We start from the raw sequence: 54,107 nt of genomic DNA, 5'->3' as shown, positions 1-54,107 counted from the left end.
CCACTGCCCCGGCGCCCGAACCGGTCACCCCACCCCCCCGCCCGGCCCGAGGGCCGCTGACAACCCGTCAGCGGCCCTCGGCCCGTTCCCCACACGCCGCGGCGGCGGCCGGGCGGTCGTCGGGGGCCGTGGGTGGTGGCCAGTAGTTCTACGGATTCGGGAATCGGTGGGGGTGCCTAGCGTTGTGGTCAGCGACGAGGAGGGTGGGAACCGTGAGCATCACTGGCGACACGACGATGACCGACGCCGAGCTGGCCGGGCAGCCGGTCGGGTATTGGACCGGGGTGGCCTACGAGGCCGTCATCGGCTACATCCGCGAGCAGCAGGCTGGGCTCGGGTTCACGCAGCCGCAGTACTGGATGCTGCGGCATCTGTCGAAGAACGACATCTCGGTGGACGGCCGCGGCATGAGCATTGCCGAGTTGGTGGGGGCGACCCAGACGTACCTGCGGGAGGAGGACGACCTCGCGGCCGAGGCGGAGGTGTTGCTGGAGCGGGGGTGGGTGACGCGCGATGGCGACGGACGGCTGTGGATCACCGAGGCGGGCGATGCTGCGCGGGCCGATCTCAAGACGCACGCGCCTGAGTGGCGGGCCGCGATGCATGAGGGCATCGACGATGCCGACTACGTCACGGCGCTCAAGGTGCTGCGGCAGATGATGCGCAATGTGGGCAGTCCGCTGGTGTGATCCGGGGGCGAAGGGGCGGGCGGCGCGCCGGGGTGGTTATTGAGGTGGCGTGCGGGGCCGGGCTTGGGAAGATCGGAAGATGTCACGTACTTTCGACGACCTGGTCGCGGAGGCCGATGCGGTCTCCGTGGCCGGGTGGGATTTTTCCTGGCTGGACGGACGGGCCTCCGAGGAGCGCCCGCCCTGGGGCTACCAGCGCAGCATGGGCGAGCGGCTCGCCGCGGCGTCGGCCGCGCTCGACATCCAGACCGGTGGCGGCGAGGTGCTCGCCGGGGTGCCGAAGCTGCCGCCGCTGACGGTGGCCACCGAGTCGTGGCCGCCGAACATCGCCAAGGCCACGCAACTGCTGCACCCGATGGGCGCGGTGGTGGTCGCGGACGAGGACGAGCCGCCGCTGCCGTTCGGGGACGACGCGTTCGACCTGGTGGTCAGCCGGCATCCGGTGACTGTGTGGTGGGCGGAGATCGCCCGGGTGCTGCGGCCCGGCGGTACGTACTTCTCCCAGCAGGTCGGGCCGGCCAGTGTGTTCGAGCTCGTGGAGTTCTTCCTCGGGCCGCAGCCCGAGCACGTGCGGCGAGGGAGGCATCCCGACGACGCCCGGGCCGCCGCGGAGGCCGCCGGGCTGGAGGTCGTCGACCTGCAGTTCGCGTCGCTGCGGACGGAGTTCCGCGATATCGGCGCGGTGGTGTACTTCCTGCGCAAGGTGATCTGGATGGTGCCGGGCTTCACCGTCGCGGAGTACCGCGGCAAGTTGCGCGAGCTGCACGACAGGATCGAGACCGAGGGGCCGTTCCTCGCGCACACCACGCGTTTCCTGATCGAGGCGCGCAAGCCCGCGTAGCCGCGCCCGAAGGCGCGGGGGTTGCCACCCGGTCGGCGGCGGACGTAGCTTAGCGAGCGTTCAGCAGGGTTTCGTTCCGCCGACTCCCCTACGCGCGAGGAGACTTCGTATGTCCGACGAGGTGCTGGTCGAACACGCCGACGGCGTCACGCTGATCACCATCAACCGGCCGGCCGCCCGCAATGCGGTCAACCGGGCGGTGAGCGACGGGATCGCGGCCGCGATCGAGGAGTTCGACGGCCGCAAGGACCTCACGGTGGCGATCATCACCGGCGCGGGCGGCACCTTCTGCGCGGGCATGGACCTCAAGGCGTTCGTGGGCGGCGAGGACATCCTGCATCCGGAGCGCGGGTTCGCCGGCATCGCGATGAAGCCGCCGCGCAAGCCGGTGATCGCCGCGGTCGAGGGGTACGCGCTGGCCGGCGGCTGCGAAATCGCCCTGGCCTGCGACCTGGTGGTGGCCGCCGAGGACGCCCGCTTCGGGATCCCCGAGGTCAAGCGCGGCCTGGTGGCCGGCGCCGGCGGGCTGATGCGGCTGCCGCGGCGCATCCCGTACCTGCTGGCCATGGAGCTCGCGCTGACCGGCGACCACTTCTCGGCCGCCGATGCGCACCGGTACGGCCTGGTCAACCGGCTCACGGAGCCGGGCGGCGCGCTCGGCGCGGCGCGCGAACTGGCCGCCCGGATCGCAGCCAACGGCCCGCTCGCGGTGGCCGCCACGAAGGAGATCATCGTGGCCTCCGCGGACTGGCCCGCCGACGAGGCGTTCGAGCGGCAGAGCGAGATCCTGCGGCCGGTGTTCGGTTCGGCCGACGCCCGCGAAGGCGCCGTCGCGTTCGCGGAGAAGCGCCCGCCGGTCTGGCGCGGCGAATAGGCGGTCACATACCGAAGCCCGGCCCGATGCGCGCGCCGGGCCGGGCTTCGGTATGCGCTCGGTCAGACCAGGACGCCGCGCAGCGGGACGGGCGTGCCCTCCGGCGGGTTGCCGTAGTGCTCCCAGACCGCGTTCATCTCGTTCTGGTAGTACAGCGCGTTCAGCCCGGCCACGAAGAACAGCACGAGGCCGATCCACGGGTTGCACGACACCCGCATGCCGGCCGCCGCCTGGTCCTGCGCGATGCGCTGACCGAGCCGGAACGTGGACAGGAACGGCGGCACGATGATGATCCAGCCGATGAGGAACGACATCATCGCCCAGAAGGGGTTCACGTCGACGCGCGCGTCGAAGTCCTTGGTCTCCCGGTTGATCTTGTAGATCCACACCAGGAAGTAGATGCCGAGCGTGAGGAACGGCCAGACCAGCCAGACCAGGAAGATGTTGCGGCGCTTGCCGATGATGCCTGTCACGCGTCCTACCTGCTCTTTCACACATACCGCCAGGGCCGCCCGGCAGGTGCCCCGGGCTCGCCCGGGCCACACGCGCATTGGCCCGTTCGGTACGCGGCGACGCCCGTTCGGCCCAGCCGCCGGCCCCCGCCCGGCTATCGGGTACGCGAGACCGCGTCGACCGCCGCCGTGAACACCCACGGCAGCGCGGCCGCGGTCGGCACGATCCGCCCGGCCAGCGCCGGGCGGCGGCGCGCCCACATGAGCGCCCCGGTCATCAGCCGGTACCCGCGCGTGATGCGGCGCCATTCGGCCTCGTACAGGTCCGGACGCCCGCGCGCCAGGCACGCGGCAAGCGCCCGGGCGGTGCCCAGCGCCAGGGCGACGCCCTCGCCCGTGATCGCGTCCACGTACCCGGCCGCATCGCCGACCAGCAGCACCCGGCCCCGGCGCCGGGCGGCCGCCCCCGTGCGCAGCGGCCCGGCACCCATCACGTCACCGGCCGGGCATGCGCCCGCGAAGCGTTCCGCGAGTTCGGGGAACCCGGCCAACTGGGCGGCGAACGGGGCCCGCTCCTCGGTGAGCAGCGCCACCCCGACCAGCTCCGGGCCGACCGGCGTCAGGTACGCCTCGGCGCGCGCGCCCCAGTGCACCTCGACGAACTCCGAGGCGGGCGCCCCCCCAAAGTGGCGGCGGCCCCCCGACCCCCCCCCCCGCGGGGGCGCGCGCCCCCCCGGGCCCCGCCCCCACCCCCGTGGGGGGCGCCGCCACATAGTGGCGGCGCAGCCCGTACCGCGCCCGCGGCCGGGGCCCGTCCGGCGCGGGCAGGTCGAGCCCGGCCGCGCGCCGGATCGGCGAGTGCAGGCCGTCCGCGCCGACGAGCCAGCGGGCGCGTACCCCGGGGCCGTGCACGGTGACGCCGCGGGAGTCCTGGGTGAAGCCGGTGACCTTGTCGGCCAGGATCACCGCGCCCGCATCGGCGGCGGCGAGCCGCAGCGCGGTGTGCAGGTCGGTGCGCCGCACCCCGAGCCCGGTGCCGTCCCGGAAGTACGCGTCCGCCTGCCGGTCGCCCTGCACGTACCGGATGCCGGCGAACGGGCGCCCGGGCGGCAGCACACCGAGCGAGCGCAACTCCCGGACCCCGCCCGGCATCAGGCCCTCGCCGCAGGCCTTGTCGACAGGCATCGCACGCGGCTCGGCGACCGCGACACCGAGCCCTGCCCGGGCGGCGTGCAAGGCGGTGGCCAGTCCCGCCGGTCCGCCGCCGGCCACCAGGATGTCGACGTCGCGCCCGGTCACGCGGCACCTCCGGGGCTCGGCCGGACGCCGGCGTCGGGTGCGGCAACCGGCCGGACGCCGGCATCGGGTGCAGCCGCCGGAGGGGCGGCGCCGTCGAACGCCGCGGCCGGGCGCGCGTCGTGCCCGGTCGCCGCAGTGCGCAACGCCGTGTTCTCGGTGCCGATGCGGACCACCATCAGGGCGGCGTTCGCGGCGGTGAACACCGCGGCGGTGATCCAGGCGCTGTGCACCAGCGGGAGTGCGGCGCCTTCCACGGCGACCGCAACATAGTTCGGGTGCCGCAGCACTCCGGGGTACCGATACGGACCGCGCCGGACCAGCTCCGCACCGGGCACCACGATGACCCGGGTGTTCCAGTACGGCCCGAGGCTGCGGATGCACCACCAGCGCAGCGCCTGCGCGGCCAGTACCAGGGCGAACATCGTCCAGCCCAGGGCCGGGACGAACGGCCGGTCCGCCAGCGCGGGTTCGAGCAGGCACCCGGCCAGCAGGCCGGTGTGCAGCGCGACCATGAACGGGTAATGGCCCCGGCCGTACTCGATGCCGCCGCGCGCCAGCGTCCAGGCTGCGTTGCGTCGGGCGACGACGAGTTCGGCGAGGCGTTCGACCGCGACCGCGGCGATCAGCAGGGTGTACCAGGTGGAGCCGGACATGAGTCCGTCCTTTCCGACGGTTTCACCAGCGCAGCAGGACCATTTCGGCGCTGAAGCCGGGGCCGAACGCGGTCATCAGCCCCCACGAGCCGGGCTGCGGCGGGCGGCCCGCGTCGCGGATCTCCTGCAGGACGTGGAGGACGGATGCCGAGGAGAGGTTCCCGACCTGGGCCAGCGAGGCTCGGGTGGCGGCGAGGGCGTCGTCGGCCAAGCCCAGGGATTCGGTCACCGCCTTCATGATCTTGGGGCCGCCGGGGTGGCACACCCAGGTGGCGATGTCGTCCGGCGAGAGTCCGTGCTCGGCCAGGAACTCCCTTACCGTGCGCGGCAGATGGGCGCGGACCAGGTCCGGCGCGTCCGGGCTGAGCACGACCCGGAAGCCGGTGGAGCGGATATTCCAGCCCATGACGTATTCGGTGTCCGGGTAGAGCGTGCTCCGCGACGCGACGATCCGCGGGCCGTGCGCGGCACCGGCTGCCGGGTGCTCGGCACCGAGCATGACGACGGCCGCGGCGCCGTCCCCGAACAGCGAGCCGGCGACCAGGTTGGCCGCCGAGTGGTCGCCGGGCTGCAGGGTCAGCGAGCACAGTTCGACGGCCAGGAGGACGGCCGCACCGTCCGGGCGGCCGCGCAGGTAGTCGTACACCCGGGCGACGCCGGCCGCCCCGGCCATGCAGCCGAGACCGAACAGCGGCATCCGGGCCACGTCGGGCCGCATGCCCATGCGCAACGCCAGGCGTGCGTCCAGGGACGGTACGGCGATGCCGGTGACGGAGACGCAGGCGATCAGGTCGAGGGCGGCGGGGTCGAGGTCGGCCTGCTTGAGCGCGCCGCTGATCGCCTCTTCGCCGAGTGCGGACGCAGCCTCGATCCAGGCGTCGTTGGCGCGGCCGAAGTCGCCGAGCGCGGCGTAGCTTTCCCGCGGCAGGGCGAGGTGGCGGGTGGCCACCCCCGCGGACTCGGACAGCTGCCGGATCCTGGTGCGGTCCGCACCGGGCGGCAGGCACAGCTCGGCCACCATCTCGGTGATCTCGTGCTGCGGGTAGCGGTACGGGGGCAACGCGACCTGCACGGCGGCGACGGTGCTCGGTGCCCGGTCCCCGGAGGTGCTGCGCATCAGGCGGGTCCTTCCGGTGGATTGGTTGCGGTTCGCCTACCTTTATGGTCATGGGCGACTACCCGGACATTGCGGTCCGACGCGCTGACGGAGGCAACTTGCCCGGCAAGTTGCCGGACGGCGTGGCGGGCGGCCCGCGGGACGGCTCGCGGGCCCGCGTGCGGAAAAGCTCGCGGAGTAGCCTGCGGGACGGCCCCCGAAGCAGCCTTCGCGGCAGTGCACGCCGGACCCTCGCCACCGCCTCAGCGCTGGCACGGTCCTGCCACCCCCTGCCCACCGCCGCGGTGACGCTGTTCGCGACCGCGGTGGCGGCCGCGGCGGGGCGCGGACCTGCGGGTTCGGCCGGGGTGGGTGCCGCGGTGCTGGCCGGCCAACTGTCCATCGGCTGGTGCAACGACGCGGTGGACGCGCGGCGCGACGCGGCGGTCGGCCGGTCCGACAAACCGGCTGCGACCGGCGAAGTGCCGCCTTCCCACGTGGGCAAGGCCGCGGGTGGCGCGCTGGCCGCGTGCGTGCCGCTGTCGCTGCTCGGCGGGCCGGCCGCGGCGGCCGCGCACCTCACGGGGGTCCTGGCCGGGGGCTGGGCGTACGACCTGGGCCTGAAGCGCACGGTCTGGTCGCCCGCCGCCTACGCGATCGGGTTCGGTGCGCTCCCCGCGTTCATCACGCTCGGCCTGCCCGGGAGTCCGTGGCCGGTGTGGTGGGCAACGACAGGGGCGGCGCTCCTGGGCGTGGGTGCGCACCTGGTGAACGTGCTGCCGGACCTGGACGCGGACCGGGCCACCGGGGTGCGGGGCCTCCCCCAGCGGATGGGCGGCCGAAAGGTGCGGCTGGTCGCGCCGTTCGTGCTGCTGGGCGCAGTGGCGGTGGTGGCACTGGGCCCGCCGGGTCCGGCCCGGCCGCTGGACTGGGCGGTGCTCGGGAGCGCGGCGGCGGCCACCGCGGCCGGCGTGGTCCGCCCGGGCGGCGAGGGGTCGGCGGTGCCGTTCCGTACCGCGATCGGGGTGGCCGGGCTGGCGGTGGCGCTGTTCGTGAGCCGCGGCGGGAGCCTGGCCTGAGCTGCCGGCGTACGCACTTGCCGGGAAGTGTCAGCGTACGGACTCGGCCTGAGCCGTCAGCGTACGGACGACCTGGTCAGGCTTCCGCAGGCCGGTGCCGGGCGACCAGGTCGACGGCCATCTCCTTGGCCCGCAGCGCCGCGTCCAGGTCGCCTTCCGCGGCCGAGACGACCGCGCCTTTCATGAGCAGGTGCCAGGAGCGGGCGAACTCGTCGGTGCGGGCCAACCCGGCGCCGGCCGCGAACTGCGCGACCACGCCGCGGATGGTGTCGAGGTGGCCGATGCTGGCCATGCCGAGCGGGTGGTCGGCGCGCATTTCGAGCAGCACGTTGATGAACGCGCAGGTGTCGAAGTCCTCTTGGCGGAACCAGTCGTCCAGGACGTCGAAGAGGGCCAGGAGTTGCTCCTCGGCGGTTTTCCCGCGGCTGCGCGCCCCTGCGGTCAGCAGGTTCGACGTCCAGCGTTCCTCGCGCAGTTGCAGGAAGGCCAGGGCCAGGTCGGTCTTGGACGGGAAGTGCCGGTACAGCGTCGCCTTGGCCACCCCGGAGCGCTGGATCACCTCGTCGATGCCGACGTCGCGGATGCCGCGCACGGAGAAGAGCCGGTACGCCGCGTCCAAGATGCGGTCGCGCGCCCCGAATCGGAGTTCGACCGTCTGGCTCTTCGGCTGCCGCGTCGGCTCTCGCATCGTCATGGTGCGTCCGCTCCCCGCCTGTCCGGCTCCGTGGACGGCCGCCGCCCCGCTGCATCGCGCCGCGCGAAAAGGCGTTTCCGGAAGGGTACTTGCCTCGCCGGCCGGCTGCGTCGGCCAAGGTGCCATCGTAGACAGACCGGTCTTTCTCGTGCTAGCAAGGAAAGGAGGAAACCTGCCCGACGAAAGGCTCTTCGAGATTCCCCCGAGCCACCCGAGCCATAAGGAACCCGCCCACCGAGCATTGGCTTCGACATGACCGGCACGGCACCGACCGACGCAGCATCCGAGCGGCGGGAGCCCTCCGCCCCCGCGGCGACGTGGCGCTTCTCCCGTCCGCCGCACCCGCAGGCCGCAACCGAGGCGCCGCCGGACGGACCCTCCGGGCTCGGCCCGCAGTCTCCCGTGGCGCTGGCCACGACTCTTGCCGCGCACGCCGGCATGCTGGCCCACCAGCCCTCCGTACGCGACACGTTGCGCGAGGTCGTGCAGCTCGCCACCGACACGGTGCCCGGCGTGGAGCACGCGGGCATCACCGTCGCGCAGCGCAAGCCCCACAAGCGCACCCGGCGCGTGGTCAGCCCGGCGTCCACCGCCGCGTCCGGCTCGGCGTTCGAGGCGCTGTGCGCCGCGCACCTGTCGGCCGGCCAGGGCCCCTGCCTGGAGGCCTGCGGCGCGGAACCGGTCGTGCTGATCAAGGACATGTCGCACGAGCCGCGCTGGCCGCGGTTCGCGCTGCGGGCCGGGCGCATCGGCGTCGGGTCCATGCTGGTCTGCCACTTGGCCACCCGCGGGGACCGGGTCGAGACCCTCACGCTGTACGCCCGCGACACCGACGCCCTCGGTGAGGACGCGGCCCCGATCGCCGCGCTGTACGCCGCGCATGCCGCCCTCGCGCTCTGGTCCGCCTCGCGCATCGAGTCGCTGGCCGGCGCAGTGGAGACCCGGCAGGTCATCGGCGAGGCGGTCGGCGTGCTCATGGCCACCCGGCACCTGACCGACGTGCAGGCCATCGGGCTGATCACCGCGGCATCGCAGCAAAGCAACGTCCCGGTACGGGACATCGCCGGGTACGTGACGCGCACCGGCACGCTGCCCGGCCCCGCGCCGCTGCCGGGGCAGCGGCGCTGAGGCCGGCCGGCCGCTACCAGCGGTACCAGCGGCTGCGGCCGCCGCGGCCGGCACCGGCACCCCGGAAGACGAAACCGAGCACCCAGACCAGCAGCACGATGACCGCCAGCCACCACAGGGCCTTGAGCGCGAAACCCGCGCCGAACAACAGCAGGGCGAGCAGCAGCACCACTATGAGAGGAATCATGGCTGCCGCGCTGCCCGGAAACCGACGGACAATGCACGCCATGCACGCCGTAGGCGAATTGCCCTTCCTGTCTCCAGGTCGGACGCCGGGTCCGGCGCGGGCGCCGGCCCCGCGTCAGGCGCGCGCCGCCAGGACGTCCGCCAGGTCGTAGCGGACCGGCTCGTCCAACTGCGCGTACGTGCAGTCCGCCGGTGCCTTGTCGGGGCGCCAGCGGCGGAACCGCGCGGTGTGCCGGAACCGGTCGCCCTGGGTGTGCTCGTACGCCACCTCGCAGACGAGTTCGGGCCGCAGCGGCACCCAGTCCAGCACCCGGTCCCCCGTCCAGCGGCTCACCGCGCCGGGCAGCCGGTCGGTCTCGTGCGCGGCCGGGTCGTCCCAGCGCTCCCACGGGTGCCCGGCGAGATCGTCCACCCGGTACGGGGCGAGCTCGCCGACCAGTTCGGCGCGGCGCGCGGCGGTGAACGACGAACTGACCCCGACGTGTTGCAGACGTCCGCGGTCGTCGTACAAGCCGAGCAGCAGGGAGCCGACCACCGGTCCCGACTTGTGCTCGCGGTAGCCGGCCACCACGCAGTCGGCGGTGCGCTCGTGCTTGATCTTGAGCATGACGCGCTCGTCGGGCCGGTAGTGCCCGGCCGGGTCCTTGGCCACGATGCCGTCCAGCCCGGCGCCTTCGAACTGCTCGAACCAGGCCTGCGCGACGGCCGGGTCGCCGGTCGCCGGGGCGAGGTGCACGGGCGGCGCGGCGTCCGCGAGTGCCGCCTCGAGGGCCGCACGGCGCTCGGTGAGCGGCCGGTCCAGATAGGCGGTGTCACCGAGCGCCAGCAGGTCGAACGCCACGAACGACGCGGGCGTGGTCTCCGCGAGGTGCCGCACCCGGGACGCTGCGGGGTGCACGCGGTCCTGCAGCCGGTCGAAGTCGAGCCGGTCGCCGACCGCGACCACGATCTCCCCGTCCAGGACGCAGCGCTCGGGCAGCTCGCGCAGCACCGCGGCCACGACGTCCGGGAAGTAGCGGTCCAGCGGCTTGGTGTTGCGGCTGCCGATGAGCACCTCGTCGCCGTCCCGGAAGACGATGGCGCGGAAGCCGTCCCACTTGGCCTCGTAGTGCATGCCGGGCGGGATCCGCGCGGCGGCTTTGGCGAGCATCGGCTTGACCGGGGGCATCACGGGGAGCTGCATGATGATCAGTCTGGGTCCGCATGGCGAAGGGCTCAAATCGGGCATCTGTGCTTACTCTGGGGCATGGGTGCGGCCGAACAGCTTGATGTCGACGGCAGGTCCGTCCGGGTGAGCAGCCTCGACAAGGTGTACTTCCCGGACCGGGGGTTCACCAAGGGCGACGTGGTGCGGTACTTCGTCGCGGTCGGGCCGGGTCTGCTGCGCGGGCTGCGCGACCGGCCGACCACGCTGGAGCGGTATCCCGACGGGATCGCCGGCGAGTCGTTCTTCCAGAAGCGGGTGCCCAAGTACCTGCCGGACTGGATCCCGAGCGCCCGGATCCGCTTCCCCAGCGGGCGGCCCGCGGACGAGATGTGCCCGGACAGCGTGGCGGCGCTGGTGTGGGCGGCGAATCTGGGCTGCCTGACGTTCCATCCGTGGCCGGTGCGGGCCGCGGACACCGAGCGCCCGGACGAGCTCCGCATCGACCTGGACCCGCAGCCCGGCACGGACTTCGCGGACGCGGCCCGGGCCGCGCACGAGCTGCGCGAGGTGCTGGGTGCATACGGGATGACCGGGTGGCCCAAGACGTCCGGCGGGCGCGGAGTGCACGTGTATGTGCCGCTGCGGCCGGAGTGGACGTTCGTGGAGGCCCGGCGCGCGGTGATCGCGCTGGCGCGCGAGCTGGAGGCGCGCATGCCCGATCGGGTGACCACGAACTGGTGGAAAGAGGAGCGCGGCGAGCGGGTCTTCGTGGACTACAACCAGATGGCCCGGGACCGCACGATCGCGAGCGCGTACTCCGTACGGGCCAATCCGCGCGCGACGGTCTCGGCACCGCTGCTGTGGGACGAACTGGACGACGCGCACCCGGACGACTTCGACATCGCCACGATGCCGGCCCGCTTCGCCGAGGTGGGCGACCGGCACGCCGACATGGAGGGGCAGGCGTTCGGCCTGGAGGCGGCACTGGAACTCGCCGAGAAGCAGCTCCGCGACCAGGGGCTCGGAGAGCTGCCGTATCCGCCGGACCACCCGAAGATGCCGGGCGAGCCGCCTCGGGTGCAGCCGAGCCGGGCCAGGCACGACCACGACTGAGCGCGGGCGTGCGCGGTCGCCTGGCCGGCTGCTGGGCATCCGCGCCCCGTCTGCGGCGGCCCCGCCCGAAACTAGCGGTATCCCACAAAGGCGCGCCGGGCGAATCCGTCCGGGACGCTACCCGTTCATGCACAAATACGCTGGCAGAGTGGCTGATCCCAGGCAGCTTCGAGCATCCGTTCGCGGTGTCGCTGTTGTCACTTAGCCACAAGGGAGGGCCACGCTGTGCGTGCATATGCGGGCGATGTGATCGTCACCGGACTCGGCGCCACCACTCCGCTGGGTGGAGACGTACCGGACACCTGGGACGCGATGCTGTCCGGGCGTTCCGGGGTCGGCGTCCTGGACGAGGAATGGGCGGCCGGGCTTCCGGTGCGTATCGCGGCGCGGCTCGCCGTCGAACCGGCCGAGGTGCTCGGCCGCGTCCGGGCCCGGCGGCTGGACCGCTGCGAGCAGGTCGCCCTCGTCGCGGCGCGCGAGGCGTGGGCGGATGCGGGCGCGCCCGAGGTCGACCCGGAGCGGCTCGCGGTGGTGATCGGCACGGGTACCGGCGGGGCGCTGACCCTGCTCGGCCAGGACGACGTGCTGGAGGCGCACGGCGCGCGGCACGTGTCGCCGCACACCATGCCGATGGTGATGGCGAACGGCCCCGCCGCGTGGGTGAGCATCGAACTCGGCGCGCGCGGCGGTGCGCTCACCCCGGTGAGCGCGTGCGCGTCGGGCGCGGAGGCGATCGCGCTGGGTCTGGACCTGATCCGGCTCGGGCGGGCCGACGTGGTGGTGGCGGGCGGGGCGGAAGCCTGCGTGCACGCCTTGCCGTTGGCGGGGTTCGCGCAGGCCAAGGCCCTGTCGGCGGGCGGCGCAGGGCCGCAGGAGGCGTCCCGTCCGTTCGACGTGCGGCGCGACGGGTTCGTGCTGGGCGAAGGGGCAGCCGTGGTGGTGCTGGAGCGTGCGGACTTCGCGGGCGCCCGCGGGCCGGGCGTACGGCGGCACGCGGTGCTGGCCGGGGCCGGTGTCACGTCCGACGCCCACCACATCACCGCGGGTGCCTCGGAGGGGCAAGTCCGGGCGATGCGGCGGGCATTGGCCGAGGCCGATCTGGCGCCGCAGAACATCGCCCACGTGCATGCGCACGCGACGTCCACCCCGCTCGGCGACCTGACCGAGGCGCGGTCGGTCGCCGAGGCGGTCGGCATCCATCCGGTGGTCACCGCGACGAAGTCGATGACCGGCCATCTCTGCGGCGCGGCAGGGGCGTTGGGGGCGGTCGCGGCGATCCTCGCGGTGCGCGACGGCGTGGTCCCGGCGACCCGCAACCTCGTCGAACTCGACCCGGAGGTCAAGCTCGACGTGGTCGCGGGTGCCCCTCGGCACGGGAGCGTCCCGGCGGCGCTCGCCAATGCGTTCGGCTTCGGCGGGCACAACGCGTCGCTGGTCTTCAGGCAGGCGTAGCGTCCCCATCCGCCGCCCGACCACCGCCTGGTCCACCACCAGGTCGGCCGCACGGCCGGGCGTCCGGTCCGCAGGTCAGTCCGGCGCCCGGTCCGACGCCTGGTCTGCCATCCGGTGTGCGAACGGGTAGCGGTCCAGCGCCGCGACCACGCGCGCTGTCGGCTCGACACCGCCGAGGACGGCCACCGGGCGGCCGTCCTCGGCGACCACCTCGACCGTTCCGCCCAGTCCTTCCGCAGCCAGCACGCCCTCGACGATCCGCCGGACCGTGTCGGCGACCAGGGCCGTCTTGTGCGGCTTGCCGATCGCGGTCACCGGCAGCTCGTCGAGGATGTGCACGGCCTTGGGGGCCGCGGCCGGTTCGGGGGCGTGCGCGGCGCCCCAGGCCAGGACGTCCTCCTCGGTCGCCGCGCGCGTCCCGTCCGGCGCGGTGCGCACGGTCACGTAGGCGACCGGGACTTCGCCCGCGTGCGGGTCGGGGCGGCCGACGACCGCCGCGCCGGTCACTTCGGGGTGGCCGAGCAGGGCTTCCTCGACCGGGCGGGGGTCGATGTTGTGGCCGCCGCGGATGATGAGGTCCTTGGCGCGGCCGTCCAGGTAGAGGTAGCCGTCCGCATCGACGCGGCCCAGGTCGCCGGTGTTGAGCCAGCCGTCGAAGACCTTGCCGGTCGGGTCGGGTCCGTCCGGGCCGAGGTAGCCGGGGAACACCGCGGCGCCGGCCACCACGAGCACGCCGGTCTCCCCCGGCGCGCAGTCCGCGACCGGCCGGTCGTCGGCGTCCACGCGTACCGCCTTGGCCTGCTGGTACGGCAGCCGCAGGCCCACCGAGCCGGCGCGCGGCGCGAACGCGGGCGTGGTCGAGGTGGCGCACGTCGCCTCGGTCAGGCCGTAGCCCTCCAGCATCGGGACCTTGGCGGACGCCTCGAAGCCGGTGCGCACCCGCCCCGGCAGCGGCGCCGCGCCGACCGCGCCGGCCCGCAGGCTGGACAGGTCGGCGTCATCCGGGACCGGCGGGAGGCTCGCGTACACCGTCGGCACCGCGGAGAACGCCGTGATCCGGAAGTGCTCGACGATGCGCCAGAAGTCGGCCATCAGCTCTTTGTCGCGATAGCCGCGCGGACCGAGGCTGACGATGGTGCGGGCATGGAAGAACGGGCCGAGGCCGGTCACGTGGACGGCGTTGACGTGGAACAGCGGCAGGCCGCCCAGCACCACGGCGTCGCCCAGATAGGCACCCGAACAGCCCAGCGCCCAGGCCATGTAGACCTCCATGGCGTGCGTGTGCGGGGCGATCTTCGGCACGCCGGTGGTGCCGCCGGTGTGGAAGTAGCCGCAGATGTCGTCCGGTCCGGGGCGGTGCTGCGCGAGCAGCCGGTCGGCGGGCTGCTGCGCGGCGCGCTCGTCGAAGTCGCCGCCCACCACGAGCACGCCGCGGATGCCCGGCACCTGCTCCGCGATCCGTTCGGCCTTGTCCTTCGACTCATCTGTCGTCAGAAGGATTTCGGCGCCCGTCCGGGCCAGGATCCGGGCGGCGTGCTCCTCCGCGAGCGCGGGGTTGACCGGGTTGGCGATGCCGACGGCCTGCGCGCCGAGCAGCGCCGCGTACATCTGCCCCGAGTTCGGCAGCATCATCCCGGTCACCCCGCCGGGCCGGACGCCGAGCGAGGTGAGGAGATTGGCGGCCTGGTGCACGCGGCCCAGCAGATCGGCGTACGTCCAGGTCACCGGGTCGCGCCACGGGCGGCCGCCCTCGCCGAGCAGGTGCAGCGCGGGTGTGTCGGGGAACTCCGCCGCGGTGCGGCACAGCAGGGCGTACGTGCTCTCCGGCAGCCCCCGCTCGGCGAGCGGCACCGCCTCGATGAGCGGCACGTCCTCGGGAGCGAGGACCAGGGGGCGTGGGCCGTCGGTGTGGTGCATCGTCACGTAGGGGCTCCGCTCGTCGTTCGGTCGTCCACGGTGCGGAGATCGAGCCTGGTACGCGGCGGGCGGCGTGTACATGTGTCCTGGCACAGACTTACGGGACGTTCGGCCCTCTGAACAGGGCTCTCGGACCAACGGCATGGCCGCCGCGGCGCGAGATGCTGCAGATGCGGGCGCGCGACGCCCGCGACGCCCGCGGCCGGCACCCGCCGTCCGCCGGCATCCGACGCGCACAAGCCCGGCGGCCCGCACCCGCCGGTGTGAGGAGTCCCCGATGAGCCCGACGAGCTGCGCACCGACGGCGGCCGCCACGCCCTGCGGCGACTGGCGGCTGGACGCTGCCCGGTCCCGGGTCCGCTTCGAAGGCCGCTCGCTGTGGGGCCTGCATCCGGTCCGCGGCCGCTTCACGCACGTCCGCGGCGACGCCGAACTCCGCGCCGACGGCACCGCCTCGGGCGTCCTGCTCCTGGAAGCCGCCTCCCTGACCACCGGCCGCGCCCGCCGCGACGCCCACCTCCGCTCCGGCGCCTTCTTCGACACCGAGCACCACCGCGACTTCGCCTTCCGCGCCGACCGCGTCACCCCCGGCCCCGACGACCGCGTCACCGTCCACGGCCACCTGACCATCCGCGGCATCACCCGCCCCATAACCTGCCTCGCCACCCGCGACGACGCCGCTCCGGAAGTCCTCACCCTCCACACCGAAATCCCCATCCCCCACCGAGAATTCGGCCTCCGCTGGAACCCCCTCGGCATGATCCGCCCAACCACCACCACCCACCTGACCCTGCGTTTCACCCACAGCCCACTCCCGTAGCCGGGTGGCAACGCGGTAGCGGGAGCTGCAAGGGGCGGTGCACAGGTACGCCCGGGCAGACTGCCTGCCGGATCCCGAGAGATCGGCACGGACGTCCGGGGAGCTGACGCCCCAGCACCCCAGGCGCGCGGCGCGCCAACGGGATTTGGTCGCGCTGGTGAAGGAACTGCGGCCGATGTTCGGGCGGTCGGCTGGGGGCGCCGCGGTTGTCGACTGCACTGTGCACAACGGGGCGAAGGCGCATGACGTCGTCCCTTACCTTCGGGCCGAGTCGACGGGCCAGGCGGTGGCTGACGCTCTTGGGTGGGGCTGAGCGGGTCGGCGTTCGGGTCTACGGGCAGCGTTGCGGGGGGCCGAACTGGGCTTTTACGCCTGGGGAGTAGAGGACGCTCACCGGTGGGCCGCCGGGGGCCGGGAGGCCGGCGGCGGGGATCAGGTTGGTGTCGTGGTGGAGCAGGTCGGCGTGGTGGAGGGGCCAGCGGGGGTGGGTGTTGGGCAGGTAGAGGGTGCGGCCGTGCCAGTGGACGTGGAGGCCCCAGCGGGCGGTGAGGAAGTCGGTGAGGGGGTCGGGGTCGGTGATGCGGCCGCGGATGCGGATGTGGACGGTGCCGCCGGTGCCGGCGCGGCCGGGGCGGTGGCGGCGGGTCGCGTAGCGGAGTTGCGGGTCGGTGGGGGTGCCGTGGCGGGTCAGGGTCATCGCGGCCCACTGGTACGGCAGGGCGAAGAGGAGGCGGGCGGCGAGGGTGGGGATCAGCCGGGCGGCTTCGAGGGAGCGGAAGACGACGCCGCGGCGGCCCGCGCGGTCGACGGAGTAGAGCCGGACGTTGGTCTCGGCGAAGGTGCCGAGGTACGGGACGGCCGGGCCGCGGCCGATGCCGACGCGTTCCATCCGGAACGGGACCAGGCCGACATACGTGGTGCCGTCGAACAGGTCGGGCTCGGTGCCCGGCGGCAGCAACGGGGCGACCGCGGCCGGGTCGGCAGGCCAGTGCAGGAACGCGAGGTCGCGCCAGCCCTGGGTGAGGATGACCGGCCCGACGGGCCGCGGGGCGGTGCGGGTGACCGGCTCGGGCGGGACCGGATCCGCGGACCGGCCGCCGCCCGCGCCGGTGCGGGCGGCCTCGGCGGCGGACGCGGCGCGGCCGGTCGGGTGCAGAAGGCGGGCGGCCCGGGTCAGGTCGGCGTTCACTCGACCAGTGTCCATGCTGATGCACCGTCAGCGGGGGGATGGGCAGCGGCTTTTTTTGTGCGCAGGTCAGTCGTTCGGGAGGATGACCGCGCGGCCGACGACCTCCCCCGCGTGCAGGCGTTCGTACGCCTTGGGGGCGTCGTCCAGGGTGTATGTCTCGACGTGGACGTCGACGGCCCCGGCGCGGGCCAGGTCGAGGACCTCGATGAGTTCGCCGCGGCTCCCCCAGTAAGGCGCGGTCACCGAGACGCCGTATTCCAGTGAGCCGAAGCCCACCGGCACGGTGCCGCCGCCCAGGCCCACGATGGTGACGTCGCCCTCGACGGCTGCGCAGGCGCCCGCGGTCGCGGTGGTGGGCGGGGCGCCGACGAAGTCGAAGACCGCCTCGGCGCCGTGCCCGCCGGTGAGTTCGCGGACCCGGGCGGCCGCGTCGGCGTCGGACGTGACGGTCTCGTGCGCGCCGACCTGCTCGGCCAGGGCGAGCTTGTCGGCGCTGATGTCCAGGGCGATCACCCGGGCCGGCGTCATGGCGCGCAGCAGCTGGATCGCGACGTGCCCGAGGCCGCCGGTGCCGATGACCACGGCGGTGCTGCCCGCGACGAGCTTGGGCAGGGAGTTCTTGATGGCGTGGTACGGCGTGAGCCCCGCGTCGGTGAGGGGTACGGTCCGCACCGGGTCGAGTCCGGTGATCGGGACGAGGTGGCGGGGGTCGTCGACCAGCATGTACTCGGCGATCGCGCCGTCCGCACCCAGGCCCGGCGGGCGGATGCCGAGCTCCTTGGCGCGCAGGCAGTAATTCTCCTTGCCCTGGGCGCACTTCGCGCAGGTCCCGCAGCCCCACGGGCCGTATACGGCGACCGGCGCGCCGATCGCGAGCCCGGTGACCCCGGAGCCCAGCGCGGCGACGGTGCCTGCGCCTTCGTGGCCGAGCGTGAACGGCAGGGGGAAGGGCAGCACGTCGGCGGGCATCGCCATCACCGCGATGTCGGAGTGGCACACCCCGGCCGCGGTCACCTTGATCACCACTTGCCCGGGCCCGGGCTCCGGGTCAGGGACCTCGACCAGCTCGGGCGGGGCGCCGACCTGGCGGTATTGGAGAGCCTTCACGGTGAACTACCTCCTTGTTCGGCCTGGTACGTCGTTGTCCGGCCGGTAGGTCTTCAGCACTCCTGCGGCGGCCCCGGCATCCGGGTCACCGCGTCCAGGGCGGCGAAGTGCTCGGCGGCCAGTGCCGCCGGGGATTCGGGTATGCCGCGCCGCGCCCAGGCCCGCAGGACGGCGACGAGAATGCCCACGCCCGCACCGACGGCGACCGCGGGGCGCGGGTCGAGTTCGGGGTCGACATCCAGCCGGGCCGCGACGATCCGTACCGACTCCTGCTCGCCTGCCATGCGTATGCGCTGGTAGGCGGCCGCCAGTTGCGGTTCGCCTGCTATTCGCCGGTGGAGTGCCAGGCGGCGGCGCAGCCGGCCGCCGGCCGCCGGCCCGTCGCCGTAGTCGGAGGCGAGCCACCCGCACACGGCGTTGCGGTACGCGATCAGCGGCGGCTCGGCAGGCGGCCGTTCGCGCAGCGCGTCGTTGATCCGGTGCACGTCGTCGGCCACGACCGCGAGCACCGCGTCGGCCTTGCCCGGGAAGTGCCGGCTGAAGGTCCGCCGGGTCACGCCCGCACGGCGCGCGATCTCCTCGACGGTGACGCCGCCGAGCCCGCGCTCCAGGAGCAGGTCCAGCGCCGCCTCGCCCATCGCCGCCCGGCTGCGCTCGGCGCGCTGCCGGCGGCGGTCGGGGACCACGGCCTTTACGTGCATATTGCAACGATACCTCGGTTTTGTCCCAGTGGGACAAAACCGAGGTATCGACGTGTCGTGATCCGAAAGCGGAGGACCAGGTCGCGGCGGATCCGGCCCGGGTCAGGCGCCCGCGGCGCGCAGCAGGTCGGCGACGACGCGCTGCCCGGCGCGTTCGGCGAGCTGCAGCGGAGTCTTCCCGTCCTTGTCCGGGAGCCGCGGGTCGGCGCCGGCCGCCAGCAGCACGCGGACGGTCTCCTGGTGGCGCGCGCCGCCGTCGCCCAGCACGATCGCTTCCAGCAGCGCGGTCCAGCCGAGGTCGTTGACGTGGTCGACGTCGATGGCGCTGTTCGCGGTCACGTACCGGATGTACTCGGCGTGCCCGCGCTCGCCGGCCGGGATGATCGAGATGCCGCCGTAGCGGTTGGTGAGCTTGAGGTCGGGCTGCGCAGGCAGCAGGACGCGGGCCATCTCGACGCTGCCGGTCACCCCGGTGACCAGCCACGCGCTGTCCCGCCGGTTGTCCTGGGCGTCCGGGTCGGCACCGGCCGCGACCAGCACGCGGGCCGCGTCCACCTGGTCGGCGAGCGCGGCGAGCAGCAGCGGGGTGCGCTTCTGGGAGTCGCGCGCCTCGACGTTCGCGCCGCGCGCGAGCGCGGCCTGCACGGCTGCGGTGTCCCCGCGGCCCGCGGCCGAGAGCAGGTCGCGGTCGTCGGACGGGGTGCCCTTGGGCGGCTGCGCCTGCGGGGACGTGGACGGCATGGGCGCTCCTTGGGACGGCGCCGCCGGGGCCGAGTCGGCGGCCGGCGGGGCGGGCGGGGTGGACGAGTCGGCGGGCGGGAGCGTACCGCCGGTCTGCCCGCCGCCGGTCGCGGACGCCGCGGCCTCGGGGCGCCCGTCGCCGCCGTCGCCGCTCGCGCATGCGGTCAGCAGCAGGGCGGCGGCGGTTCCGGCCGCGGCGAGCACGGCGGTGGTCTTCCCGATCGGACGCTTCATCGCGGGCACCTCCAGGGGCGGTTCGCGGCCGAGGCCGCCCGCGGATATCGCGGTACCCCCACCCTCTCCCCGGGAACCCCCTTGCCCGGTCCCCGGACCGGCTGCATGCCGCACGCCGATCGGCAGGCCCGGGGTCGACCGATCGGATGATGCCGCCGCGCCGGAGCGCGAGTACCCTCACGCCCGGAGTGCGGCCCGCCGGCGTCGCGCGGACATCACCCGTCCGAGTCCAAGCGGCAGCACCGCATGATCCGCGATCATGGCGGCACCGGACATTCCCGCTCGGCCCGTTCCCCGATCGGCCTTGTTCGCCCGCTCGTCCCGTTTTCCCGATCTCCTGCTCCCCCGCTCCCCCGTTCTCCTGCTCCCCCGCTCCCCCGTTTTCCTGCTCTTCCCCGCTCCCCGTTCTCCTGCTCTCCCCTGTTCTCTGGTCCACCGGTTTCCTGGTCCCGCCCGGCCTTCCACCGACGGAGTCGCAATGAGCGCTGACGGACGCATCCACCACGCCCGGGTCCTGTACGAACGCGCCGTGTTCGCGGGCGACTCGGCGGCCCTCGCGGCCGGCGACCGGGAACTCGACGCGGTCGAGGCCGACCTGGCCCTGGCCCGCGGCCGAATAACCCACGCCCGCTACCTGGCCGAACGCGTCGAAGACCCGGACGAGCTCGTCCTGTTCGACCGCGCGGCCGCGCTCTACCGCAGCCTCGGCAACATCCGGGGCGAAGCCGAAGCACTTTTCTGGGTGGCCACGTTCCACCAGGTGGTCCGCGGCGACACCGCCACCGCGCTGCCGGTCCTGGAGCGCTCCCTCGAGCTGGCCGCCAAGGCCGACGACCGCTCGACGATGGCCTACGCCCTGCGCCACCTCGGCATCGCCGCGCACATGGCCGGCGACCTGGGCACCGCCCGGCAGCACCTGGAGGCCTCCACCCGGCTGCGCCGCGAGATCGGCATGCTGCCCGGCGTGGCCGCCAACCTGGTCGGCCTGGCGCACATCGCGCACGCCCAGGGCCGGGCCGCCGACACCGCCGCGCTGCTGGCCGAGGCCGAGGAACTCACGCGCGGCGACGACGCCCAGGGCGTACGCCGCTGGGTGGACGAAGCCCGCGCGGAGCTCCGCCCACCCGCCTGACCGGCGCGCCCGGCCACCGACCGCCGACGGCCGACCACCGGCAATCGGCCACCGGCCACCCGCCGGCCCGCCACCCGCAACCGGCCTGCTAACGCACCGGGTCGAGCGTCCGGCTCCACAGCACCGCCGACTGCCCGTCCCGCAGGCGTACCGTCAGCGCCCCGCTGTGTCCGTCGATGTCGACCTCGCCGAAGTGCTGGAAGCCCTCCAGCGGCGACGTGTTCGCGCGCGGCGGGGCGTGCACGAACTCGGCGCGCGGGCCGAACGTCCCGTCCAGGGTGTTCGGGCCGAACGCACCCGCGTTGGCCGGTCCGGACACGAACTCCCAGAAGGGGTCGAAGTCCTGGAACGCGGCTCGGGAGGGGTCGTAGTGGTGCGCCGCGGTGTAGTGCACGTCCGCGGTCAGGAACACGATCCCGCGCACGCCGCGGCGTTTCGCGGTGCGCAGCACCTCGGCGAACTCCAGCTCGCGGCCGAGCGGCGCGCCGTTGTCGCCCTGCGCGATGCCCTCCTGCGCGGCCGGCCCGTCCGGCACGATCAGGCCGAGCGGCAGGTCCGCGGCGATGATCTTCCAGGTCGCCCGGCTCTGCGCGAGGCCCTCGATCAGCCAGCGGCGCTGCCGCTCGCCGAGCAGCCCGCGCTTCGGGTCGGCGTAGCGGTTGTCGTCGTTGCGGTCCTTGTAGGTGCGCATGTCGAGGACGAAGACGTCCAGGTGGCGGCCGTACGACAGTTTCCGGTACAGCCGGTCGTCGCCGAGCGGCAGCCACTCCTGCATGGCCTGCCGGGCGCGGGCGGCGAGCACGTCGACGCGCTTCTCGGTGTACCGGGCGTCCTCGAGGATCTCGCCGGGGTACCAGTTGTTGACGACCTCGTGGTCGTCCCACTGGTTGATCTGCGCGACCTCGGCCGCGAACGCCCGGTAGTTGGTGTCGAGGAGGTTGTACGCGAACTGCCCGCGGTACTCGGAGAGCGTCTCGGCGACCTTGGACTTCTCCGGGGTGACGAGGTTGCGCCACGTGCGCCCGTCGGGGAGGGCGACGCTCGCGGCCAGCGGGCCGTCGGAGTAGACGAGGTCGCCGCTGCACAGGAAGAAGTCGGGGCGCAGCTGCCGCATCCGCTCGAAGATGGTCATGCCGCCGAGGTCCGGGTTGATGCCCCAGCCCTGCCCGGCGACGTCGCCCGACCACACGAACTTGACGTCCGCCCGGCGGTGTTCGTCGGGTGCGGTGACCAGCGAGCCGGTGACCGCGGCGCCGGCCGCGCCGCGCTCGCCCTCGACCGAGACCCGGTAGTGGATCCGGCGTCCGGACGGCAGTCCGCGCAGCCGGACGCGCCCCGTCAGGTCGGTCGCGGGGGTCACCCACGGGCCGCGTACGCGGTGCGCGTTGCGCAGGTCGGGGCGCGTGCCGTACTCGACGACCAGGCGGCCCGGGCGGTCCGCGCGGCCCCACACGACGGCCGAGTTGCAGGTCGCGTCGCCGCTCTGCACGCCGTGCGTGAGCTCGGGGCGGCCGGCCACCACCAGCGCCGGAGCACTCGCGGCCGAGGCCGGGCCGCTGCCGAGTACCGGAACGGCCGCGAGGCCTGCCCCGACCGCCGTTCCGGTACGCAGGAATCCGCGGCGCCCCAGCCCGGCGCCGCCCGCAGCGCCCGTACCACCGGTGCCGCCCGTGCCGTTCATGCCCGTGCCCGTGCCCGTGCCGGCCGTACCGACGTCGTCAACGTTGTCCCGTGAAGTCATGGCATGTGTCTAACGCCGCCCGGCGACCGCCCGGCGAACGGCAACTTGCGTGATCGCCAAGTCTGGTCGGCGCCCGCATGGCATCACCCACGGGAGCACCCCGCACACGCCAGCGGGTGTGCGGGGCGCCGGCCTTCCGCAAAGGCCTCCGGTCAGGCCTCCGGTCAGGCCTCCGTCCCGCCCGCCGTTCGATCCGCCGGGCGCGGCCGGAAGCTGCCGCCGTACATCGGCAGCTTGATCCGGTCCCCGTACCGCTCCAGCTGGGCCCACGGCCGGTTGATGCCGGCCGTGCCGAACTCCCTTACGCGGGCCACCGCGTCCAGGTCGAGGACGTCGACGAGGACCTCCTCGCCGGGCCCGGCCTGCTGCCGCACGATGCCTTCGGGGTCGACGATCGCGCTCGCCCCGACGCCGGCCGGGTCGGCGGCGTTGAGGTTGACGACGTAGACCTGGTTGGTCCAGGCGTTGGCGCGGGCGCACACGAGTTCCATGTCGCGGTCCCGGGTGGTGGTGAGCGTCGGCTGGATCACCACCTCGGCGCCCAGCCAGGCCAGCTGCCGGACCGTCTCGGGGAACGACCCGTCGTAGCAGATCGCCAGTCCGGCGCGGCCGATGCCGGGCAGGTCGAAGACCACGAACTCGTCGCCGGGTTCGGTGGTCTCGTACGGCTGCCAGGGGAAGACCTTGCGGTACTTGGCGGCGATCTCGCCCTGCGGCGACACCGCGATGGCGGTGTTGTAAATGCGTCCGTCGGGGGCGCGTTCGTACAGGCTGCCGGGGACCAGCCACAGGCCGGTCTCGCGGGCGAGGTCGCCGATGCGGTCGGTCAGCGGCCCGGGGACCGGGACCGCGGCCTCGGCCATCCAGTCCGCGCGGGCCTGGAGCAGCGGGGCCTCGGCGGCCAGCATCAGTTCGGGCACGACGACGAGTTGCACGTGCGGGAAGGCGGCCCGGACGGCGCGTACCCGGTCCGCGAAGCGCTCCCAGGTGGCGTCGAGGTCGTGGGCGATCGGGGTGGTCTGGATGGCGGCGACGGCAAGTGTGCGCATGGGTGGTTCAGGACTCCGAGCCGGAAGTGTCGTGGACGGTGAGGTCGGCGACGGCCGTGCGGCCGTACCGGAAGAAGCGGGGGAAGCGGGCGCGGGCCGCGATCATGGCGACCGCGCCGGCGAGGATCGATCCGGCGCCGAGCAGGAAGACCCCGCCGACGCCGCCGACCGAGGTGCTGCCGTACGCGGGGTCGACCATGTCGTACGCGCTGCGGGTGAACGCGGCGAGCATCATGAGGCCGCCCGCGGCCGGCAGTACGCCCTTGAGCAGCAGGTCGCGGGTCGATCGGCGCAGGTCGCCGCGGAAGAACCATACGCAGGCGAGGCCGGTGACGCCGTAGTAGAAGGCGATGAGCAGGCCGATGCACAGGATCGCGTCGCCGAGGAAGTTCTCCGAGAGCAGGGTGAGCACGGCCAGCACGCCCGCCGCGGTGGCGCCGAAGAAGACGGTGCCGAAGCTCGGCGTGCGGTACTTCGGGTGTACGCGGGAGAAGGCCTTGGGCAGGGCACCGTGCGCGGACATCGACAGGGTGGCCCGCGAACTGCCGACCACGCAGGTCAGCAGGGCCGAGACGGCCGAGACGCAGACGGCGAGCTGGACGACCTTCGCAAAGGCGTCGCCGACCACCGGCGGGCCGAGGGCGGCGAGCACGTCGCCCGCGTTCTCCTCGCTGCCCAGGCCGAGCCCTTCGGTGCCGGTCCCCGCAAAGGAGATGGCTGCGTACGCGGTGAAGAGGTAGGTGCCCAGCAGGACCAGCGTGGAGATGACCGCGGCCTGGCCGGGTATGCGGCTGCTGTCCTTGGTCTCCTCGTTGACCGTGATGAGCGCGTCCCAGCCCCAGTAGATGTACAGGCAGAGCAGCACGGCCTCGGCGAACGCGCCGAAGCCGTCGAAGCCGAACGGGTCGAGCCAGCTCAGCTGCGGGGTCAGCGCGCCGCCCTTGGCGAAGGCCGCGATGCCGAAGCCGAGCAGGGCGACGAGTTGGAGGGCGAGCAGCACGTACTGCACGGCGGCGGCCAGCTGTACGCCGCGGTACGCGACCGCGGTGGCGCCGGCCAGGAACAGCGCCGCGGTGACCGTGACGGCGAGGCTGCTGCCCGCGAGTCCGTCGAGGCCGAGCAGGTCGAGAAAGTAGCCGGCGCCGACCTGGGCGAGCGCGGTCATCGCGATGACGGTCGCGCACTGCACGACCCAGCCGCCGGAGAGCCAGCCCGCGAACGGCCCGAACGCCCGGGTGTTCCACACGAAGGTGGTCCCGCAGTCCGGCATGGCCCGGTTGAGCTCGCGGAACGCGAAGGCGGTGAGCAGGATCGGCACGAAGCCGAGCAGCAGCGCGGCGGGCGCGAACTGCCCGGCGACCAGCGTCACGAAACCGAGCGTCACGGCGATGCTGTACGCCGGCGCGACGGAGGAGAGCCCGAGCGCGACCGCGGCCGCGAGTCCCACGGATCCGGTGCGGAGCCCCTTGTCCGCGGGGGTGGCGAGCACGCCCGCGGGTGGTGCGCCGGGCGGCGCGATCGGTACCGGTTCGGTGGTCACGGCGTCTCCTGGGATCGGATCGATTCGTTAAACGGGTATTTAAGAAACCCGTAGGGATCCCGTCAAGACCTGCCTCTGTATCGTTGTCGTGACGTTCAGCAGACAGGCAGCCGGCACCAGCCCCGCAGGCACCCCGGACCGGCCGGCAGAGGAAGGCGCGAACACGTGGCACGCCGCAAGGACCAGGAAGACCGCCGGGCGCAGCTGGGCGAGGCGGCCCAGCGCGCGCTGGTGAGCCGCGGCCTGGAGGGCCTGCGGCTGCGTGACGTCGCCGCGGAGGCGGGCGTGACGCCCGCCGCGGTCCTGTACTACTACGACGACCTCGACGCGCTGATGTACGAGACGTTCCAGCAGGCCATCGAGCGCTTCTGCAGCCGGCGCGAGGCGGCCGTCGAGGGCGTCGCGGATGCCGTCGAGCGGCTGCGGATCTGCATCGACTCGGGCGTCGCCACCGGCCCGGACGACGTCCTGCCGCGCCTGCTGTTCGAGTACTGGCCGCGCAGCCTGCGCGACCCCAGGGCGGCGGCCCTGGACAGCACCCTGATGGAGCGTCAGGCCGCGGTGTACTACGGCGTGCTGATCCTCGGCCAGGCGCAGGGCGCCTTCACCCTGCCGGACCCGCCGCGGATGATCGCGGCCAGCTTCGTGGCGCTGGAGGACGGCTACCAGATGGAGATCCTGGCGGGACGCCGTACCCGCGCCGAAGTGCTGGCCGCGCTGCACTCGTTCGCCGCCGCGATGACCGGCTGCCGGCTTTCCTGAACGCCGGACAACAGCGCGGCCCCCATCGGTAGTTCCGATGGGGGCCGGGCGGCCGTGCGCAGGGGCGGACGGGTCAGATGGTTGCCTTGATGCGCCGCGGGGCGTCAATGATGCGGCTGATGATCTGGATGAGCAGCGGCGGCTGCTCGCTCTTGCCGTGCTCGGAGCTCAGCACGTAGTAGACCTGCTCGATGGACGGCGGTCCGACCGCGAGGGTCGCGCGGGCGGCCTCGGTGGAGGTCATCTCGCCGGTGCGCACCAGGTACGCGGCGGTCATCGAGCCGGTCCGGCCCACGCCCGCGCCGCAGTGCACGAACACCGGGCCGTCAGAGGTGCGGACGGTCGCCAGGAACGCGTCGACCTGGGCCTGGGTGGGGGTCTGGCCGTCCCGGATCGGCATCCGGACCAGGTTCAGGCCGGCCTGGGTGGGACGGTTGACGTCCTCGTCGGACATCCGCTCGGCACGCAGGTCGACGACCGTGCGCACGCCCATCGAGGCGAGCTCGCGGTAGCCCTGGTCGCTCGGCGCCGAGCCCCGCAACAGCTTGTCGTCGACCTTCTTGAGGTGCTTGATGCCGGACACGGTCTGGCCCGAGCCGCCCGCGGTGTTCGAGGACGCCCATGCGTGTGCGCCCAGCATGCCGAGCGTGGCGAGCAGCCAGACCAGGCCGTAGCCCAGCGCACCGAAGATCGCGACCTTGCCGGTACGCCGCAGGATGGTGCGGGTACGCGACGAGCGCTTGGCGGGCTTGGCCGACTTGGCCGGCTTGACGGAGATGTCGGACGAGGCGGGCCCGGCGGACAAGGTGGCAGAGGCGTCGGGCGCTGCGGGGTGCGGCAAGAGGGTCACCGAGGGGGAATCCGCCGGACGAAGCGGCGGGGGCGGGAGTCATCCGGCAGACGCCGAGGGACCTGCCCGCTTGTGCAACTACTCATTCGAGAGTGACCTGGATCGGCCGGCAAGACCAGGGGATTAGTCGGACAATTCGCCATAAACGGCGTGACATGGGTCACGACGGCCCCGAACTGCCTTCCATTCCGAGACAGATGGGACGCCGCGAGCCGGGTGGGACGGGTACGGGCGGACGAGCCGTGCGTGCCGGACGGGCACGGACGAGCCCTGGATGGCACCCCGGAAACAGGACAAGTGCCAAGGGGCACAAGGGAGTCGGTGGTGCAGGACGACACCCGAAGCGCGCGGTGCGCCGCTTGGGGCGGTTGGGACTGCGCGTGCGAACGGTCTCGGTCAAGGCAGCCACGGCGGTGCCGCGGCCTGCCCCTCGCCCAGGATGCTCGCCTGCACGCCGTCCGCGTTCGCGTCCAGCAGGCAGCCGCGCAGACGCGTGAGGTCGTTCGGCGTCAGCGCGGGGCGTACGACCACCGCGAAGACGTTCTCGGACAGCGTGCTGAGCCCGGTCTCGTCCAGCCGGACCGCGGTGGCGCCGCGCCGGCAGTCCTCCCAGATGTCGCGGGCCGCCGCCTCGTGCTGCGCGGCGTCGCCGTTCGTACGAGTATCCACCCGGAAGACCAGTGTCGTGGCCGCCGACTTGGGCGGCGGCTCGGGGCGGGTCTGGGTGGCGTCGCCCAGCAAGTCGACGATCGCGGCGACGCCGACCACGGCGGCCAGTGCCACCGCGGTGAGCGCCGTGGTCCGCACGCGGTGCGGCCCGGGGACCGCCGGGTCGTCCTCCAATTGCGGTCCGACCGCCCGCGCACCCGCGGTCGGTGCCGCGAGCATGGCGAGCCGGCCGGCCAGGCGGCGGTCCGCGGAGGGCAGCACCGTGAGGCGGGCGGCGCGCTGCACGGCCCAGCTGATCGCGGACAGCACGACGCCGGCCGCGAGGAGGACCGGGATGAACACGTAATGGCGTCCCGGGTCCGCGAGATCGCGTCCCGGGTCCGCAAGTTGCCCCTTGTCGAGCCAGCGGAAGCGGTCCGCGGAGTCCTCCCGGGCCTGTTCCAGCCGACGGCGTACCTCTTCGCCGCGCAGGTCGTGCTCGGTCAGGTGGCGTTCGAGCCGGGCGATGCGGCCGAGCAGCACCACGCCGAGCAGGAAGACCTCGATGACGATCAGCAGCACACCGCAGATGAGCGCCCGGTTCCATTGCCAGCGCCACAGGTAGACGACCAGATAGAACGCGGTGGCGGCGGCCGACACCCCGCCGACCACATAGCTGGTGTATCTCAAGCCCTTCATGGCGAATGCCCCTTGCCGGGTGGTGGGCGGGGCGACCGGTCACGGGGCAGGGCACGCAGACTCGGGTCCGGTGCCGCGGAGGCCGACCATTGAGCCGACGGGCGCGATGTACGCGCAGGTCCGGCACCGTTCCGGAGGCCCGCGTCGTGCGGGACGACGGATCCGGTGCCGCCGTCGACGGCGACCTCGGTCCCCACAGGGAAGCGTGCGACGGCCTCCGGCACTGCGGTGGCCGTGGGGATGCGGCGCTCGCGGGCCAGGACCGCGAGGTGCGACAGCGGGCTGCCGGTCTCCGCGACCAGCGCGGCGAGGCCCGGCAGGTAGGAGGCGAGCCCGGGGTCGAGGACGCCGACCACCAGGACGGCGTGTTCGGGGCGCGGGCCGCGGCCGTCCCAGACCGTGCCGGTGCCGAACCCGCCGCCGGCGCCCAGGCCTTGGACCGCTCCGGGTACGTCGCCCGGCGGGCCGCCCGCCCGCCGGTGCCCGCGGCCGGGGGTCCGGGTCGGCAGCGGCTCGGCGACCACGCGGGTCCCGGCCAGCCGGAAGGCCGCGGGCAGCGGCGGCTGTTCCGGCCGGGGCAGCCGGTCGGCGAGGTCGGGCGGGAGCGCGGCGCCCTCGCCGACTGCGGTCAGTTCGTACCAGCGCAGCAGCACGGCCGATCCGGCGTCGGGCAGCAGCCCGGCGGCGACCAGCCGGTCCGCGAAGGCGCGCACCATGCCCGCCTGCATCTCCTGGACCCAGCGGATGCGGAGCCGCAGGCCCTCGCGGACCGGCAGGGTCGACACGCCGCGCGGCACCCCGGTCCACGGGCCCGCGGCACCGCGCGGGGGCAGGCGTACCGGCCGGGTCAGCGACGGCGCGCTCAGACCGAGCAGCACCGGGTGGGCGGCGAGGATTTCGGCATCGGTGCGGCCTGCCGCGCGGCCTTCGGCGAGCACCGCGAGCGCTTCGCCGGCCACGGTGGCCGTGCGGTCGGCGCCGAGCAGCCCCCCGGCGAGCGACTCCTGGGCGTGCAGCGCGGACAGCACCCGGCGGCCCCAGCCTGCCGCGGCGAGCGCCTGCCCGCCGGACATCCGCGCGGGCGGCGGCAGTTCGGCCAGTTCCCGGTCCACATCGGCCATCAGGTCCAGGGCGAGCAGCGGCAGGGTGCCGCGCAGCCGCCCGATCCGCCACGCGGCGCCGAGGCCGCGGGCGGCGGGCACCGGGTTGAGGTGGCTCAGCACCGGGTGCCGCGGCGGCACGACGCCGAGCAGCCGCAGGTCGGCCGCGGCCCGCCCGTCGACGGTCAGCACCGGCGGCACCTCCCGCAGCATGTGCCGGGACGCGGTGCCGAGCACTTGCAGGGCGACGGTGAGCCCGTGCGCCATCGGGGCCACCCACAGGTCCTCTTCGAGCGGCTGCAGGACACCGGGGAAGGTCTCGGCGACCGGCCCGGGGCCGAGCAGCCGGGCCTTGGCGGGCGGGCGCGGGGCCATCGCGGTAATGGGGCGGGACTGGAGGAGCCACAGCCGGTCGTCGGTGTCGAACGCGAACTCGATGTCCTGCGGACCGCCGAACAGCTTGCCGGCGCGGCGGGCGAGCGCGGCCAGCCGGAACAGGCGTCCGCGCCCCAACAGCCTTTGTCCGGAAGGTTCCTGCGGCTCGGTCTCCAGGCAGCGCCCGGTGCGGTCGAGCAGGTACCGGACGCCTTGGGCGGTGCCGTCCACGAGCGCCGCGGGGGTTCCGTGCACGGCACTCACCACGATGCGGTCGGTGCGCCCGGTGACCGGGTCGGCGCCGAACATGACACCGCCCGCGTCGGCACGGAGCATGGGCTGGACGAGGACGGCCATGCTGTCCTCGCCGCCGGCCCGCGGGCCGGCGCCGAGCGTGCCGGACAGGGCGGCAGGCTCCGCGGCCATCAGGTCGGCGGACGCCCGGACCTCGGCCACCGCGCGGGTGAACGCCTCCCAGCCGCGCACGTCCGGCACGGTGACGAAGCAGCCGGCCATCGAGGAGGTCGCGGTGTCCTCGTGCACCGAGGAGGAGCGGACGACGAGGGGACGCTCCCCCGGCCCGGCGATCCGCCGGTACTCGACGAGCACGGAATCGTCCTCGGGAAGCGCCTGCCCGTTGCGGACGCTCAGCCGCGCACCCGCGACCAGCACGAAGCCGGGGAGCACGGGCAGTCCGGCGGCTTTGGCGCGGGCGAGGTTGGCCGCTTTGGCACCGGTCAGCGCGGTGTCGCGCGCGCGTTCCGCGTCGAGCGCGACCACCCGGGACCCGCCAGCGGCCGACGCCGCCTCGGACCGCACGGTCCGGCTCCTTCCGCTGCCCGTCCGCACACAGAGCACTTCGCGTCCGCGTGCCGCAGCCGGACTTCCAGGATCCCTCTCCCCCGCGGCTTCGGACAACCGGAACGACGGCCGCCGGGGTGAAGGGGCCAGAGAGCGAGCAAGAGACGAAAGGCGAGGAGGCAAGGGGGCGAGGGGGCCGGGAGGACGGGGGCCACCGGGAGAGGGGGACGGGGGACGACCGGGCGACCGGGCGGCGGAACGCCCGGGCCGACACGGCCACCGGGGCAGGCGGAGCCGGCGGGCCGGTCAGGTGACGGCGCCGGGACGCCCGCGCCCCCGCGTCACTGGGGTCAGCGTGGCGGTTCGGACCTCGGGGTCAGCGTGAGCGGCAGCCGTGCCAACCGGCGTACGAACATGCCAGGGCGACCGGGCGACCGGGCGACCGGGCGGCGGAACGCCCGGGCCGACACGGCCGCCGGAGCAGGCGGAGCCGGCGGGCCGGTTAGGTGACGGCGCCGGGACGCCCGCGCGCCCGCGTCACTGGGGTCAGCGTGGCGGTTCGGACCTCGGGGTCAGCGTGAGCGGCAGCCGTGCCAACCGGCGTACGAACATGCTCGGTACGTACTCCGGCGCGTCCCCCTCGGCCAAGGCGATGCGGTCGGTCGCGGCGAGCAGGGCGCGCAGGGCGACGGCTGCCTCCAGGCGCGCCAGGTGGGCGCCGATGCAGAAGTGGATGCCGCGGCCGAAGGAGGTGTGGCCCTTCGCCGCCGGGCGGGCCAGGTCGAGGGCGTTCGGGTGCGGGAACGCCGCTTCGTCCCGATTGGCGGCGCCCCACAGCAGCATGAGCCGGGCGCCCGCCGGAATCGCGACGCCGCCCAGACCGGTGTCCCGGGTGGCGACCCGGAAGTGGCCGCGGAACGGGCTCTCCAGCCGGACCGCCTCCTCGACAAGCGCGTCGACCAGGCTGTCGTCCGCGCGGACGCGCGCCTGCAGGGCCGGGTCCTCGGCGAGCAGCCGGGCCGCGGACCCGATCAGGCTGGTGGTGGACTCGCTTCCGGCGGTGACCAGTTGCAGCAGCATCGAGGTGGCCTCGTCGGCGGTGAGCACCCCGTCGGCGTACGCAGCGGCGACCTCGTCGGTCAGCGAACCCGTCGGCGCGCTCCGGGCGGCCTCCAGGTGCTCGCGCAGGTACGTCATGAAAGCGAAGATCTCGACCGCGAGTTCACCCATCCGGTCGGCGTCCGCGAGCCCGGACAGCAGTTCGACGCCGGCGTCCGACCATACGGTCAGGCGCTCCGCGTCGGCGTCCGGCAGGCCGAGGATGCGGCCGATCATGCGGACCGGCAGCGGGGTGGCGAGCGCGGCCATCCAGTCCCCGCCGCCCGCCGCGGCGAGGGCGGCCGCGCGCGGGGCGGCGAAGGCGTCGATGTCGGCGTGCAGCGCGCCGACCGCGCGCCGGCTGAAGGTCTGCTGCACGATGCGGCGCTGGCCGGTGTGCGCGGGCGGGTCGGCGGTGGCCAGGACGTCGGTGCCGGAGTCCGCGCCGCCGGTGTCGAGCAGGGCGACACCGTCCTCTCCCTTGTAGAGGAGGCCGACGAGGTTGCTGGAGAAGGTCTCCGGGGCGTCGAGTGCCTCCAGGACCTGGGCGTGCCGGACCACGAGGTGCAGCCCGAGCGCGGGCAGATAGTGCACCGGACCTTCGGCGCGCAGGCGCTCGTACAGGGGATAAGGGTCGTCCAGGACGCTGCGGGCGAAGAAGTCGCCGGGCACTGCCGGGGCGCGGTGCATGGATCGGCCTCCCATGAGCAAGCGAGCGGGTGGGGGTCGGTGCGCTGAGAGCATGGTCTATAACACGTTATAGTTCAAGGGAAGATAGGCTCCCGCCGCAGGCCGGATCCCTCCGGCGGACCCGCGAGGCAGGGGGACCCGAGCGTGACCGACACGTCCCGTACGCAGTTCACCGTGACGCACCGGCTCGGGCCCGCGGAGCGGGAGCGCCGCACGGCGATCGCCGCGGCCGCCCGGGAACTCGCCGCCGAGCACGGGTACGACGCGACGACCGTGCGCGACATCGCGGCCCGCGCGGGGACCACGCCCGCGACCGTCTACCGCTACTTCGGCTCCAAGGACCGGCTGCTGCACCACATCATGGTCGAGTGGGCCGGGCGCACCGCGGCGGAGCTGGCCGGGGGCAGCTACCCGGGCGACGTCGCCGACCGGGTCAGCGCGGCGTTCCAGGACATCATCCGCTGGGCCGCGCAGGACCTCGCGCTGCTGGAGGCCGGCATCGTCTCGTTCCGTGCGACCGCCGACGCCAACGACGGACTTGCCGTCTGGCAGGGCTTGTTCACCGCGTTCGTGCGCGGCGCGCTGGACGATCCGGAGTGGGCGGACGACGAGGGCAAGGCCCTGACGCTCGGGCACGTGCTGGTCGCCTGCATGCTCGACATCACCTCGGGCCGCACCCGCCCCGAGGAGACCTGCGCGCACATCGACACCGCGGCCCGGCTCATCTTCCGCTGACCCAAATGCCATGGCGGCACCCTGTGGTGGGGGGTGCCGCCATGGTCGGGGGGGTGGGGGACTGCACGTGCTGTTCGGGAGGGCATCGCGCCGCCGCTGGGGCCGCCCCGGATGCGGCCCCGCCCCTGTGGCTGCGCGATGCCTGGTGCGCGAGGCTGCCTCCGCCGCAACAGAGGCTTCCCGGCTCGCCCGCCGGGCGTGTTCCGCGCGTCCCCGTCCGTCCGGCCGCGGGGCAGGAATTCCGCGGACCGGCGGCGCTTTTCCTCGGAAGCCGGAGAGGCGCGGCCGCCACCGCCGCCTTCGGCCACCGATTCCGGCGCCTTGTTCGGGAACGTGATTTCCCGGGCAGGGCCCGGGAGTTGCGTGGTCTCGTCCGGCGTGCCCCGGGCGGACCCGGGGCAGCCGACCACATGGCACACCCGACGCCGGTCGCCAGGGCGTCCGGCACGGCAATTGAAGCCCTCGCCGGAAGAGAAGTCAACACCTGCTGACATCGCCGGAGCCGGCCGCGTGCTGCCTGCCGCAAGCGCCGAACGCCCGTGGCAGCACTGCCGCCACCAGGCGGTTTGCACCGGATGCGGGAGGTCGCGGGCGGAGATGCCGAAGCGGCGCATTCTCCCGTGCCGCAGAATGCGCCGCCGCTCCGGAATTCCGGAGCCCGGGCATCCGCTCAGATGTCCTCACCGGACAAGAGCGGTTCGAAGGCTTGATAGGCCTGGTAATTCCGGAAGTGCCGGGCGTACAACTCGGCTCCGTCCCCGAGGTCCGCATCGAGGACCTCGGAGACGTCCACCACTGCCTTGTGCGTCCAACTGACGGTATTGCCTTCGGCATTCACGTACGCGGTCTGCTGACCGCGCCCGTGCGCCCCGGCTTTCTCCCGGGCATCCTCGGCGCCGTCCGCCCGCAGGAGCACGAAACTCTCCTGGTAGAGCGGCTCCGCGCCGATCGCACCGTCCGCGCCCGACACCCGCGACTCCGCCAGCAGCACCGCGACGTATGTGGCCATGAGTGCGCTACTTCTTGAACCGGTTGTCGTTCAGCAGCTTCCAGGCCGTCTTGCACGACTTGGCGCCGCAGTTCCTGATCTCGCCGAGCTTGTCGCCGTAGTGCTCGCCCGGGAACACCTGCCGGATCGACGCCTTGCGGCACCGCGAGATGAAGTTGGTGGCGACCTCCCCGAGGTTGTCGCCGGCGTCGCACGCCCCGAACGCCGCGGCGGGCGCCGCGGACCCGGCCTGCAGAACCGCTCCGGTCGGCGGGAAGGACACCCCCGCCCCGGCCGTACCGGGCGCGGCCGCAGCGCCGCCGACCGCCAGGACCGCGGCGAGCAGGCCGCGTGCAATGAGCCGCTTCATGGTCAGCAGCTCACGAACTTGCCGTACGCGATCCAGACCTCGCCCTTGCCGTTCAGGCTGACGTTGCCGGTCTTGTGCGCCCCGGTGTACTTGCCGTGGTACTTCCGCAGCCGGCCGTACGGCGACTCGAGCGAGAACCACGGCGAGTCCAACTGCCAGTCGCCGGAGAACTCCGCGTACACCCCGTCGGTCCCGTCCGTGCCGCTCGACCAGCACGCCCGGCCGCCGGAGTAGAGCACCAGGTTCCCGTCGTACTGCATCTCGAACCGGTAGCCGCCGTTGCGCAGGCAGTGCCCGGGAATGAGCCGGTCGTCGAACGACGTGCCGTCATTCCGGCAGTCCCCATTGGCCGCCGGAACGCCCGGCGCCGCGGCCACCGTGCCGGTCGACACCCCCACCACTGCAAGCAAGTTCGCCGCCACCAGAACTGCGACACGCGACATCTTCCGCACCCCGAACCGCCTTTCCCCGCATACGCTCCGAACACGAACGAGCACAGAGCGTATCAGGACGACTACATTGCGTCATCCACGGCGGCGCTGGGCGGCACTGGGCGGCAGTGGTGGCGCGTGAGGCGGACATCGGCCACTCCGGTGCGCGCATCGCGCAGCGTAGGCTGGAATCGTGACAAAGCGGCTGTTCTTCCGCCGGGATGAGCCGACGCCGCCGACCCGGTCGACGCGCCGAGTCATACGCCTGCTCGCCGCCGCGTTCCTGGCCGGGCTGCTGGGTCTGGCCGCATTGCTGACCGCCGCGGCCCCGGCCGGGGCCGCCGGGATCAGCGAGATCGCCGCGCAGCTGAAGACCGATCCGGTCTACACCGAACCGGCCGCCTCGGATGTCCTGCCGGCCGCCACCGCGGACGAGCTGCGGGCCGCGATCCGCGACTCCGGCAAGCCCGTCTTCGTCGTCGCGGTGCCCGCCGACTCCCCGCTCGCCGCCGCCGGTTCCCGCTCGGCAGTGCTCTCCGCGCTGCGCGAGCAGGTCGGCGTCCCCGGCGTGTACGCGGTGGCGGTCGGCCGCACGTTCGACGCCGCGGCAGACGCGTCCGTGCTGGCCCCGGCCCGGCTCGCCACCCTCAAGAGCGACAGCCTCGCCGCGAACCAGGGCAACGGACCGGGGCTGTTCACGCAGTTCGTCACCGGCGCGGTGGCGGCCGCGGGCTCCGGCGGCACCGCGTCCCCCGGGTCCGCGACCGCCTCGTCCCGCGGGTCCTGGCCCGGGCTCGTCGTCATCGGCGCGATCGCCGCGGCCGGCATCGGCGGGATGTTCCTGGTCCGCGGCCGCAAGCGGCGGCGCCGGGCGGCGGCCGAACGCGAGGCCCTCGAACAGATCCGGCCCACCGTGGACGAGGACATCACCGCGTACGGCGAGGCCTTGGGCTCGGCGCCGACCGGCAAGGCCGATGCGGCGATGCGCGAGGACTACGCGCAGGCCCTGGACGCCTACGACCGCGCGAAGTCCGCGCTGCGCTCGGCCCGCAGGCCGGACGACATCCGCGCGGTGAGCGAGGCCCTCGACGAAGGCCGCTTCGCGCTGGCCACGCTCGAGGCGCGCCGCGAGGACCGGCCGCTGCCCGAGCGGCGCCCGCCATGCTTCTTCGATCCGCGGCACGGCCCCTCGGTCGAGGACCGGGAGTGGACGCCGCCGGACGGGACCGCGCGTACCGTCCCGGTCTGCGCCGCCGACGCGGCCCGGCTCGCGGACGGCGCCGAACCGGCGGTCCGCGATGTCGACACCCCGACCGGTCGGCGCCCGTACTGGGAGGCCGGCCCGGCGTATGCGCCGTGGGCGATGGGCTGGTACGGCGGCATGCTCCTGCCCGGTCTGCTGATCGGCACCACGCTCGGCGGCGTGCTGAGCACGCCCGCCTACGGCCAGGACAGTTTCGGCGACGTCGGCGATGCGGGCGGCGGCGGTTGGGGCGACGGCGGGTTCGGCGGCTGGGGCGACGGCGGCGGTGGCGGTTGGGGCGGCGGCGACATGGGCGGCGGCGGGTTCTGAACGACTCCGGACGACGCCGGACGACTCCGCGCGACTCCTGGCGACTCCGAGCGGCTCCGGACGACAGGCTGCCGGGGCCCGGTAGCGTCGGGGCCGGCCGTCCCGCATGCGCCCGTCCCGCGCCCGACCGCAGCCCCAGGAGTGCCCGTGAGCCAGCCCGCGACGCCGCAGCCCGAGCCTCTCGCCCGCGAGACCCGCGAGACTCTCGACGCCGTGGGCGACCAGGTCGCCATCGCCGCGGCGTTCTGGGACGCCGCGTTCTCCGAGGGACGCTTCCTCGACCTGCCGCCGGACGGCTTCGTGACCGCCATCGCGGCCGCCGCCGAGCAGCACGGCCTGCTGCCCGGCCCCGGCCTGTGCATCGGTCCCGGCAACGGGCGCAACTACCTTCCCCTGGTGGCCGCCGGCCTCGACCTCGTCGGCCTCGACATCGCCGCGGCGGGCCTGGCCTCGCTGAGCGAGCGCGCCCCGGACCGCGCCGACCGGCTCGTGCTCGGCGACCTCTCGGCCCTGCCCGGCGACGCCGTCTACCCGGTCGTCATCGGACTCAACGTCTTCCAGCACGGCACCCGCGCGCAGGCCTCCGCGCACATCAGCGCCGCCCTCGAACGGGTCGAGCCCGGAGGGCTGTTCTGCCTCCAGGTCAACTCCGACCGGGCCCGCACCAACCGTCCGCACGAGCTCGTCGAGCGCGCGGACGACGGCTCGTTCACGGTCCGCTACGAACTCCCGGGCACCCCCGGCCTGTACTCGCACTTCTTCGCCGAGCCGAGCCTGGCCGCGCTGCTGGCCGGCAGCACCCCCGTCGTCCCGCTGCACATCGACGCCATCGACCCGGCCACCGGCGAGCCCGGCCCGTGGCACCGCTGGCAGGGCATCTACCGCCGCCCCGACCCGGCCGAGGCCGCCGCCTCCTGACCCGGCCGACCAGCACGGACTTCCGGCACGAACTTCCGGCGCAGGTCCCGGCTCGGCATCCGGCACGGGCCACGGCAACCGCCCGGATGGGTGCACGACAGCGCGCCCGTGCGTCCGCCAGACTTCGGCGCAGACCACATCGTCCCGGGAGTCCCACCGTGCCACCACCATCCCTGCCGCCGGTCAAACCCACCCACCGCTCCGCGGCGTACGACCGCTGGGAGCGGGTGACCACGCCGTGGCTGACGCTGCTCGCGGTCGTCTCGCTCACCACGTTCGTGGTCGGCGAGGCGCTGCGCGCGACCTCGCAGCCGGTGCTGTGGATCGAGTACGGGGTGTGGGCGGTGTTCCTCACCGACTACCTCGTGCGGCTGAAACTGAGCCGGGACCGCTGGCGGTTCGTCCGCACGCACCCGCTCGACCTGGCCGCGGTGGCATTGCCCGCGATGCGGCTCCTGCGGCTGATCGCGGTGATCGGCCGGATCGGCATGATCGCGCACCGCGGCCGCTCCGAGCGCCTGCTGGTGAGCACCGTGGCGCTCGTGCTGACCATCCTCGTCTCCGGCGCGGCCGCGGTCCTGGCCCCGGAACGCGGCGCCGAGAACGCGAACATCACCGACTACCCGGACGCCCTGTGGTGGGCCATAAGCACGGTCACCACCGTCGGATACGGGGACCTGCACCCCGTCACCCCGGAAGGACGCCTGGTCGGCGTGGTCCTCATGGTGGTCGGCATCGGCATGATGGGTGTGGTCACCGCGACCATCGCATCGCGCGTGATCCTGCCCGAGCAGCAGGCCGAGGACCGCGCCGAGACCGCCCGCCTGGAAGAGCGCCTGGCCTCCCTCGAAGAGCAACTCGCCCGCGCCCTGGCGCTCTTGGAGAACGAGTCCCGGCACCGCGAAGGCCCCGGCCCGGCATCTTCCGGCCCGGTCGGCGCGCTCGTCCCCGCCCCCGGAAACGCCCCCGACCCCGGCTCCGCAGACCGCACCGCCGCCACGGCGGCCGGCACGGGTGCCGGCACGAGCAGTTAACAACGGTCCGGTACGTTGGCCGCGAACGTGCCCGATCTTGAACCTTCTCGGGGGAACCACCGGTGATTCCGTCCCTGCGCCGCACCCGCGCCACGCGCTGGCCTGCTGCTCTCGTCCTGTCCTTCGGCCTCACGCTCGGCGCCGCCGGTACGCAGACCGCCGCAGCGCGGCCGCACGTGCCGGGCTGCGCGGCGGACGCCTCGCCCGGCCACACCCGGCAGCAGCTGCCGGACGCGGAGATCTTCGCGACCGACAACACTGCGCTCATCACCGACCCGCAGGACCCGCGACTGGCGACCGAGCTCGGCCGGTTCGGCTGCGAGGTGCGCGCCCTGGTGCGGGCCGGCGGCGGGGACCCGGAGGAGTCGTCGCTGCTCGACGGGGTGTTCTGGTCGAGCGACCTGCAGGCGGCGACGTACGAGCGCTCGCGGTCCTTCGACGTGGACGACGTCACCCCCGAGGAACTGCGCGCCATCGCCGAGCGCGTGCGCACCCGGTACAACCAGGAGTCGGTCCTGGTCTTCGACTACCTGCCGGCCTCGTCGCCGCAGGCCACCGCGGTCGAGGTCGAGGTCCCGGGGGTCGACGTGACGCGGCTGCACGACGGGCTGCTGGCCGATGCCGAGGCGCGCGACGTGCTGTACGGCGGCTCGGTGACGGTCCGCGGCGGCAAGCTGATCCTGGTGGCCGAGCGCACCGACCTGCCGGTCGTGCAGCGCTTCGTCGCCACGCTGGGCGGCGACTGGTCGAAGGCCCGGGTGCACTACGGCGCCCGCGAGTTCATCGGCTGAGCGGCCCGGACGGCGCAACACTGTGCGGCGGCCCCTTGTAGTACGAGGCCGCCGCTCCGGACACTGACGGCATGACGACCGCCGCAAGCCTTCCGCCCGAGCCCGAGCCCGAACACGTCGACGTGGTGATCGTGGGCGCCGGGTTGTCCGGCGTCGGCGCGGCGTACCGGTTGCAGACCGAGTGCCCGGAGCGGACGTACACGATCCTGGAGGCCAGGGACGCCATCGGCGGCACCTGGGATCTGTTCCGGTACCCCGGCGTGCGGTCCGACTCGGACATGTTCACGCTGGGGTACCCGTTCCGGCCGTGGCGCGAGGCGAAGGCGATCGCGGACGGCGATGCGATCCTGCGCTACATCCGGGAGACCGCCGCGGAGTACGGCATCGACCGGCGGATCCGCTTCCGTACCAAGGTGGTGCGTGCGGACTGGTCCTCGGACACGGCCCGTTGGACGCTGACCGTCGAGACGTCCCCGGCCGGCGACGGATCCGCGGCAAACGGTACCGCGTCCGAGCAGCGCACTCTGACCTGCGACTTCCTGTACGCCTGCGCCGGCTACTACAGCTACGACCAGGGACACACCCCCGACTTCCCCGGCGTCGAGGACTTCGGCGGCCGCTTGGTGCACCCGCAGTTCTGGCCGGACGATCTCGACTACCGGGACAAGCGCGTCGTGGTCGTGGGCAGCGGCGCGACCGCGGTCACCCTGGTCCCCGCGATGGCCGACGCGGCCGCACGCGTCACGATGCTGCAGCGCTCCCCCACCTGGATCAGCCCCGTCCCGGGCCGCGACATGATCGCCGACGCGGTCCGCAAGGTGCTCCCGGCCCGCCCCGCGCACAGCGTGGTGCGGATGAAGAACGTACTGTTCACGCTCGGCTTCTACCAGCTGTGCCGGCGCCGCCCGCAGACCATGCGCCGCCTGCTGACACGTCTCAACACCCGGATGCTGCAGGACGAGCAAACCGTCAAGGAGCACTTCACACCGGACTACGACCCGTGGGACCAGCGCCTGTGCGCGGCCCCGGACGCGGACATCTTCACCGCGATCCGGCAGGGCAAGGCCGACGTGGTGACCGACCGCATCGACCGGTTCGTACCCGAAGGCATCCGGCTGGCGTCCGGGCAGACCCTCGAGGCCGACATCGTGGTGAGCGCGACCGGTCTGCAACTGCTCGCGTTCGGCGGCATCACGCCGTATGTGGACGGCGAGCCGGTCGACCTGGCCCGGCAGTTCGTGTGGCGCGGCCTCATGCTCACCGGCCTGCCCAACTTCGCGGTGTGCATCGGCTACACGAACGCCTCGTGGACACTGCGCGCGGACCTGAGCTCGCGGCTGGTGTGCAAGGTGCTGCGGCACATGGACCGGTACGGGTACGCGTCCGTCGTCCCGGAGCCCGAACGGGTACTGGCCGAGCGGCCGCTGCTCGACCTCGCGTCCGGCTACATCCAGCGCTCGATCCAGGCGTTCCCGCGGCAGGGCGACCACAGCCCGTGGCTGGTCCGGCAGAACTACCTGCTGGACGCGGCCACCACGATGCGCGGCGACCTGCACCGCACCCTGCGCCCGACCAAACGCGCAGCCCTGGCCGCGCCCCGCGTGCCCCGCAACCCTCCGGTACGGGAACACGCAGGGTAGTGCCCGCTGAGGGCGTGTGTCAGGGCAGCCACCTCTCATGCCCTTCCATCGATGAGCGCAGCCACTTGTCGTACGCCTTGAGCCACTGGCCGCTGGTCCGGTAGTCGACCAGCACCTGGTTGACCCAGGCGATCAGGTCGGTGTCCGCTTTGTTCATCGCGATGCCCATGAAGGCGGGCACGATCGGCTCGCCCTGCACCTGGACCATGTCGTCCTGGGCGACCTGGGCGTACGCGAGGACGGTGTCCGCGAGGGTGGCGTCGATCTTGCCGAGCTGCATGAGGACCAGGCAGTCGAGCTGGTTCTCCACGATCTTCACCTCGGCGGTGGCGTGCTTGCCCGAGGCCAGTTCGGTCTCGGACGACGACTTGGCGGCCGCGCACACCCGCTTGCCCTTGAGCCCTTCGGCGACGGTGGCCGCCTTGACCGACTTGGGCACCACGAGCGACTGGCTGACCTTGAAGTACGGGGACGAGAAGGCGACTTCCTTCATGCGCTCGCAGGTGATGGTCATGGTCCGGACGATCATGTCGACCTCGCCGTTCTTGACCGCCTCGATGCGCCGGGCGGTGGGCACCGCCTTGAGGGTGAGCTTCGGCTCGCCGAAGATCGCGGTCGCGATCGCCTTCGCGAGGTCGATGTCGAAGCCCTGGATCTCGCCGGTCACCGCGTTGCGGTAGCCCCAGTTGTAGCTGTTCTGGTCGATGCCGACGACCAGGGAGCCGTGCTTCCTGATCGCCTCGATCTTCGCGCCTGCCTTCTTGGCGGGCGGCAGGCTCGTGGCCGTGTCGCAGGCGGCGTCCTCCGCGGCGGCGGCCGGGGCCGCGGCGGCCGCGGGCTGCGCGTCGCCGGGGCCGCTGCCCGCACGCGAGCTCGCGGTGCCGAACACGCCGGCGGCCAGCACGACCAGGACGGTGCCCAGGCGGGCCGTTGCGGTACGCATGCTCATGCCCGTCCCCTATCGGTATTCGGCGAGTCGGCGGCCGATGCCCCGGACCACGCCGTACAGCGCGGGCAGGGCCAGGACGGCGATGCCGATCGCGGCGGTCTTCAGGTCGCCGTCCACGCCGCGCACCGCGCGGGCGAACTCGGCCTTCTGGATCTGTGCGGCGTCGTTGAGCCGCTGGTCCATGGCGGTGAACGCGGCGTCGGAGGTCGCGCCGCCGGATGCGTCCACGGTGAGCTTGAGCGCGGCGTCGTAGTCGCCCTTCCCTTCGAGCGCCGTGGCGTCCTCGTGCCGCTTCTGCCAGAGGTCGAACTGCGCGCGGGCCTCGCGCAGCAGCCCGGTGGTGTCGCCCGGGGACAGCGCCTCGGCACGGGCCAGCGACCCCGGCCCGGCGCCCTTCCCGTCCGGTCCCCCGCCCTTCGTCAGGGCGGCGACCTCGGTGCCCCAGTCCGCCGCGTAGATCGTGCTGGCGCCGCGCGCGACCAGGTTGAGGTTCTCCGCGGCGTGCGCCTGCAGCGCGTCGAACCGGGCCTGGTCCAGCGCCCGCAGCGGGGCGGAGCCCCGGCTCCGGCTGTCGGACAGCGACGCTGCCGACGACGTGGCGGCGACCAGCAGCCAGACCACGCCGGCGAGCATCGCCGCGGTGGCCCCGGCCAGGCCCAGGTTGACCACCCGGTTCGTACGGCGGAAGAGCGCGAACTGGCACCACACCAGCGCCCCGAGGACGAGTCCGCCGAGCACCGCCGAGGCCCACGGAAACGCCTTGGCGTCCGCGTGGTCCGCATCCAGCCGCCGGGTCTCGGAGTCCACCAGGCGCTGCGCGTCCACGAGCATGGTGTCCTGCATGAGCGCCGAGGCGTAGCGCAGGTACGCGCCGCCGAGCGGGTAGCCGCGGCGATTATTGGCGCGGGCGTTCTCCACGAGGCCCGCGTAGACCGGCAGCTGCCGGTTCAGTGCGGCGATCGCCTGGTGCGCGTCGGAGGACATCGAGGTGCGGGCCGCCGCCCGGGAGAGCAGGTCGGACGCGGTGGCCAGGTCGGTCTCGTAGCGCTGCCGGACCGAGGCGGGCTCTTCCGCGGCGAGCAGGAAGCCGCCGGCCGCGGTGGTGTCGGCGTCCGCCAGCGAGCGGTAAATCTCCGCGGCGTCCTGGCTGAGCGGGCCGCTGTAGGTCGCCACCCGGTCAGCGGCGCGGGCCCGTTGGTTCATCTGGAGGCCGGCCACCAGGCCGAAGACGACGACCAGCACGCCGAGCGCGGCACCCGCGCCGCGCAGGCGCCGAGGTGTGGTGGCCAGGCTGCGCTGCAGCCGCTGGGCCAGGGATCTGCGGTCGTCCGGCCCGGTGGCAGGGACGGGTATTCGGGCCTGCGCGCCGGCCGCCGTCTGCGCCGGCGGACCGGCCTTCGGCGCAGCGCCTGCTGCCGGAGGCGTCACCGTACTTGCCGCCACTCACCCTCCCCACACCTGGCTGCGCCGGTTCGCGCCGCCGCCAGCAGTATGGTCGCAGGCCGGGGCGATCACGCCAGGGAGTTCCCTCGACCCCGCGCGGAACGTCGCCGCCCGGTCTACCGTGCCGCCCGGCCGGTCAGTCGCGGCGCAGCAGCAGGACGCCGTCGCGGGCCGCGACCTGCCGGAATCCCTGTGCTTCGAGGGCGGCGAGGTACGGCGGCATCCAGTCCGGGCCGCCGCCCCACAGCGCCGCGGCCACCCATCCGGGGCCGGGCAGCACGGTGGGGAACAACGTCACCCGGGTCCGGTCGGTGAGCTGCGGGGCGAAGCGGTCGGATGCGGATACCTGCGCGCCGTCCGGGATTCCGGCCAGCATGGCGCGGGCGGTGACGACTCTGGGCTCGACCGTCCAGGGCCGCTTGTGGGCGAGCTGCATGAGCGGGAAGTGGGGTGCGAGGGCGACGGAGACGGCGATCGGGATCACCGCGGCCTGCGCCGCGTACCGGCGCAGCCAATCGCGCGGGGACTTGCGCAGGCTGAGCACCGCGTCCGCGAAGGCCGCGAAGACGATCGGCATCAGGACCGCGCTGTAGTGGTAACCGACGTTCCAGTACAGGGCGTTGGTCGAGGTGAAGCGCCACAGCAGGGTGGGCAGGGCGAGCAGCATGAGCGGCGAGCGCAGCGCGAGGAACCCGGTGGGCAGCAGGAGCAGGAGCAGCGTCATCCACTTCTGGCTGGGGAACAGCATCAGTTCGGGCAGCCGCAGCAGGAGTTCGCCGACCGGGACGCTGTCGGCTCCGGCGAGCGGGTCGACGCCGCGCTCGCGGGGCGGGCCGCTGTTGAGGTTGCCCCAGAAGGGATAGTTGCCGTGCGGGTTCATGGCCGGGAGGAGCACGAACACGGTCAGCGCGAACACCGCGGCGCCGCCGCCGATCGCCGCGGCGGCCAGTCGGCGCCGGCCGCGGATCAGCAGGAACAGGCCGGCGGCGCCGAGCGTCAGCGCCAGGTCCTCCTTGACCAGCACGGTCGGCAGCAGCCACAGGAGTCCTGCGCGGTACTCGGCGCGCACGAAGCGCTCCAGCGCGAACGCCAGCATCGGGATCGCGAAGCACACTTCGTGGAAGTCGAAGCCGATGGTGCTCTGCAGTCCCCAGCTCAGCCCGTACGCCGCGCCGAACGCGGCGCCGCCCAGGTTGCCGAAGACGCGCTGCCCGATCCGGGTCATCGGCACCACCGACAGCGCGATCAGCAGCGCCTGGGCGACCAGCAGCGTCGCGGCCCCGGGAAAGAGCCGGTAGACCGGGGCGAGCAGCGCGAGGATCGGGTGGAAGTGCTCCCCGAGGACGTTGAAGCCGGGCCCGCGGATGTCGGACACCGGGGCCTCGAAGTGCGCGTAACTGCGCACGACTTGCTCGAACAGGCCGAGGTCGTACGCGTTGGTTTCCATGCGCTGGTGGCGGAGGAGCGAGTAGAGCGCGTAGAGGGTGTAGCAGACCGCGGCGAGCCAGTACGGCACCGCGCGGGCACTCGCGGCGAAGGCCGTCCCGTCCGCGAACCGGCCTCTCAGTGCGGTCCGCAGGTCGTCGGGCGGTTCCGGTCTGCGGGCGCCAGGAAGCGCCGTCCCGTGCGCGGTCGGGTCGTCCTGGGTCACCGGGCTGTTCATGGCACTCCGTCGCTCGGGCGCCCCACAACCTAACGGCCGGGACATACCGGACCCGGCCGTCTGCCCCGTCATTCACCCGCAAGGACCAACGGCGCCACCGCATCGGACGAGGCCGCCTGCCCGCCGGCTGCGGCACCCCTCAAGAACCTTGCGCATCAGCGTATTTCCGCAGCTCGGAAGGCCCTTCGGCACGGTCCGATTGTCAGTGCGGGTTGGCACAATAGTTCCCAACACCACCCGTTCGTTGTCGAACGGGTTGAAATGGCATCGCCAGAAGCGGAGTTCGATATGACGTTGACTCGGAATCCCGCTCTCCCGACCATGACCGGCTCGACCGCGCGGCCCGGTGCCGCGGGGTCGGCCATGAAGCCCGTCCGCATGTCCACCGCTCGGCGCGCGCTCGCCCGGATCTCCACCGGCGCGGTGCGCACCCACGCGGAGGGCGACGGCGCGCCCGGCATCTCGCCCCGCACCCTGCACACCCTCGACGCGCGCGGCCTGGTCCGGTACGGCGACGCCGTGCCCGGGCACGGGCGTCCGGTCCGGCCGACCCGGGCCGGCGTGCGGGCCATCGTCTCGCGCGGCCCGGCCGGAACCGCCGCGTGGCTGTGGCTGCTCGACCAGGACGAGCTGTGGGTCGCGGCCGACGGCAGCACCTTCCTGATCGCCGAAATGCCGCCACCGTACTGCGCGAACGTGGCGGCCTGGCTGCAGCGCAACGCCGCACTGATCCGCCGCTACGCCGCGCCGCAGCGCCGGGTCGACCCGCTGGCCTGGATCGACGCCACGCCGCTGATGCGCGCGCTGGTCGAGTCCGCGGCCGACTGACCGCCTGCCGGCCTGCCGGCCGGCAGGATGACCGCCCGCCTCGCTGCGCCCGGGTCAGCCCGAGCGCAGCGAGGCGGCACCGGGTAGCGTCCTGGGATCCGTTCCGAGATCTTGGGAGTGCCATGGCCGAGCCCCTCGTCGCCGCCGTCGCGGGGCGTGTCCCGCAGGTCGACCCCGCCGCGTTCGTGGCCCCGAACGCGGTGGTGGTCGGCGGCGTCACGCTGGCCGCCGGGGCGAGCGTCTGGTACGGCGCGGTGCTGCGGGCCGACGCGGACACCATCACCGTGGGCGCCGACACCAACATCCAGGACAACTGCACGCTGCACAGCGACGTCGGCTTCCCGACGGTCCTCGGCGAGCGCATCTCGGTCGGCCACAATGCGGTGCTGCACGGCTGCACCATCGAGGACGACGTCTTGGTCGGGATGGCCGCGGTCGTCCTCAACGGGGCCCGGGTGGGCGCGGGTTCGCTGATCGCCGCGGGGGCCGTGGTGCCGCAGGGCATGCAGGTGCCGCCCGGTTCGCTGGTGGCCGGCGTCCCGGGGCGGGTCAAGCGGGAGCTGACCGAGGAGGAGCGCGCGAGCATCCGGGCCAACAGCGACGGCTACCTCTACCTGGCCAAGGTGCACGAGACCGTCGGCGAATAGCCGCCGCGCTCTCTGTATGTGCCGACGCAGCTACCGATCAACCGGGAAACCAGGACCTAGGCGTCGCGGGCGCACCGGAACCCGGCGTTGCCGCTGGAACTGTCCGGCGTGTTGGCGGTGCGGGCGGCGACCCGGTAGCGGTTGCAGTAAGAGTCGTGGCACAGGTAGGAGCCGCCGCGCATGACCTTGTCGTGCCCGCGCTCGGGCCCGACGGGGTTGCGGACCGGGGCGCCGGGCGGGGCAGCCGGCGCCTTCTCCGTGCTCCACCAGTCCGCGCACCACTCCCAGACGTTGCCGGCCGCGTTGTGCAGCCCGTAGCCGTTGGGGGCGAAGGCATGGACCGGCGCGGTGCCGCGGTAGCCGTCCGCTGCGGTGTTCTTGACCGGGAAGGTGCCGCGCCAGATGTTGCACATGTACGTGCCGTCCGGCTCCAGTTCGTCGCCCCACGGGTAGCGGGCCTGGTCGAGGCCGCCGCGGGCCGCGTACTCCCACTCCGCCTCGGTGGGCAGGCGCTTCCCGGCCCAGCGGCAGTAGGCGTCCGCGTCGTTCCACGTCACGTGGACGACCGGGTGGTCGGCCCGGTCCTCGACCGTGCTGCCCGGGCCCTCGGGCCGGTCCCAGCGCGCCCCGGAGACGCCGCACCACCACGGCGCGCGCTCCGGGCGCGGGGCCCCTTTGCGCAGGGCGCCGGGCAGGAAGGCGGCGAACACGTACGACCAGCCCAGCCGCTGAGCGTCCGTCACATAGCCGGTGGCGGCGCTGAAGGCCGCGAACTCGGCATTGGTGACCGCGTACGGATCGATGCGAAAGGGCTCGACGTGGACGGCGCGGACCGGCCCCTCGGCGTCCGTGGCGAAGCCCTCGGCGTCGTCGGTGCCCATGAGGAACTCGCCGCCGGGCAGCAGGATCATGCTGTCCGGCGGCGTCGCGGTCGGCCTCGGGTCGGGCAGCGGTACGCCGATCTCCAGGAGTCCGCCGTGCGCCGCTCCGCCGCCTCGGGCCGGCATGCAGCAGCTCGCGGCAGGCTCGGGTGCGGGCTCACGTTCGGGCATGTGCGGCTCCTGGAGCATGGAGCCGGCTCACCGGCTCTGACCAGCTGTTACGTTCCCACGTATATAAGCATGGGTCAGCTCAGCGGCCTACTGCGCGGCCCGGCTTGAGTCGAGTCGTAGAGGAGTCTGCCGTCCGCGTCGTAGCTGCGAATGATCGGCGTGTATGTCTCCGGACGGACGAGTTCCCCGGCCGCGAACCAGAATCCGTGGGAGAGGGCGGCGTCCTGGGTCTTGCCGCCGTATTCCACGGTCACGCGGACCGCCTTCGGGTCCGGGAGGCGGCCGAAGTCGAGCCAGCGGAAGGGGAATTCCGGGCTGGGCTGCGGACGCTTCGCCAGGTCCGGGTAGCACAGGTCATTCCTCGCGACCGACATGGCGGCCGGCCGTGCCGCAGACTGGTCGGGAACCCGCCGGATGTCGCGTGCGCTGTACCAGCCGTCCGGGCTGTTCCGGCAATAGTCCGCGTTGCCTTCCGAGTCGACGGCCAGCAACGCGGTGCCCCAAGTGGTCGGACCCGGATTCGGAATGAACGGACCGAAGTAGAGGATCCGGTACTTGTCCGGGTCGCGTTCCGTGAACCGCGGGTACGCGGGATCCCCGGATGCCGTCGTCGGTGCGGCTTTCGCGTGGTGGTCTATGCAGTTCACCAGCACACCGCGGGCATCGCCCGCGGTGAACGCGGGATCCAGGACCAACGGCCCCGATGAGGCTTCCGGCACCGGCACGCCCGATGCAGTCCTCGGCGCGGGCGACACGCTGGTCGCCGGGCCGGGACCGGCGCTTGTGTCGAACGCCCCGGTGAACCAGGCCGATCCGCCGACCAGGCAGGCCACTGCCGCCGCGGCGGCGATCCCCTTGCGGATCCGGTTGCGGCGGCGCAGCCGGCGCCCTTTCGACAGCAGCGCCCCGATGTCCGGGCCCAGGCCCGGGTCGTCGCCCTCCAGGGCGAGCACCAGAACGTCGCGCACCTCGTCGTCGCTCATGCTGCGCCTCCCAGTGCCGCGGCCATGCTCGGCAGCCGCTCTTCGTTCCAACCCTGCGCGATCAGTGCCGCGCGCAGCGCCCCGAGGCCGCGCGCGGTCTGGCTTTTGACGGTCCCGGTCGAGCAGGCCAGCAGCCGGGCCGTCTCGGCGACGTCGAGGTCGTCGTAGAACCGCAGCACCAGCACCGCGCGCTGCCGCTTGGGGACCGCCGCGAGGGCGCGCGTGACGGCGATGCGGTTCTCGACCTGCTCGGGGGCGTCGTACGGCACCACCTGCGTGTCCGGCAGGTCCGTGCCCGAGCGCTCGCGGCGCCACGGGCGGCGGGCCTCGTCCAGCAGTGCGTTGAGCACCGCCTTCTTCGCGTACGCCTCCAGCATCTCGACGTGCTTGAGGCGCGGCCAGGCGACGTAGAGCTTCAGCAGGCCGGCCTGCACGGCGTCCTCGGCCTGCTGCGGATTGCCGCAGATCAGCAGCGCGGTCCGCCGCAACCGCGGCCATACGATCCGGACGAACTCGCTGAATTCGGCGTCATCCGTACCGCCCCGCGACCGTCTTGCGGCCCGCTTCTCCGACACTCGGCCCCCTTCGTCGTGCCCTGAACGGAATCGGCCAGCCCCGGGGTTGCACGACCCGGTGAAGATCTTGCGGGATCTCCGAACACCCGTACGCGGCGGGCTTCCGCGGAGATCACGGATCATCCGGACACCGAACGCATCCGGTCGCATTCCCGGTCCCGACACACCAATCTCGGCCGCTTGCCGAGAAGTCGGCACATCCTGTGACGGGAGCGGCCACAGTGATCGATCGGCACGGTCGAACCCGCTCATACGCCGCGGGGCACGCACCACCGCGGCGGCTCCCGTTTCCTCTTCCGGAAGGGCCACGCCTTGGGAAGCTCCGTCTCCGCCCTGCCCACCCGCCTGCTCCGCAGCGTGGTGAGCCTGGGCCTTCTTCTTGCCGCCTTAGGCCTGGCGGCGCTGCCCGCGCGGGCCGCGGCGCCGAATGCCACGCCCGGCACCGTCTTCAGCTGGGGTGCCCCGTACGCGGACAACCTCGGACGCCCGGCCTCGGACACCGAGCCGGTCCCGCGCCCGGTATGCCCGGTCGGCGCCCCCGTGGCCGGCCCGTGCACCGATCCGCTCGCTGCGGCGACCACGGTCAGCGTGTCGGCGTTCACCGGTGCCGTGGTGGTGAACGGCACCGTGCACACCTGGGGTGTCAACACGTCCGGGCAACTGGGCGACGGCACGCGCGACGACCGCCGCATAGCCGCGCCGGTGTGCGCGATCGGCGCCACCGCCCCGTGCACGCAGTACCTGACCGGCGCCCGTGACGTGGCCGCCCTGCCCGACACGGTGTACGCGCTGCTCGCCGACGGCACGGTCGCCGCCTGGGGGTCCAACGGCGACGGCCGGCTCGGCGCGGGCACCGCCGACGCGGACCGCACGGTCCCCACCCGGGTCTGCGCGGTCGGCGCGAGCGCCCCCTGCACGCAGTACCTGAGCAACATCGTGTCGATCTCGTCGGGCGGCTTCAGCGGCGGGCAGATGCTCGCCCTCGACTCGTCGGGGCGCGTATACGCCTGGGGCGACAACGAGTTCGGCCAGCTGGGCGACGGCACCACCACCGACCGGGCGGTCCCGGTCCGGGTGTGCGCCCCCGGCCAGTCCGCGCCCTGCGGCAGCTACCTCGACAACGCGGTCTCCGTGGACAGCGGCGCCACGCACAGCATCGCGGCGCTGTCGACCGGCGCCGTGCACACCTGGGGCTACGGTGCCGCCGGTCTCGGCACCGGCTCGTACGGACCCGCTCTGGTCCCGGCCCCCGTATGTGCGATCGACGCCGCGCTCCCCTGCTCGTCCTATCTGACCGGCATCACCGAAGTGTCGGGCCAGACCAACACGTTCGCCGCGCTCGACGGCAGCGGGAACCTCCTGATGTGGGGCGACAACTTCGGCGGGAAGCTGGGCGACGGCACCTTCACCGCCCGCGCGGTGCCCACCCGGGTGTGCGCGGTCGGCCAGACCGCGCCCTGCGGGACGCGCCTCACCGGGATCTCCGAGGTCGGCATCGGCCTCGGGCACGTCCTCGCCACGACGTCCGGCGGCGACCTGTACAGCTGGGGCACCAACCTGCAAGGCCAGCTCGGCACCGGTGCGAGCGGACCGGACCGGCTGGTCCCGGGCCGCGTCTGCGCCCCCGGCGCCGCGGCTCCGTGCGGCGAGTTCATGACCCGGGTGGTCGACATCGCCGCCGCTACCGCGTCCCTGGCGGTCCGCGGGCCGGCCGGGACCGACCTCGCGGTCACCACGACGGCAGCAGCGCAGGGCCTGGTCATCTCGACCGTCACGGTCACCGCCACGGTCGCCAACAACGGACCGGCCGCGAGCACCGCGTCGACCCTGACGTTCTCCTACCCGGCCGGCTACACCAACCCGGTCGCCGCGGGCTGCACGCTCGACACCACGGCCCGCACCGCGACATGCGCCCTGCCCGCGATCGCCCCCGGCGCGTCGACGGTCAAGACGCTGCGCCTGACCGTCGGGCTCCTCACCGTCGGCACCCAGCTCACGGTGACCGCCGCGACCACCAACACGACCCCGCCGGACACCGTCCCGGCCAACAACTCCGCCTCGGCCACCTGCCAGGCCCTGACCAGCCTGCTCGTGACCTGCTGACCGCGCGGGCGGCGCCCCCACGCGGGGCGCCGCCCGCCCGATGCGAAATGCCGGACAAGTAGGGACTCTTGCCCAAGGTCACGGCGGGCTGCTATCTATCGGAAGTCCGGACGATCTGCACGGCCGGGGCCCGCGGGTGATGCTGCGGCGTGCCGGGCGCTATCGGGGAGGCCGCTGGTGTCCGACGTCCAAGAGCGTGTCGCGGCAGTACCGGAGCCCGGCGAATGGGATCACGCGGACCGGCTGCCGGACGTGTCGTCGGCGGCCCGTACCGCGGCGCTGGTCGCGCGGACCTCGCACCTGATGTGGCGGCTGGTCGCCGAGCGCTTGGCCGAGCGCGGGCTTTCGCCGCGGGTGCACGCCATGCTGGGCCTGGTCGGGGAGCGCGGGTCGCTGTCCCGGCGCGAGATCGGGCAACTGCTGGGCGTGGACGGCCCGGAGCTGGCCGCGCTGACCGATGCGGCACTGGCCGACGGGTGGATCCGGCGGCTGCGGGTGCCGCCCGATCGGCGGCGCTACGAGTTCTATCTGACCGTCGAGGGCGAACGGGCCCGCAAGGCCGCGGACGCCGTCGTGCGCGCCGTCCAGGAGGAGTTGTTCGGGGGCCTGGACGCCTCCGAACATGCCGCGCTGCAGGCGGCGTTGGGGAAGGTCGCGGGGCGGCGGAGCGGAGCGCGGCCGGGCTGACGGGCGCGCTGCGGTCAGCGGGAGCGGCGCGGCTTTCCGCGCGGAGCCGGCTTCTTCGCGCCGCCGGCCGCACCGCCGCGGCCGCCCTTGGCGGCCGGCTTGCCGGATTTCCCGGCGGGCGGCTTGCGGCGGTCGCCTGCCCCGCCGCGCTCGGCCTTGGCGGCCGGCGGTGTGGGGGTGCGGCCGCGGGAGCTGTTGACCGTGCGGCCGCGCACGATGCCGATGAACTCCTCGACCAGGTCGGTGGTCTCGTCCTCGCGCCAGGACAGTGCAACGCGCGACTCGACGGCGTCGGTGACGGGCCGGTAGGTCAGGTCCTTGCGGTGGTGCAGCCGGGCCAGCGACTGCGGCACGAGGAGGACGCCGATGCCCGCGGCCACCAGCTCGACCGCGTCGGCGGTGGTGGCCGGGCGCTCCAGGGCCGGGCGGCCGGGCAGCTCGGGCCAGTCGAGGGTGTCGTCGAGCGGGTGCAGCACGATCTCGTCGGCCAGGTCCGCGACGGCGACCTCGTCGACCGCGGTGACGACGTGGTCCTTGGGGGCGACCACGACCGTGGTCTCGGTGTAGAGCGGGATGGCGCTGAGGCCGGTGCGGTCGATCGGCAGCCGGACCAGTCCCGCATCGGCATCCGCGGCCCGCAGCATCCCGGGCGCCTCGGCCGCGGTGACCTGGACCAGGTCGAGCGGCACGTCGGGCAGCCGCTCGGTCCAGATGCGCACCCACTTGGCGGGGGTCACCCCCGGCACGTAGGCGAGGCGGAACGAGGGAGGTGCTGCTTCCGGGCCTGTCACCCCGCCAGGTTACCGGGCATGATCGGGCGGACCTGCTGGGCTCGCTACCCTGGACTTCATGACGTCGCACAAGACCGCCCAGACCATGAAGCCCGCCACCGCGGCGAAGAAGCTGGGTGTGTACCTCCAGGCCACCCCCGCCGAGTTCCAAGAGGGTGTCGTCTCCCGCGACGAACTGAACGCGCTGCAGGCCGACCCGCCCGCGTGGCTGGCCGACCTTCGGCGCAACGGCCCGCACCCGCGGCCCGTGGTGGCCGCGAAGCTGGGCATCTCGATCGCGGGCCTGGCCCGCGGCGGGGTGACCGAGGCGCTGACCACCGAGGAGATCGAGGCGCTGAAGGACGAGGCGCCCGAGTGGCTGGCGTACGAGCGCGCCACGCAGGCCGAGGTGCGCCGGGAAGCGGTCCGCATCAAGGAGAAGAACGAGGCGAAGGCCGAGGGCGCTCCGGCGGCCAAGCCCGCCAAGCCCGCGAAGAACGCCAAGAAGAAGCCGGGCAACCGGCGCTGAACCCCGTCCGGCGGCCCGGCAGGCGGTCTCACTCGACCCGCTGCCGGGCCGTCGGCATGTGTGCCGGGACCGTGCCGAGGGCCAGCACCGCGGCGGTCCCGCCCAGGGCGGCGAGCAGCGCGAACATGTGCGCGTAGCCGCCGAGCGGCCCGGCGAGCGCCGCGCCCGCCCACGGCGACAGCGCGGAGGCGGCCATCGCGGGGGCCGACAGGATCCCGGACAGCGTGCCGTACGACGCCGCGCCCCAGCGTTCGGTGACCGCCGTCGCACTGAGCAGTGTGGCCATGCCGCGGGCCGCGCCGGCCAGGACCGAGATGACCACGAGCAGCCAGACCGGCCCGGGCACGAAGGCCAGCATCGCGGTGGTCAGCGCGGTGGCCGCGAAGATGCCGGTGATGCGGCCGCGGACGCCGCTGCGGCGGGCCAGCGCGGCGTAGCCGAGGCGGCCGACGACCTGTCCGGCGCCGCCGAGGCCGAGCGCCCACGCCGCGACGGTGGTGCTCGATCCGCGCTCGGTGAGCAGCGGGACGAGGTTGACCACGCCCGCGTACATCCCGAACGAGCCGATCGTCATCGCGGCGACCAGGAGCAGGAACGGCCTGCTGCGGATCACCGGTCGGACGTCGGGCGGAGAATGCGGTGCCGCGGGCGCGTGCTTGTCCGCGCCCGGCCCTCCGGAGGCCGCGGCCGGGGGCGGCGGCCACGGGCGGCGCAGGACGACCGCGTGCAGCGGGATGGTGACGACCGCGAGCACGGCGGCCAGGACGACATAGACGCCGCGCCACGAGAAGTGCGCGGCCAGCGCGACGGTCAGCGGGGCGAAGACCGTGCTCGCCAGGCCCGCGACGAGGGTCACGGTGGTGAGCGCGGCCAGGTGCCCGGGCCCGTACCAGCGGGTGAGGGCCGCGAAGGCGGGCTGGTAGAGGATCGCGGACATGGCGACGCCGGCCAGCACCCAGGCGGCCGCGAACCACCACAGGTTCGGCGCCCAGGCGACCGCGAGCACGGCGAGGACCGCGACCGCGGAGCCGGCGGTCATGAGCAGGTGCGGGCCGCGCCGGTCGAGGAGGCGGCCCACGGGTATGCCCACGATCCCCGACACGGCCAGCGCCACCGAGAACGCGGCGGTGCTCGCGGAGGCGGACCAGCCCGTGTCGTCGGTGATCGCCGGGGCGAGCACCGGGAAGGCGTAGTACAGGACGCCCCAACTGGTGATCTCGGTGATGCACAGCGCGGTGAGGACCGCGCGAAGCCGCGGCCGGACGTCGTCCTCGGCCGCGGCCTTCGCCGCGCCGGCCGCAGCGGCCGCGCCGGATTCCGGCGCCGACGTGCGCGGCCCGGCTCGGAAACTGTTCACCGCGGCAATCTAGGTGCAGAAGCGGTAAGGGAACAGACCGGGTTCGGCCCATTACCGCAGCGTCCCGGACGAGTTGTGGGGGGGGGGGGGGGGGGCCCGGCCCCCCCCCCCCCCCGGGCGGCCGGAGGCGACGGCAGGCGCGGG

The 54,107-nt window shown here is 73.7% G+C and carries 51 protein-coding genes and 1 pseudogene; 21 read left to right on the top strand and 31 right to left on the bottom strand.

Features of this window, described 5'->3' with window-relative positions:
• The first annotated feature begins 236 nt into the window (after positions 1–236).
• The 3 genes from LZ495_RS24075 (at position 237) to LZ495_RS24065 (ending at position 2,404) form a co-directional block, all read left to right on the top strand.
• Entirely contained in the window at positions 237–689 is a 453-nt protein-coding gene (locus LZ495_RS24075) for a MarR family winged helix-turn-helix transcriptional regulator (RefSeq protein ID WP_235055021.1), read from the top strand.
• 79 nt (positions 690–768) lie between these two features.
• Positions 769–1,530 carry a class I SAM-dependent methyltransferase gene (locus LZ495_RS24070; protein ID WP_235054939.1) on the top strand — a complete coding sequence of 254 codons (762 nt, stop codon included), beginning with the start codon at positions 769–771 and terminating at the stop codon, positions 1,528–1,530.
• Between the two features lie 109 nt (positions 1,531–1,639).
• Positions 1,640–2,404: a crotonase/enoyl-CoA hydratase family protein gene (locus LZ495_RS24065; RefSeq protein WP_235054938.1), complete on the top strand. Its 765-nt coding sequence runs from the start codon at positions 1,640–1,642 to the stop codon at positions 2,402–2,404.
• A gap of 62 nt (positions 2,405–2,466) precedes the next feature.
• Here LZ495_RS24065 and LZ495_RS24060 read toward each other — a convergent pair whose 3' ends face one another.
• From LZ495_RS24060 to LZ495_RS24045, 5 genes and pseudogenes are all read right to left on the bottom strand, one after another.
• A complete protein-coding gene (locus LZ495_RS24060) occupies positions 2,467–2,877 on the bottom strand; it encodes a DUF4234 domain-containing protein (protein WP_235054937.1) in 411 nt (136 codons plus the stop codon).
• A gap of 134 nt (positions 2,878–3,011) precedes the next feature.
• Positions 3,012–3,509, bottom strand: coding sequence for a hypothetical protein (locus LZ495_RS45340; protein ID WP_372498642.1), 498 nt, complete (start codon positions 3,507–3,509; stop codon positions 3,012–3,014).
• Between the two features lie 220 nt (positions 3,510–3,729).
• Positions 3,730–4,128: pseudogene (locus LZ495_RS45335) on the bottom strand (NAD(P)/FAD-dependent oxidoreductase); the annotation flags it as partial.
• A 23-nt stretch (positions 4,129–4,151) separates the two neighbouring features.
• On the bottom strand, positions 4,152–4,808 hold the full coding sequence (locus LZ495_RS24050) for an isoprenylcysteine carboxyl methyltransferase family protein (RefSeq protein ID WP_372498637.1): 657 nt from the start codon (positions 4,806–4,808) through the stop codon (positions 4,152–4,154).
• A gap of 22 nt (positions 4,809–4,830) precedes the next feature.
• Complete coding sequence (locus LZ495_RS24045) at positions 4,831–5,925, bottom strand: type III polyketide synthase (protein WP_235054936.1); 1,095 nt, start codon at positions 5,923–5,925, stop codon at positions 4,831–4,833.
• Positions 5,926–6,209: 284 nt separating this feature from the next.
• Here LZ495_RS24045 and LZ495_RS24040 point away from each other — a divergent pair, with 284 nt between their 5' ends.
• Positions 6,210–6,983: a UbiA family prenyltransferase gene (locus tag LZ495_RS24040; RefSeq protein WP_308268616.1), complete on the top strand. Its 774-nt coding sequence runs from the start codon at positions 6,210–6,212 to the stop codon at positions 6,981–6,983.
• Between the two features lie 76 nt (positions 6,984–7,059).
• Here LZ495_RS24040 and LZ495_RS24030 read toward each other — a convergent pair whose 3' ends face one another.
• Positions 7,060–7,677 carry a TetR/AcrR family transcriptional regulator gene (locus tag LZ495_RS24030; protein ID WP_235054935.1) on the bottom strand — a complete coding sequence of 206 codons (618 nt, stop codon included), beginning with the start codon at positions 7,675–7,677 and terminating at the stop codon, positions 7,060–7,062.
• Positions 7,678–7,929: 252 nt separating this feature from the next.
• Here LZ495_RS24030 and LZ495_RS24025 point away from each other — a divergent pair, with 252 nt between their 5' ends.
• Positions 7,930–8,805: an ANTAR domain-containing protein gene (locus LZ495_RS24025; RefSeq protein ID WP_235054934.1), complete on the top strand. Its 876-nt coding sequence runs from the start codon at positions 7,930–7,932 to the stop codon at positions 8,803–8,805.
• A gap of 13 nt (positions 8,806–8,818) precedes the next feature.
• Here the strand turns inward: LZ495_RS24025 and LZ495_RS24020 are convergent, their stop codons facing one another.
• Both LZ495_RS24020 and LZ495_RS24015 read right to left on the bottom strand, forming a co-directional pair.
• Positions 8,819–8,992: a hydrophobic protein gene (locus LZ495_RS24020; protein ID WP_235054933.1), complete on the bottom strand. Its 174-nt coding sequence runs from the start codon at positions 8,990–8,992 to the stop codon at positions 8,819–8,821.
• 114 nt (positions 8,993–9,106) lie between these two features.
• Positions 9,107–10,174 carry an ATP-dependent DNA ligase gene (locus LZ495_RS24015; protein ID WP_235054932.1) on the bottom strand — a complete coding sequence of 356 codons (1,068 nt, stop codon included), beginning with the start codon at positions 10,172–10,174 and terminating at the stop codon, positions 9,107–9,109.
• 63 nt (positions 10,175–10,237) lie between these two features.
• Here LZ495_RS24015 and ligD point away from each other — a divergent pair, with 63 nt between their 5' ends.
• Positions 10,238–11,251 carry a non-homologous end-joining DNA ligase gene (gene ligD / locus LZ495_RS24010; protein WP_235054931.1) on the top strand — a complete coding sequence of 338 codons (1,014 nt, stop codon included), beginning with the start codon at positions 10,238–10,240 and terminating at the stop codon, positions 11,249–11,251.
• Between the two features lie 225 nt (positions 11,252–11,476).
• Positions 11,477–12,703 (top strand): beta-ketoacyl-[acyl-carrier-protein] synthase family protein, encoded by a 1,227-nt coding sequence (locus tag LZ495_RS24005; RefSeq protein ID WP_235054930.1) that lies wholly within the window; start codon positions 11,477–11,479, stop codon positions 12,701–12,703.
• Between the two features lie 75 nt (positions 12,704–12,778).
• Here the strand turns inward: LZ495_RS24005 and LZ495_RS24000 are convergent, their stop codons facing one another.
• Complete coding sequence (locus LZ495_RS24000; protein WP_235055020.1) at positions 12,779–14,620, bottom strand: AMP-binding protein; 1,842 nt, start codon at positions 14,618–14,620, stop codon at positions 12,779–12,781.
• 277 nt (positions 14,621–14,897) lie between these two features.
• Between LZ495_RS24000 and LZ495_RS23995 the strand changes: the two genes are divergently transcribed.
• Complete coding sequence (locus tag LZ495_RS23995) at positions 14,898–15,440, top strand: YceI family protein (RefSeq protein WP_235054929.1); 543 nt, start codon at positions 14,898–14,900, stop codon at positions 15,438–15,440.
• Positions 15,441–15,771: 331 nt separating this feature from the next.
• On the opposite strand, the gene LZ495_RS23990 is transcribed toward LZ495_RS23995, so the two are convergent.
• The 4 genes from LZ495_RS23990 to LZ495_RS23975 form a co-directional block, all read right to left on the bottom strand.
• Positions 15,772–16,644, bottom strand: coding sequence for a YqjF family protein (locus LZ495_RS23990; RefSeq protein ID WP_235054928.1), 873 nt, complete (start codon positions 16,642–16,644; stop codon positions 15,772–15,774).
• 51 nt (positions 16,645–16,695) lie between these two features.
• Positions 16,696–17,736 (bottom strand): NAD(P)-dependent alcohol dehydrogenase, encoded by a 1,041-nt coding sequence (locus LZ495_RS23985; protein ID WP_235054927.1) that lies wholly within the window; start codon positions 17,734–17,736, stop codon positions 16,696–16,698.
• Between the two features lie 53 nt (positions 17,737–17,789).
• Positions 17,790–18,437 (bottom strand): TetR/AcrR family transcriptional regulator, encoded by a 648-nt coding sequence (locus tag LZ495_RS23980; RefSeq protein ID WP_235054926.1) that lies wholly within the window; start codon positions 18,435–18,437, stop codon positions 17,790–17,792.
• Positions 18,438–18,539: 102 nt separating this feature from the next.
• A complete protein-coding gene (locus LZ495_RS23975) occupies positions 18,540–19,178 on the bottom strand; it encodes an ankyrin repeat domain-containing protein (RefSeq protein ID WP_235055019.1) in 639 nt (212 codons plus the stop codon).
• 712 nt (positions 19,179–19,890) lie between these two features.
• Between LZ495_RS23975 and LZ495_RS23970 the strand changes: the two genes are divergently transcribed.
• Positions 19,891–20,544: a tetratricopeptide repeat protein gene (locus tag LZ495_RS23970; protein WP_235054925.1), complete on the top strand. Its 654-nt coding sequence runs from the start codon at positions 19,891–19,893 to the stop codon at positions 20,542–20,544.
• Positions 20,545–20,632: 88 nt separating this feature from the next.
• On the opposite strand, the gene LZ495_RS23965 is transcribed toward LZ495_RS23970, so the two are convergent.
• The 3 genes from LZ495_RS23965 to LZ495_RS23955 all read right to left on the bottom strand — a co-directional run bounded on the left by LZ495_RS23965 (position 20,633) and on the right by LZ495_RS23955 (position 24,874).
• Positions 20,633–22,225, bottom strand: a complete 1,593-nt coding sequence (locus tag LZ495_RS23965) for an alkaline phosphatase D family protein (protein WP_372498640.1) — start codon at positions 22,223–22,225, stop codon at positions 20,633–20,635.
• 224 nt (positions 22,226–22,449) lie between these two features.
• Positions 22,450–23,334, bottom strand: a complete 885-nt coding sequence (locus LZ495_RS23960; protein WP_235054923.1) for a carbon-nitrogen hydrolase family protein — start codon at positions 23,332–23,334, stop codon at positions 22,450–22,452.
• 7 nt (positions 23,335–23,341) lie between these two features.
• A complete protein-coding gene (locus LZ495_RS23955; protein ID WP_235054922.1) occupies positions 23,342–24,874 on the bottom strand; it encodes an APC family permease in 1,533 nt (510 codons plus the stop codon).
• Positions 24,875–25,039: 165 nt separating this feature from the next.
• On the opposite strand from LZ495_RS23955, the gene LZ495_RS23950 reads away from it, so the two are divergent.
• On the top strand, positions 25,040–25,636 hold the full coding sequence (locus LZ495_RS23950) for a TetR/AcrR family transcriptional regulator (RefSeq protein WP_235054921.1): 597 nt from the start codon (positions 25,040–25,042) through the stop codon (positions 25,634–25,636).
• A 73-nt stretch (positions 25,637–25,709) separates the two neighbouring features.
• Here LZ495_RS23950 and LZ495_RS23945 read toward each other — a convergent pair whose 3' ends face one another.
• The 4 genes from LZ495_RS23945 to LZ495_RS23930 form a co-directional block, all read right to left on the bottom strand.
• Positions 25,710–26,486 (bottom strand): protein tyrosine phosphatase family protein, encoded by a 777-nt coding sequence (locus tag LZ495_RS23945; RefSeq protein ID WP_235054920.1) that lies wholly within the window; start codon positions 26,484–26,486, stop codon positions 25,710–25,712.
• Between the two features lie 396 nt (positions 26,487–26,882).
• Positions 26,883–27,833 (bottom strand): hypothetical protein, encoded by a 951-nt coding sequence (locus LZ495_RS23940; RefSeq protein WP_235054919.1) that lies wholly within the window; start codon positions 27,831–27,833, stop codon positions 26,883–26,885.
• Positions 27,830–30,127, bottom strand: a complete 2,298-nt coding sequence (locus tag LZ495_RS23935) for a PEP/pyruvate-binding domain-containing protein (RefSeq protein WP_235054918.1) — start codon at positions 30,125–30,127, stop codon at positions 27,830–27,832. Before LZ495_RS23935 ends, LZ495_RS23940 begins: the two co-directional genes overlap by 4 nt.
• Before the next feature lie 528 nt (positions 30,128–30,655).
• Positions 30,656–31,897, bottom strand: coding sequence for a cytochrome P450 (locus LZ495_RS23930; protein ID WP_235054917.1), 1,242 nt, complete (start codon positions 31,895–31,897; stop codon positions 30,656–30,658).
• Between the two features lie 144 nt (positions 31,898–32,041).
• Between LZ495_RS23930 and LZ495_RS23925 the strand changes: the two genes are divergently transcribed.
• Positions 32,042–32,632 (top strand): TetR/AcrR family transcriptional regulator, encoded by a 591-nt coding sequence (locus LZ495_RS23925; RefSeq protein WP_235054916.1) that lies wholly within the window; start codon positions 32,042–32,044, stop codon positions 32,630–32,632.
• A 670-nt stretch (positions 32,633–33,302) separates the two neighbouring features.
• On the opposite strand, the gene LZ495_RS23920 is transcribed toward LZ495_RS23925, so the two are convergent.
• The 3 genes from LZ495_RS23920 to LZ495_RS23910 are packed head-to-tail and all read right to left on the bottom strand — an operon-like array spanning position 33,303 to position 34,433.
• The gene (locus tag LZ495_RS23920; RefSeq protein WP_235054915.1) at positions 33,303–33,641 is read right to left on the bottom strand and encodes a DUF4288 domain-containing protein; all 339 of its coding nucleotides are present in this window, start codon (positions 33,639–33,641) and stop codon (positions 33,303–33,305) included.
• Between the two features lie 7 nt (positions 33,642–33,648).
• Positions 33,649–33,990: a hypothetical protein gene (locus LZ495_RS23915; RefSeq protein WP_235054914.1), complete on the bottom strand. Its 342-nt coding sequence runs from the start codon at positions 33,988–33,990 to the stop codon at positions 33,649–33,651.
• Between the two features lie 2 nt (positions 33,991–33,992).
• Positions 33,993–34,433 carry a hypothetical protein gene (locus tag LZ495_RS23910; protein ID WP_235054913.1) on the bottom strand — a complete coding sequence of 147 codons (441 nt, stop codon included), beginning with the start codon at positions 34,431–34,433 and terminating at the stop codon, positions 33,993–33,995.
• 181 nt (positions 34,434–34,614) lie between these two features.
• Here LZ495_RS23910 and LZ495_RS23905 point away from each other — a divergent pair, with 181 nt between their 5' ends.
• From LZ495_RS23905 to LZ495_RS23885, 5 genes are all read left to right on the top strand, one after another.
• Positions 34,615–35,994, top strand: coding sequence for a hypothetical protein (locus tag LZ495_RS23905; RefSeq protein ID WP_235054912.1), 1,380 nt, complete (start codon positions 34,615–34,617; stop codon positions 35,992–35,994).
• 147 nt (positions 35,995–36,141) lie between these two features.
• Positions 36,142–36,912, top strand: coding sequence for a class I SAM-dependent methyltransferase (locus LZ495_RS23900; RefSeq protein WP_235054911.1), 771 nt, complete (start codon positions 36,142–36,144; stop codon positions 36,910–36,912).
• Positions 36,913–37,070: 158 nt separating this feature from the next.
• On the top strand, positions 37,071–37,946 hold the full coding sequence (locus LZ495_RS23895) for a potassium channel family protein (protein ID WP_235054910.1): 876 nt from the start codon (positions 37,071–37,073) through the stop codon (positions 37,944–37,946).
• 62 nt (positions 37,947–38,008) lie between these two features.
• The gene (locus tag LZ495_RS23890) at positions 38,009–38,737 is read left to right on the top strand and encodes a hypothetical protein (protein WP_235054909.1); all 729 of its coding nucleotides are present in this window, start codon (positions 38,009–38,011) and stop codon (positions 38,735–38,737) included.
• 71 nt (positions 38,738–38,808) lie between these two features.
• Positions 38,809–40,377, top strand: a complete 1,569-nt coding sequence (locus tag LZ495_RS23885; RefSeq protein ID WP_235054908.1) for a flavin-containing monooxygenase — start codon at positions 38,809–38,811, stop codon at positions 40,375–40,377.
• 19 nt (positions 40,378–40,396) lie between these two features.
• On the opposite strand, the gene LZ495_RS23880 is transcribed toward LZ495_RS23885, so the two are convergent.
• From LZ495_RS23880 to LZ495_RS23870, 3 genes are all read right to left on the bottom strand, one after another.
• Positions 40,397–41,326: a glutamate ABC transporter substrate-binding protein gene (locus tag LZ495_RS23880; protein ID WP_235054907.1), complete on the bottom strand. Its 930-nt coding sequence runs from the start codon at positions 41,324–41,326 to the stop codon at positions 40,397–40,399.
• Between the two features lie 9 nt (positions 41,327–41,335).
• On the bottom strand, positions 41,336–42,769 hold the full coding sequence (locus LZ495_RS23875) for a GlnX family signal transduction membrane protein (protein WP_235054906.1): 1,434 nt from the start codon (positions 42,767–42,769) through the stop codon (positions 41,336–41,338).
• Positions 42,770–42,905: 136 nt separating this feature from the next.
• A complete protein-coding gene (locus tag LZ495_RS23870; RefSeq protein ID WP_235054905.1) occupies positions 42,906–44,432 on the bottom strand; it encodes a DUF2079 domain-containing protein in 1,527 nt (508 codons plus the stop codon).
• A gap of 288 nt (positions 44,433–44,720) precedes the next feature.
• Here LZ495_RS23870 and LZ495_RS23865 point away from each other — a divergent pair, with 288 nt between their 5' ends.
• Positions 44,721–45,260 (top strand): hypothetical protein, encoded by a 540-nt coding sequence (locus LZ495_RS23865; protein ID WP_235054904.1) that lies wholly within the window; start codon positions 44,721–44,723, stop codon positions 45,258–45,260.
• Between the two features lie 122 nt (positions 45,261–45,382).
• Positions 45,383–45,907, top strand: a complete 525-nt coding sequence (locus LZ495_RS44170) for a gamma carbonic anhydrase family protein (protein WP_268823257.1) — start codon at positions 45,383–45,385, stop codon at positions 45,905–45,907.
• Between the two features lie 56 nt (positions 45,908–45,963).
• Here the strand turns inward: LZ495_RS44170 and LZ495_RS23855 are convergent, their stop codons facing one another.
• The 3 genes from LZ495_RS23855 to LZ495_RS23845 all read right to left on the bottom strand — a co-directional run bounded on the left by LZ495_RS23855 (position 45,964) and on the right by LZ495_RS23845 (position 48,517).
• Positions 45,964–46,959: a formylglycine-generating enzyme family protein gene (locus LZ495_RS23855; RefSeq protein ID WP_372498636.1), complete on the bottom strand. Its 996-nt coding sequence runs from the start codon at positions 46,957–46,959 to the stop codon at positions 45,964–45,966.
• A gap of 74 nt (positions 46,960–47,033) precedes the next feature.
• The gene (locus LZ495_RS23850; RefSeq protein WP_235054903.1) at positions 47,034–47,942 is read right to left on the bottom strand and encodes a hypothetical protein; all 909 of its coding nucleotides are present in this window, start codon (positions 47,940–47,942) and stop codon (positions 47,034–47,036) included.
• Positions 47,939–48,517 (bottom strand): SigE family RNA polymerase sigma factor, encoded by a 579-nt coding sequence (locus tag LZ495_RS23845; RefSeq protein WP_235054902.1) that lies wholly within the window; start codon positions 48,515–48,517, stop codon positions 47,939–47,941. Before LZ495_RS23845 ends, LZ495_RS23850 begins: the two co-directional genes overlap by 4 nt.
• 312 nt (positions 48,518–48,829) lie before the next feature.
• Between LZ495_RS23845 and LZ495_RS23840 the strand changes: the two genes are divergently transcribed.
• Both LZ495_RS23840 and LZ495_RS23835 read left to right on the top strand, forming a co-directional pair.
• Positions 48,830–50,620, top strand: a complete 1,791-nt coding sequence (locus tag LZ495_RS23840) for a CARDB domain-containing protein (RefSeq protein ID WP_235054901.1) — start codon at positions 48,830–48,832, stop codon at positions 50,618–50,620.
• A 177-nt stretch (positions 50,621–50,797) separates the two neighbouring features.
• Positions 50,798–51,307, top strand: coding sequence for a MarR family winged helix-turn-helix transcriptional regulator (locus LZ495_RS23835; protein WP_235054900.1), 510 nt, complete (start codon positions 50,798–50,800; stop codon positions 51,305–51,307).
• Positions 51,308–51,321: 14 nt separating this feature from the next.
• Here the strand turns inward: LZ495_RS23835 and LZ495_RS23830 are convergent, their stop codons facing one another.
• Positions 51,322–52,098 (bottom strand): LysR family substrate-binding domain-containing protein, encoded by a 777-nt coding sequence (locus LZ495_RS23830; RefSeq protein ID WP_235054899.1) that lies wholly within the window; start codon positions 52,096–52,098, stop codon positions 51,322–51,324.
• 58 nt (positions 52,099–52,156) lie between these two features.
• Here LZ495_RS23830 and LZ495_RS23825 point away from each other — a divergent pair, with 58 nt between their 5' ends.
• A complete protein-coding gene (locus tag LZ495_RS23825; protein WP_235054898.1) occupies positions 52,157–52,606 on the top strand; it encodes a DUF5997 family protein in 450 nt (149 codons plus the stop codon).
• 28 nt (positions 52,607–52,634) lie between these two features.
• Here LZ495_RS23825 and LZ495_RS23820 read toward each other — a convergent pair whose 3' ends face one another.
• On the bottom strand, positions 52,635–53,963 hold the full coding sequence (locus tag LZ495_RS23820) for an MFS transporter (protein ID WP_372498635.1): 1,329 nt from the start codon (positions 53,961–53,963) through the stop codon (positions 52,635–52,637).
• Positions 53,964–54,107: the final 144 nt, after the last annotated feature.

Source organism: Yinghuangia soli, from assembly GCF_021502675.1.
Classification (GTDB): Bacteria; Actinomycetota; Actinomycetes; order Streptomycetales; family Streptomycetaceae; genus Yinghuangia; species Yinghuangia soli.
The sequence above is the reverse complement of the archived record's forward strand: the minus strand, read 5'-3'. Positions and strand labels throughout refer to the sequence as shown.

Bases quoted from the DNA above. Each gene is read 5' to 3' on its own strand.
- LZ495_RS23940 (WP_235054919.1), bottom strand. From the start codon at position 27,833: ATGAAGGGCTTGAGATACACCAGCTATGTGGTCGGCGGGGTGTCGGCC.
- LZ495_RS44170 (WP_268823257.1), top strand. From the start codon at position 45,383: ATGGCCGAGCCCCTCGTCGCCGCCGTCGCGGGGCGTGTCCCGCAGGTC.
- LZ495_RS24030 (WP_235054935.1), bottom strand. From the start codon at position 7,677: ATGACGATGCGAGAGCCGACGCGGCAGCCGAAGAGCCAGACGGTCGAA.
- LZ495_RS24045 (WP_235054936.1), bottom strand. From the start codon at position 5,925: ATGCGCAGCACCTCCGGGGACCGGGCACCGAGCACCGTCGCCGCCGTG.
- LZ495_RS23850 (WP_235054903.1), bottom strand. From the start codon at position 47,942: ATGAGCGACGACGAGGTGCGCGACGTTCTGGTGCTCGCCCTGGAGGGC.
- LZ495_RS23960 (WP_235054923.1), bottom strand. From the start codon at position 23,334: ATGCGCACACTTGCCGTCGCCGCCATCCAGACCACCCCGATCGCCCAC.
- LZ495_RS24020 (WP_235054933.1), bottom strand. From the start codon at position 8,992: ATGATTCCTCTCATAGTGGTGCTGCTGCTCGCCCTGCTGTTGTTCGGC.
- LZ495_RS23880 (WP_235054907.1), bottom strand. From the start codon at position 41,326: ATGAGCATGCGTACCGCAACGGCCCGCCTGGGCACCGTCCTGGTCGTG.
- LZ495_RS23995 (WP_235054929.1), top strand. From the start codon at position 14,898: ATGAGCCCGACGAGCTGCGCACCGACGGCGGCCGCCACGCCCTGCGGC.
- LZ495_RS23975 (WP_235055019.1), bottom strand. From the start codon at position 19,178: ATGCCGTCCACGTCCCCGCAGGCGCAGCCGCCCAAGGGCACCCCGTCC.
- LZ495_RS23990 (WP_235054928.1), bottom strand. From the start codon at position 16,644: ATGGACACTGGTCGAGTGAACGCCGACCTGACCCGGGCCGCCCGCCTT.
- LZ495_RS24025 (WP_235054934.1), top strand. From the start codon at position 7,930: ATGACCGGCACGGCACCGACCGACGCAGCATCCGAGCGGCGGGAGCCC.
- LZ495_RS23980 (WP_235054926.1), bottom strand. From the start codon at position 18,437: ATGCACGTAAAGGCCGTGGTCCCCGACCGCCGCCGGCAGCGCGCCGAG.
- LZ495_RS24065 (WP_235054938.1), top strand. From the start codon at position 1,640: ATGTCCGACGAGGTGCTGGTCGAACACGCCGACGGCGTCACGCTGATC.
- LZ495_RS23870 (WP_235054905.1), bottom strand. From the start codon at position 44,432: ATGAACAGCCCGGTGACCCAGGACGACCCGACCGCGCACGGGACGGCG.
- LZ495_RS23920 (WP_235054915.1), bottom strand. From the start codon at position 33,641: ATGGCCACATACGTCGCGGTGCTGCTGGCGGAGTCGCGGGTGTCGGGC.
- LZ495_RS23825 (WP_235054898.1), top strand. From the start codon at position 52,157: ATGACGTCGCACAAGACCGCCCAGACCATGAAGCCCGCCACCGCGGCG.
- LZ495_RS23930 (WP_235054917.1), bottom strand. From the start codon at position 31,897: ATGCACCGCGCCCCGGCAGTGCCCGGCGACTTCTTCGCCCGCAGCGTC.
- LZ495_RS23865 (WP_235054904.1), top strand. From the start codon at position 44,721: ATGACGTTGACTCGGAATCCCGCTCTCCCGACCATGACCGGCTCGACC.
- ligD (WP_235054931.1), top strand. From the start codon at position 10,238: ATGGGTGCGGCCGAACAGCTTGATGTCGACGGCAGGTCCGTCCGGGTG.
- LZ495_RS24070 (WP_235054939.1), top strand. From the start codon at position 769: ATGTCACGTACTTTCGACGACCTGGTCGCGGAGGCCGATGCGGTCTCC.
- LZ495_RS23915 (WP_235054914.1), bottom strand. From the start codon at position 33,990: ATGAAGCGGCTCATTGCACGCGGCCTGCTCGCCGCGGTCCTGGCGGTC.
- LZ495_RS23970 (WP_235054925.1), top strand. From the start codon at position 19,891: ATGAGCGCTGACGGACGCATCCACCACGCCCGGGTCCTGTACGAACGC.
- LZ495_RS23965 (WP_372498640.1), bottom strand. From the start codon at position 22,225: ATGAACGGCACGGGCGGCACCGGTGGTACGGGCGCTGCGGGCGGCGCC.
- LZ495_RS23855 (WP_372498636.1), bottom strand. From the start codon at position 46,959: ATGCCCGAACGTGAGCCCGCACCCGAGCCTGCCGCGAGCTGCTGCATG.
- LZ495_RS24015 (WP_235054932.1), bottom strand. From the start codon at position 10,174: ATGCAGCTCCCCGTGATGCCCCCGGTCAAGCCGATGCTCGCCAAAGCC.
- LZ495_RS24050 (WP_372498637.1), bottom strand. From the start codon at position 4,808: ATGTCCGGCTCCACCTGGTACACCCTGCTGATCGCCGCGGTCGCGGTC.
- LZ495_RS23910 (WP_235054913.1), bottom strand. From the start codon at position 34,433: ATGTCGCGTGTCGCAGTTCTGGTGGCGGCGAACTTGCTTGCAGTGGTG.
- LZ495_RS24000 (WP_235055020.1), bottom strand. From the start codon at position 14,620: ATGCACCACACCGACGGCCCACGCCCCCTGGTCCTCGCTCCCGAGGAC.
- LZ495_RS23885 (WP_235054908.1), top strand. From the start codon at position 38,809: ATGACGACCGCCGCAAGCCTTCCGCCCGAGCCCGAGCCCGAACACGTC.
- LZ495_RS24075 (WP_235055021.1), top strand. From the start codon at position 237: ATGACCGACGCCGAGCTGGCCGGGCAGCCGGTCGGGTATTGGACCGGG.